A 57671-nucleotide genomic window follows, 5' to 3' on the forward strand; every position below is an offset into this window, starting at 1 on the left:
CCTTGGTTTTGCTCAATAACGGGAGCCAGCATCCTGACTAATTTATCAGCCAAGCCCGGGCTATTGGGCTCTGGAAGATAACGAGGTACACACAAGCGCGCCTGATTCGGATAATCAAATGGGCTCGGCAGTGAAAACTGTGCCGACGGCTTTAATCCAAGTCGAGAGGTGAAGTGATCGAAATCATCCGACACCGCTAGCGTTGCTGAAGTAAACACCCAAGCACCCGGTTTAAGCTCGATTTGTTCGTGGAATTTATCGGCAACCGAAAGAGGCGTGATGTGCAAAGCAAATTGTCGTGGCGTTGTGTCATACCAATAGGAATAACCGGTAATCGACACATCACATACACGTTCGATACGCGACTTAATCATGGTTGCACGTTCGAAAGCCGTGTCTAACAACTGGCTTCGACCCAATGCTAATTTCAATACATCGACGGCCAGTTGCAACGCATCTTGTAAACGAACCAACTCTCTAGCAATCGACTCGGACTTCAACGCTTCACGCCAGTTACCGCGAAATCCTGTGTCGCCGAGCACAATACGTAGGTCAGCAGCTGATTGAATTAGCCTCTCGCCAACCTTTTGCAACTGACGCATGTCTTTGGCTTCAGTGCGGTAAGCAATTTCAATGTCTTTGGCTAGTTCTTGGATTTGTCGGCTTGATACTGATTGTCCGAAGTACTGACTGGCAATATCAGGAAGTTGATGCGCTTCATCGAAGATAAACACATCAGCCTCTGGAATAAGCTCACCAAATCCGGTTTCTTTAATCGCTAAATCCGCTAAGAACAAGTGGTGGTTTACTACGACAACATCGGAATCCATCGCTTTTTTACGCGCTTTCAGCACAAAGCAATCGGTGTAGCTTGGGCATTCTTTACCTAAGCAGTTGTCGTTGGTTGAGGTAATGGTTGGAATAACCGGGCTATCTTCAGCAATATCATCGCAATCACCTAAGTCACCAGTTTGAGTCGCCGAAGACCAGCTGCGCACTTTCACCAACTGAGCTAACAATGTTGGATCGGTATGAGTACCATGACTTTCGATCATCTGGCGGCTCAAGCGGTCTAAACACAAATAGTTTGAACGACCTTTCAGCAGGGCAACCTGACCATAAAAGCCAAGCGCATCGACCATTAATGGTAAATCACGATGAAACAACTGCTCTTGAAGGTTTTTAGACCCCGTACTGATAATAGTTTTCTTGCCACTTAGCAGCGCTGGCACGAGGTAAGCAAACGTCTTGCCGGTACCTGTCCCCGCTTCAACAACCAGTTGGCTTTGTTGCTCAATGGCCTGTGAGACCGCTTCAGCCATATCCAGCTGAGCTTGTCGTGGTTGAAACCCAGGGATCGCTTTACCCAGAGCACCATCAGCAGAAAACGTTTTAGATATCATAGAGTACGTGGTTTAGAAAAATAGAAGGCGAATTATGGCAGGTTTAGTGAGCCGGTGCGAATCAGAAATGACTGCGCACCGGAGGTGTCTATCGAATAGAACATGGCAGGCTAGATCCTTCTTATCAACCTAGCCCAAAACAAATGAAAGGGTTGTTTAACTACTTACGATTCAAAAAACGAGATAACCAAGGCGCACCAGTAAAGTCGGTATCACTTGATTGCATGGCTTTAGCAGCATCAGTCGGAGAAGCCTTGCTTTCCCACATTTCATCAAGAACGTTGCCGTCCACCTGAACATCACCAACTAATGAATTTACACGCTTACAATATAACTTTTTCGCTAGTAACTCTTTATCCATAAATGATCACCTATGCATGGCTGAAATGTTGGCTCGCTCTAGTGGGACTTGACCGAGAATATCGGTTAAAACCGTCAGAAATCTAACCTCTACCTGAATTTATTAAGCCTCTCAATTTATTAATCCCCTAAATGAACGGTAGATTTTGTTGAAACCAAATTGATAATAGATTAATTATAACGGTGATATTGCGGCTCAGTTCACCGTTCGACGGCCTGCATTAAATTTGAAGAATAAAAACATTTCATGGAAGTAAGATGCAAATGGAAAGAAAAACTTTATTAACACATTGTACTGACGCCCCAGGCCTCATCTCAAAGATCACCAACATTTGTTACAAGCACCAACTCAATATTATTCACAACAATGAGTTCGTTGATAACACTAGTGGCCACTTCTTTATGCGTACCGAGCTAGAGGGTTACTTCAATGACGAAACCTTACTCGCCGATTTAGATCAAGCGCTACCAGAAAACACAAAACGTAAGCTTGTTGATTCATCTCGTAAGCGTGTCGTGATACTCGTGACTAAAGAAGCGCACTGCCTTGGCGATATTCTAATGAAGAACTTCGATGGCAGTTTGGATGTAGAAATTGCCGCTGTTGTTGGCAACTACGATACTCTGCAAAGCTTAACCGAGCGTTTTGAAATCCCTTATCATCATGTTTCTCACGAAGGTTTAAACCGTGAAGAACATGAGAAGAAGATGCTTGAAGTGATTGACCAGTACGAGGCGGACTATTTGGTTCTTGCTAAATACATGCGAGTGCTGACTCCGGGCTTTGTTGAGAAATACAATCACAAGATCATCAACATCCACCACAGCTTCTTACCAGCATTTATTGGCGCTAAACCATACCAGCAAGCGTATGAGCGCGGCGTAAAAATCATTGGTGCAACGGCGCACTTCGTGACAAACGATCTCGATGAAGGTCCAATCATCAAGCAAGACGTGATTCCAGTGGATCACAACTTCAGCGCAAAAGACATGGCTCAAGCGGGTCGTGACGTAGAGAAGAACGTGTTGAGTAAGGCTTTAAACAAAGTGATCAATGATCACGTGTTTGTTTACGGTAACAAGACTGTGATTCTGTAAGTCGGATATCGAGTTCCAGTAAAACTTCCAGTTAGAACCCAATAAAAAACGCGCAACAGGGTTAACCCATTGCGCGTTTTTTTGTATCTGGTTATTAGACTAGCTTTTAGAGGTTTCCAACTACGCTCTTTCGTCGCTATCGGGAATGACGAATTCAGCCATGAATCTTCTAACTGTAGACTCTGACATACGTCCTCGAACGCTCAGTCAGCATCTAAAGATAAACTTTGGCAAACACTATCAAGCATTCCGACGAGCCTAGGCGAGATCAGGAATCTATTTCCAGCTATTCTCTGCTCAAATTAAGCCTGTTCTGACTCTACAATCTTCTTCAAAGAGTGTGGATGCAGCTTGATGCAAACCCCTTGATGTTTGAATGCAACCGTTGGGTTATTCAAACGCTCACCCTCGCCTTTCGGGCTAGAGAGTTTTATCTTAATACCTTGCTCTGCCAAAGTTTCAAACTTAGCAGCAAACTGTGGATAGGTTTCTTTAAGATCCGCTAGATACTCATCAGCCGTTTGCGCGTGAGAAGGAATCACAAACTCGACATGTTCCCAATCTTGGCTTGGGTAAATTTTGCCTTCTGCAGGGTACGGAAGCTCTAAACACTCAATCTTCCAACCAAGACTTTGCAATGGTTCATCGAAAGCCAACACGACAATTGGACGACCGTTAATCATCGCTTCTGAAATTGTAGAGCCGTATTCAGACCATGCTTGATGTGCTGATTTCGCAAGCTCAGTTTCATTGATTCTTAATGCAATATGATCCGCTTGAGCAAAGCTTAAATCTAAACCCAATGTATTTCCTAGGTTCTCAATTTTCGCCATAAACGTATCAAGGCGCGCAATCATTTGTTGTGGTTCTAGTTCGGCTTGCTTCAGGCTCATCGTCATTGTCTTTGTTTTCCAAATAATGGCTGCATGGTATCAGTTTTACTTTCAGCAACAAGCGTTGCTTTTACAAAAAAACGTTCAAAAAGTACGGTGTCTTACTTTCCTAAATAGACAAACCTGGCTTGGTCAAAGTCGATTGTCAAAAACCCCTTAGGAAATGTTAATTTTCTATCAATTCGACCTATAAGAAACCCCACAAAATTGGTATGATTAACGCCATTTTTGTGAACTTAAACAGAGTCTGTTGTTCATTTCGGCATTAAATCGTTAACTCGAAGCATAATTAACCAAATTTAATACCCACGAAATAACGGCCACTCTTATTCATCCTTGAATTGAAGGAAACGCGTGTGAATATCCAAGCACTGATTAATGACAAAGTATCTCAGGCTCTAGAAGCCGCTGGCGCACCTGCAGGCTCTCCTGCGGCTGTTCGCCAATCTGCAAAACCACAATTTGGTGACTACCAAGCAAACGGCGTTATGGGCGTTGCTAAACGACTAGGCACTAACCCTCGAGAATTTGCTCAAAAAGTATTGGACGTTCTAAACCTAGACGGTATCGCTTCTAAAGTTGAAATCGCAGGTCCAGGTTTCCTAAACATCTTCCTAGATGAAGCATTCCTAGCACAACAAGCAGACGCAGCACTGGCTGACTCTCGCCTTGGTGTTGCAGCAGCTGAAGCACAAACAATTGTTGCTGACTACTCTGCTCCAAACGTTGCAAAAGAAATGCACGTTGGTCACCTACGTTCAACGATCATCGGTGATGCTGTTGTTCGTACACTTGAGTTCTTAGGTCACAAAGTTATCCGTGCTAACCACATTGGTGACTGGGGTACTCAATTCGGTATGCTTATCGCAAACCTTGAGCGCATCCAAGCTGAAACTGGCGAAGTTTCAATGGAGCTTTCAGATCTTGAGCAGTTCTACCGTGAATCTAAAAAGCTTTACGACGAAGACGAAGAATTCGCAGTAAAAGCACGTGGCTACGTAGTGAAACTGCAAGGCGGCGACGCATACTGTGCTGAAATGTGGAAAAAGCTGGTTGACGTAACCATGGTTCAAAACCAACGTAACTACGATCGCCTAAACGTATCACTGACACGTGATGATGTGATGGGTGAAAGTATGTACAACCACATGCTTTCAAACATCGTTGCTGATCTACAAGCACAAGGCCTAGCAAAAGAGTCTGACGGCGCACAAGTTGTATTCCTAGACGAATACAAAAACAAAGACGGCGACCCGATGGGCGTTATCGTGCAAAAACGTGACGGTGGCTTCCTGTACACCACCACCGATATTGCATGTGCTAAATACCGTTTTGAAGAACTGGGCGCAGACCGCGTACTTTACTTCATTGACTCCCGTCAGCACCAACATCTAATGCAAGCTTGGACTATCGTTCGTAAAGCGGGTTATGTTCCTGAGTCTGTATCTCTTGAGCACCACGCATTTGGCATGATGCTAGGTAAAGATGGTAAGCCATTTAAAACTCGTGCAGGCGGTACAGTCCGTCTTGCTGACCTTCTGGACGAAGCAGAAGTACGTGCAACTCAGCTGATTGAATCTAAAAACCCTGAGCTAGCAGAAGACGAGAAGAAAACCATCGCGAACACAGTAGCAATGGCGGCAGTTAAATACGCAGACCTTTCTAAGCACCGTACCACTGATTACGTGTTCGACTGGGAAAACATGCTGGCATTTGAAGGCAACACAGCACCGTACATGCAGTACGCATACACTCGTGTCGCTTCAATCTTTGCTAAAGCCGGCATTTCTATGGACTCTCTTGAAGGTGAAATCAAAATCACTGAAGAGAAAGAGAAAGCACTTATCGCGAAACTTCTACAATTTGAAGAAGCGGTACAGTCTGTTGCTCGTGAAGGTCAACCACACATCATGTGTAGCTACCTGTTCGAACTTGCTGGTCAATTCTCTAGCTTCTACGAAGCGTGCCCTATCCTTGTGGCTGAAGATGAAACAGTTAAACAGAGCCGCCTGAAGCTTGCTGCACTGACAGCTAAGACTATCAAGCAAGGTCTGTCGCTTCTAGGTATCGAAACTCTAGAGCGCATGTAATTCCCTTCGGGTTACAATGAATAAATACAAAGGTTGATGTGAGAGCATCAACCTTTTGTTTTATCTAACGTATACTGAATTCAAGAAATCGAAATGGATAATAATAATGAGCTTTGAACTTCACCCACAGTTAGCAAAAGACACCACGCTTATCGGCGAATTTCCACTAAGCTTGGCGCTGCTAAGCAAAGACAGTGCAGTGCCTTGGGTTATCTTGGTACCAAAACGTGCCAACCTAAAAGAACTGCACCATCTACCAATGAAAGAACAACAGCAGTTCTTACTTGAGTCCCAAGCGGTAAGCCAAGCATTAGAAGCGACATTCCAACCAGACAAGTTAAACCTAGGCGCATTGGGTAACATGGTGCCACAACTGCACATTCATCATATTGCACGTTTCAAAGATGACATCGCATGGCCAGGGCCAATATGGGGAAACACCAAAGGCGAACAGCGCACGGAAGAAGAACAAGCAGCAATCCATACTCGTATCCAGAATGTTTTGTCATTGAGCTCTATCTTCAAAAAAGCGTAATTCGAGTTCATCTCATTACGCTTTAAAGCAAGGCAGTTCAAATAAAGACACATAACAAAAAGCCGCTCATCTAAAATAGGTGAGCGGCTTTTTTATTGTCTAATCTCGCCGTTTTCAACGAGAGTATGAAGACCTGAACTACATCATCACATTAAGTGACAGACCATCTTGTTTGCTGATGGTGTAACGAATACGTGTTGTATGTCCATGCTTGTTGGTGTCGACTAAGCGAGATACCTTCCCTTTCTTGACCCACACACTCAGCATCGCATCAACACCATCTTCACTCATGCCAAACTTAGACGCGAGTTCACTACGAGCTGCGACACCCTCGTTATCAATGTATTGATGAAGTTCAGTTAAAATCATACTACTTGCACCTCTAATGCTTTTTGCTTACTGCCGACTTTCTTGAAGACTCGATACGTCAATACAAAGCCACCAGCAATCGCCACCATCCATACCGCACTGCTGACTGGGTGAGCAGCGAAGTTTGCCGCTTGGTAATAGAAGGTCGCACCAAAGTAACCAAGAGCCATGGTCCATACTGCGATGAAACGCGCAAACATCTGACCAAATTCACGAACATAAGCACCCATCGCGGCCACACAAGGTGTGTAAAGCAAGATTAGGATTAAGTAAGCAAATGCAGCATGTCCAGAAACAAATTTGTCTTTCAGGTTACCAAAGATAGAAGTATCAACTTCTTGATCCGCAGCGACAGAACTTGAGTCCGATAAGTCACCCACTTCAATACCTAATGGATCTGAATAGCTCAAGCCAGATAGATTTTCAGGGATGGTCATGACTGCTTCTTGCAAGCTTGCAGCTAGATCAAATTCAGCCGCTTCCTCGTCTGAAGGTGTGGTGTACAAGCTGTTTAATGTACCGACAACCGCTTCTTTAGCGAAGATACCAGTGATGATACCAACCGTTGCAGGCCAGTTCTCTTCAGTAATACCAATCGGTTGGAACACTGGAGTCACAACTTGAGCCGCTTTAGATAGCACAGAGCTTTCGCTGTCTTCGTTGCCAAAACTGCCGTCCATACCCAGAGAGTTCAAGAAGCTCAGAATTGCCACAACCATTACGATTGTTTTACCAGCACCAAGCACGAAACGCTTCAGCTTTTGCCACGTTTTTAGCATTACGTTTTGCACAGTCGGCAATTCGTAATCCGGCATTTCCATAACCAAGCTATCGCTGCTGCCAGGATAGATTGTATTTTTAAGGAATAGACCGGTGAACACAGAAGCAACAATACCCATGATGTACAAAGCGAAGACTACGTTTTGCCCTGCACCAGGGAAAAATGCGGCTGCAAACAGTGCGTATACTGGCAGACGAGCACCACATGACATAAACGGTGCCATTGATGCAGCCAGTTTACGCTCACGCTCTTGGTCAAGAGTACGTGTTGCCATGATCGAAGGAACGTTACAACCAAAACCAAGTACCAGAGGAACAAAAGCCTTACCCGGCAAGCCGATTTTCTGCATCACTTTATCAAGTACAAATGCAGCACGCGCCATGTAGCCTGAACTTTCTAGTACCGCTAAGAATAGATAAAGAGCAGCGATTACCGGAATAAAGGTAGCAACCGTTTGAATACCGCCACCGATACCATCGGCAAGGATTGTCACTAACCAAACAGGTAAATGTCCGTCTAATAAGTGATGACCACCATCAACCAATAACGCACCTACACCAATATCAAAGAAGTCGATAAACGCACTACCTATATTGATAGAGAACATGAACATCAAGTACATAATGACGAAGAAGAAAGGAATGCCGACCCACTTGTTCAAAATGAATTGGTCTGCTTTTTCTGTGAAGTTTCGGCTTAGCTTGCCTTCACTACGGCGAACACGCTTACACAGGTCATGTAGAAAAGTGTATTTTGCATCGGCAACCGCAAGGTCAATATCAAAGTCAGCACTCAGGCGCACGCTATCAATTTGAGTGCGAGGCTGAGGAGCAAGACCATTTAGAACCAAGTAATCATTTTCTAAAGCACGAATCGCTAGTGCTCTATGCGACACATCAGCATCATCAAATTGTGATTCAACAGAAGGGATTAGTGCTTCTAATGCTGCGTCGTAATCGATAGAGATAGGGTCAAGGCTCACACCTTGAACAAGTAACTTATGAAGGCGTTCTTTAAAGCGAACCACTTGGCCTTTGTCGTTTGCAGACAAGCTCAGAACCGGACAGCCTAGCTCTTTTTCTAGAGCCTTAAGGTTAATGACCTGACGTTCACGCTTTAATACATCCATTTTGTTCAATACAACGATCATTGGACGACCCAACTCTCGCAATTGTAATGTCATGTATAAGCTTCTTTCCAAACAGCTCGCATCAACAACATTGATGATCACATCTGCTGGGTGAGTAAGCACAGCGCGAGATGCAATAGACTCATCGATACTGTTCGCGTCATTACCACTGTCTAGCGCGTAGATACCAGGTAAATCGGTAAGCTGAAACTTATCACCAGCGTGAGAATAGACACCCGTCTTCTTTTCTACAGTTACACCGACCCAGTTACCAACATGTTGCTTGGCGCCGGTCAATGCATTAAATAATGTTGTTTTACCGCTATTCGGGTTACCAACGGTTAGAACTTGATAATCCATTTAGATAACCTCGATTTGTTCTGCGATGCTTTCACGAATGGCGATTGAAACCCCTCTCACTTCAACTTGAAGCGGATCACCCATAGGTGCACGGCGAATCAACGTCACCTCGGTTTTTGGCAACATGCCCATGACCATAAGTTTTTTTCTAACTTCTGGTGTTAAACCTGTTAGTGCAACAATAGAAGCCGCTTTGCCTTGCTCTAGTTGTGAGAGTTTCATAAATACCCAATTCGTGACTGATAATGAGAAAGATTGTTATTACCAGCATAATACACATACATGACCACAATTCCATTGTGTGAAATCAATGTTTTCGAAAATACATACTCGTAAATTTCGTTAAAAACGCTTACGTCAAAAACGTTACTTTCAACAAGCAACGAGAACTACCTCACTAGTACGAACCTCTCAAAACAACACAAAAACATTAATTATCAAAAACTTAAAATAATGTCGGTTTTCTCATGGCCATCTGTCGTTAATTTTATAAGTAAAATAAGTGGACAGACGTATAGTAACTCCATCGAAGAGAAACTACTTCTCTTTAATTTTATTCCAGAGGTGATGTGGCTTGCCACATCACTCCGGCAGCAAGCGAAGGTGTCCTTGACACCCGTGGTATAGTCCCCCCGGCTATGCCACGATATTTTTTTCTTCCTCGTTATATCCCTAGCAAACTTACTGCAACCCTAACCCTTTTTATCTCTATCTCTATCTCTATCTCTATCTCTATCTCTATCTCTATCTCTATCTCTATCTCTATCTCTATCTCTATCTCTATCTCTATCTAATATGAGCGTAAAAAAGCCCCAACACGAATGTCGAGGCTTAGAGTATCTTTATCTAAATGAAAACAGTCTGAATCCACAGCTCACTACTCTTCGTTGTTTTCTGCAAACTTAGAGGGAGACATACCAAAGTGATGCTTAAACCTTTGGCTAAAGTAGGACGGGTCATTAAATCCGGAATCAAAGGCTACGTCTGACACTTTTTCTCCCGCGAGTAAGCGCTCACAAGCATGTTCGAGACGAACTTCATTCAAGTGTTCCTTGAATGTCTTGTGATAAGCGAGTTTAAAACGTCGTTGTAAGCTTCTCTCAGACATGAACAAATACTTCGCAGCAGTTGCTGTACCAAATTCAGCATCAGCGTAGTGTTCACTCACAAGCTGTGACACTTTGTTTTTCCACTCTTGCTCCGCACTCACTTTTTGTTGTTCTGAACTTGAGGCTGTGTGCTTGATCGTCTCGATTTGCTCTATGGTACTCGCTTCAAGGTTTTGCAATACTTGATATTTAATTGGCCAAGACAGTTGAACTTTATTTTGAGAATCCGAAATGAAGGCATTGAGTTCTCCACCACTCTGATTCATCAATAAAGGCAGCTTTTCAATATTAAGATCGGTTGATTTCCCACTGCTGTCATTAATCGCTGAAGCCAACTTAGGGAAAGGCATACCATGATCTCTTATCGTAACAACGAGATGACCTTTAACCTCTTCCACCAATATCACCATACTCTGCGATTTGAAATTTCGCTTGATGATACTCGCGACCAAGCTATTAAAGATAATATCGAGATTAAAATACAACAGCGACACATGTCGGTGCTTGGTTTCAACGCTGATATCCAGCTCGATTCCCGCTTTAGCTAAGTCGTCCTTCCAAGCTTTGAGTACCGACTCCAAGATCAAAATCACATCGTAACAAACCGTTCCCTCTCCCTCTTGGCTGTTACTCAATTGAGCTAAACCATTTTTTAACGCTAGGATCGGAGACTTTCCTTGGTCATCATTCCAATTGGGTAGCATTACAGCAATCTGATTCACTTCATCGGACAATTCTTTCGCCGTATGAGAAACCAATACATTCTTAACAGACAGTTGCTTTTTGAGCTGTTGATTCGTCGTTAATAAAATCCGGCTTTGATGCCTTAACTGATCGGTCTTTAAAGCGACTTGCGCTTTTAAATGTCTATTGGCAAAAGTGACATAGCGTGAACGCCAAAACACCAGAATAGTGACTACACAAATAAGTAGAATCAAGGAGCTTGCTGCTGCCCAATTGCTCAGATACCAAGGCTCAGCTATCGAGAAACTTTGATTGGTGGAAACAAAACGATAATGCGAGTCCTTCACTGGTTTCACTTCAAGCGTATAGTCACCGGGAAGCAAGTGGTCTAGCGTAAGCAAGCCTCCCTCAAACTCGCTCCAAGGTTCATTGTCATTGAGCCTATACTCCATCGCTGGAGCAAACGTCGCGGGTAAAATACCAAGCTTGAAACCAATGGAAGAGCCGTAAGGTATTTCTTTTAAATCCAACGTTCTTCCACCAAGCGATACCGTTTCTTGGTCAACACTGATCTTGCTTAATAAGGCTCGGCTATGAGGCGTCGTTGATACTAAAAGCTCATTGGACAATGCACTAACCACACCATACTTAGAACCTAGAACAAGCCGCGAAGATTGATTTGCTTCACTATAAAACAGTGCACAAGCGCCCGCCGCTAATTCATTGGTGATCAAACCAAACGGTGAACCGATGTGTTTATGCAACTGGCCATCGAGTCCGTAATAACTGATCCCCTTAGATGATCCCAGCCACACACCATTATCATCGCTGATTAAACAACTCGGGCTGATATTGTCTTCGACAAGGGCGATCTCATCAATGATGTTGCTGTCATAGGGAATTCGGTACACACCGTAACTGCCAGCAAACCACTGAGAACCGTCCTTTGCTTGCTCAATATCGACAACTTTGCCAAATCTTTCACTAGAACGATTGAAACTGATTCTCTTATCGATAAATGAATAGAAACCATGATCCGTGCCGATGTACACACTGCCTTGCAAGCCTACATTGAGGTCTGTGATTTCGGCGGGGAGAAACTTATCGACCAACCAATCAGCGCCATAAGACGCTAACTGCATTGTCTGGAACGATAATGAATATAGGTTTTGCCCAGATGTCATCCACAAAGTTTGGTCAGGTTGAAGAGCAAAATTCTCAACATGAACGCCCTGAATCGCTCTCGGCAAATCGAGCGGTTCAGCCTGCAACGTTTGGGTATTAAAACTGAGAATGCCCTCTTCAGTTGCAATCCAGATTGATGAACCAAAGATCTCAAAATCCTTAACTGGTTTTGTATGAACATGAATAGGAACGTCTTCACTTTGCGAATCGACCAAATATAGCCCCATAGATGACGCGACCCAAGACTGGTGGTCATCAACAGGCTGCACTTTGTTGATCACAACGCTACTCGAGTGCATTCCCATTCCGTTAAGTGGCGTTCGAGAAAAAGTCTTACTAAACAATGAGAAATAACGGATACCATTGTTGGTCGCCACCCACATACCGCCAGCATGATCATTAATCAGCGAGTAAATTTTCTCGCCCGGTAACGAAAAGTCTTGGTTAGCAGCTTGTTCAAAACGAGTGATTTCGCCGGTAATAAAGTTGTAGCTAATCAGGCCGTGCTCAGTACCAATCCAATATTGATCAGTGGTTTCAGCAACAGAGAGAACATGCGAGCCACTGATCTTGGTTTCTTTCTCTGAATTAGCCAAATCGACAATGACAACACCATTTAATGTACCAATCAGTAATTCACGTCTCGCATTCGAAAAGTAGACGGTTTCGATGTAGTGTTTATCGGAAGCCGGAACATGGGCAAATTCTTGATTTTCTGATAGGTAAGTACCAGAACTTGTTGCCAGAACCCATTTTGATAGTACCCACTCAGCATCATTAATCGTAATGTCGCTACTGTTGTTGTATCGGTACAGTTTGAGAAGTGAATAGGTATTAAATTCTGAGGATTGGGTGTTATACGTATAGAAATTAGCGCCATCTGTGACCCAAATAAAGTCACCTGAAGCACCAATATTGGCGATCTCAGCACCGGGGCTCAAACTGAAGGCGAGTTCATTACCGATGCCAGGACTATGTCGGTAGACTTCGTTGTCAAAAAAAGTCCAAAACTCATCATTTAGAAAAGCAACGCTTTCCGATGAAAACTGCAGAAGGCTACCCTTACGTGGAAGTAGAGCCCGACCATCATAAAAGAGCACTTTCCCATGCACATCATGGATCCACAATCCACCACCAGCACCTAGATAGAGATTTTTGGCCGCAAGGAAATTCCCCTGAGCCTGAACAGGCAAAGGGTAAAAAACAGAGGGTGAAGTATTTACCGCTAGAACGCTAAATGAAATGCTCATTAACATGAACATTCTGAAGATAATTTGAGACAACGTTTAATCCTGAACAGCAACAACACATGAAATTTCGTTCGCCACAACGTCTTATCGTTGCTTCAACGGAAACTAAGTTTTTTTGTGCTTATAATTATCTCTCTATTTTAGCGGAAATTATCGAAGGAGAAAGGAGGTTTGTAATTTGTTGGAAGGTTTTATCTTAGCGGTCACGAAAATGCCGCAAAAAGCGGCATTATTCATAAATTATCGAGAGCAAAGTTAGCAATTAATAACTCGCTAACCATTAATTTCCCGTTAGGCAACTTGTGTAGCTGTCTGTAAGTTGCTGAAGAAATTCGAAATAACTTCCACTCTTAACTTCAACACTTGAGCCAATCGGGTCAAGTTGTCCTTGTTTCGTGCTACTCCCACGAGTTACCGATTCAATAACGGCAGGTGTAAACTGAGGTTCAGCAAACACACATTGAACATTGTCACGTACCAGAGTTTTCTTAATCGCTATCAAGCTTTTAGCTCCGGGTTTACGTTCAGGGCTCACGGTAAAGTGACCTAAATTATTCAACTCAAACTCTTGCTCGAAGTAACCATACGCATCGTGAAATACGTAGTAGCCTTTGTCTTTAACTGGCGCAAGCTGTTCATGAATCGACTGCTGCTTTTCTTTCAAGGCAATCAAGAAGGAATCTAGGTTTTCTTGATACGCCATCGCATTGTCTGGATCAGTTTCAATCAACTTAGCTGAGATATAGTTCGCGGCTACTTCAACTTGATCGATACCTAACCAAAAGTGAGGGTCATGGCTACCATGATGGTGCCCTTCATGAGCATCGTGATCTTCATGTCCGAACTCTCTCAAATTAATCCCAGGGATTTCACTGATTTCGATAACGTTCTCTTTTGAACCAATCACCTTAGTCAAAAAAGCTTCTAGGTCAGGACCGAACCAAATCACCATATCTGCACTGTGAACTTTTTTGACATCAGATGGCTTAAGCGCATAGTCGTGTGGTGACGCATTGCTGTTCATCAACACATCCGGTTCACTAACGCCTTGCGTTAATTCTGTCACTATCATTTGAATAGGTTTGAAGCTTGTTAGAATAGTGCTCGCGCTTGCAACGTTTGGGGCTAATAACAAAGTAGCAAGTATAAAATATGAACGTGACATAATTCCTCGATAATAGAAAAGTAGCTTAGGCTTGCGGTAAATGTTACATTATAACATTAGCGAATTGCAAATGAGTTCTATTCATGGATAACTTAATCCAACTAGATTCTGTTAGCGTCGAATTTGACGGTCGAAAGGTTCTAGACAACATCTCTCTAAATTTAGAGCGTGGCAGAATCACGACCCTAATTGGGCCGAACGGTGCTGGGAAATCGACACTGGTAAAAGTGGTACTGGGCTTACAAACCAAGTTTTCAGGTAAAATAACAAAATCGAACAAACTGAAAATTGGTTATGTTCCGCAGAAGCTAAAGCTCAATGATTCACTCCCCTTAAGTGTCGAGCGCTTTCTCAAGCTGACAGGTAAGTTTAGCCAGCAGGAGATACTGGAAGCATTAAAGCTCGTTGGCGCAGAGCACCTGCAGAAAAGCAATATGCATCAGCTATCCGGCGGTGAAAATCAACGAGTACTTATCGCTCGTTCATTGCTGAGAAGACCCGACCTTCTCGTTCTCGATGAGCCGGCTCAAGGCGTAGATGTTCAAGGCCAAATAGACCTGTACGACCTGATTGATACCATTCGTCACCGCTTTGGTTGTGCTGTATTTATGGTGTCACATGATCTGCATTTAGTAATGGCAAAAACAGACGATGTAATCTGTTTACACCATCATATCTGTTGCTCAGGCGCCCCTGCAGATATCAAACATCACCCCTCTTATATCGCGCTTTTTGGCACCGCGACCCAAGAGACCTTAGCCTTTTATCACCACCAACACGAACATCACCATCATGATCTCGCAGGACAACCTGTCGAAGGCGACGTACATGAATGTTCAAACCATAAACACGGACACCACTAATGCTTGAGTTTCTTCTTCCCTCTATTTTAGCTGGCTTGGGCATTGCTCTAATCGCGGGGCCACTAGGCTCTTTTGTGGTTTGGCGAAAGATGGCTTACTTTGGAGATACCCTTGCTCACGCCTCTTTGATGGGCTTAGCGCTTGGCTTCTTATTCAATATTAATTTGTACTTAGCACTGCTGATTTGCTGTTTGATGCTAGCGGTATTACTGGTTACGTTACAAAAGCAAAAGCTGGTTGCGACCGATACCCTACTCGGTATTTTGGCACACAGTGCGCTCTCTTTAGGCCTTGTAGCGGTAAGCTTCTTAGACAATGTTCGTGTCGATCTAATGAGTTACCTATTTGGTGACTTGCTTGCAGTTTCTCCGACCGACTTAGTATTTATCTATGCGGGTGCAGCCGTGATTGGACTGGTGCTTGCTATCTTTTGGCGACCGCTATTGTCGACGACCGTTAACGAAGATCTCGCAGCGGTTGACGGCATCAACATTGATTTAATGCGTCTTATTTTGATGCTACTTGTGGGTATCGTGATTGCGGTAGGAATGAAGTTTGTTGGTGCGTTAATCATGACCTCACTACTTATCATTCCAGCAGCAACAGCAAGAAAGTTTGCCAATACACCTGAACAGATGGCGTTTCTTGCCTCAGTTATTGGCTCTATCGCTGTGTTCGGCGGATTAAGTTTGTCTTGGTTCTATGACACACCAGCTGGCCCTTCTGTTGTTATCAGTGCTGCGGCAATGTTTATGCTGTCTCAAATGTACAGAACTCGCGCCTAAAGTGAAAAGTCGGGATTCATTCTGGCTTTTAACAACACAACAGTTGATGCGGTGATTGTTTACAAAAGAGTCGCTCACAAAAAATCAGTCACAAAAGAAAAAGGCTTGGTCAATGACCAAGCCTTTCTTATATCGTTCAGTTAACTTCTATCTCGTTAGATAAAAGCCAGCTGATTACCAACCCGTGATTTCACGTAGGCCTTTTCCGATGTCAGCAAGAGACTTAACAGTCTTAACGCCTGCTGCTTCTAGTGCTGCGAATTTATCTTCAGCAGTACCTTTACCGCCAGAGATGATTGCGCCAGCATGGCCCATACGTTTACCCGGAGGAGCAGTAACACCAGCGATGTAAGATACAACTGGCTTAGTTACGTTTGCTTTGATGAACTCAGCAGCTTCTTCTTCCGCAGTACCACCGATCTCACCAATCATTACGATTGCTTCAGTCTCTGGGTCTTCTTGGAAAAGTTTTAGGATATCAATGAAGTTTGAACCTGGGATAGGGTCACCACCGATACCAACACATGTAGACTGACCAAAGCCTTCATCTGTTGTTTGCTTAACTGCTTCGTACGTCAGAGTACCTGAACGAGATACGATACCTACTTTACCCTTCTTGTGGATATGGCCAGGCATGATACCAATCTTACACTCGTCTGGAGTGATAAGACCTGGACAGTTAGGACCGATCATGCGAACGCCAGTTTCTTCTAGCTTCACTTTAACGTCGATCATATCTGTAGTAGGGATACCTTCAGTGATCGTTACGATCAGTTCGATACCTGCATCAATCGCTTCTAGGATTGCATCTTTACAGAAAGGTGCTGGTACGTAGATAACTGTTGCTGTTGCGCCAGTCACTTCTACTGCTTCACGTACTGTGTTGAATACTGGAAGGCCTAGGTGAGTTTGACCACCTTTACCAGGTGAAACACCACCAACCATTTGCGTACCGTATGCGATAGCTTGGTCTGAGTGGAATGTACCTTGACCGCCAGTGAAACCCTGACAGATTACTTTAGTGTCTTTGTTAATTAATACAGACATTATTTAGCCTCCGCAGCAGCAACAACTTTCTGAGCAGCATCTGTTAGAGATACAGCAGCAATGATATCAACATCAGAATTAGCAAGTACTTCGCGACCTAGGTCTGCGTTTGTACCTTCTAGACGAACAACGACAGGAACTGTTACGCCAACTTCTTTAACTGCACCAATAATACCTTCAGCGATCATGTCACAACGAACGATGCCACCGAAGATGTTTACTAGTACTGCTTTAACATTGTCATCAGAAAGGATGATCTTGAATGCTTCAGCTACACGCTCTTTTGTTGCGCCGCCGCCTACATCAAGGAAGTTTGCTGGCTTGCCGCCGTGTAGGTTTACGATATCCATCGTACCCATAGCAAGGCCTGCACCGTTAACCATACAGCCAACGTTGCCATCAAGTGCTACGTAGTTCAGTTCCCACTGAGCTGCGTGCGCTTCGCGCTCGTCTTCTTGTGAAGGATCGTGCATTTCACGAAGCTTTGGCTGACGGTACATTGCGTTTGAGTCAATGTTGATCTTGCCGTCTAGACAAAGAAGGTTACCTTCATTTGTAACAACAAGCGGGTTAATTTCTAGTAGAGCTAGGTCGTACTGAGCGAACATTTCACCAAGACCCATGAAGATCTTAACGAACTGTTTAATTTGATCGCCAGCTAGGCCAAGTTTAAATGCCAGTTCACGGCCTTGGTAAGCTTGAGGGCCAACTAGAGGATCGATCGCTGATTGGTGAATCAACTCTGGAGTTTCTTCAGCGATTTTCTCAATGTCCACACCGCCTTCAGTTGACGCCATGAATACAATTTTGCGAGTTGCACGGTCAACAACAGCACCTAGATAAAGCTCGTTAGCAATGTTCGATGCTTCTTCAACTAGGATCTTTGTTACAGGCTGACCATTAGCGTCTGTTTGGTAAGTCACTAGGTTTTTACCTAGCCACTTTTGTGCAAACTCTTTAACGCCTTCTTTAGTGTCATGTAGCTCTACGCCGCCCGCTTTACCGCGACCACCAGCGTGTACTTGACACTTAACGACTTTCTTGGCTGTACTGATACGGCCTGCAGCTTCGAAAGCTTCTTGTGCTGTATCACATGCGAAACCTTCTGGTACAGGCAAACCGAATTCTGCAAACAGCTGTTTGGCTTGGTATTCATGCAAATTCATTTTGATATTCCGTTTATTTTCCCTTAAGGGATTATTATTTCCATAACGACACAGTTTCCTGTGGTACGTCTGTAGGGTCTTCTCAAATCAACTGCTGTCCATTTTCTAATGGCTTTACAGTTCAATTGAAGGCCAGACGTTGAGCAGCCTAGCCTTTGAAACTTTTTACGTCTAGCTAACGGGGTTAACTAGACGTTTTAGAGATACTAAACGTCTAATAGCAGACGTGCAGGATCTTCTAGAAGCTCTTTGATTGTCACTAGGAAGCCAACTGATTCACGGCCGTCGATTAGACGGTGATCGTAAGAAAGCGCTAGGTACATCATTGGTAAGATCTCAACCTTGCCATCAACAGCCATTGGACGATCTTGGATTTTGTGCATACCCAAAATTGCCGCTTGAGGCGGGTTGATGATTGGCGTAGACATTAGAGAGCCAAATACACCACCGTTCGTGATAGTGAAGTTACCGCCCATCAGCTCATCAACAGTTAGCTTGCCGTCACGGCCTTTGATTGCTAGCTCTTTGATACCTTTTTCGATGTCAGCGAAACCTAGTGTGTCACAGTCTTTCAGTACTGGAGTCACTAGACCACGCGGCGTTGATACTGCCATGCTGATGTCGAAGTAGTTGTGGTAAACGATATCTGTACCATCAATAGAAGCGTTAACTTCTGGGAAACGTTTCAGTGCTTCTGTTACTGCTTTCACGTAGAAAGACATGAAACCAAGACGCGTATCGTGACGCTTCTCGAATTGGTCTTTGTACTGCTTACGAAGATCCATGATTGGCTTCATGTTCACTTCGTTGAAAGTAGTCAGCATCGCTGTGCTGTTCTTCGCTTCTAGAAGACGGTTTGCAACTGTCTTACGTAGGCGAGTCATTGGCACGCGTTTTTGGCTACGAGCTGCTGCTGGCGCTTCAACTACTGGTGCAGATGCTGCTGCCGGAGCCGCTTTCGCTGCTGCTAGGTGTGCGTCGATGTCTTCACGAGTAATACGACCACCAACACCAGTGCCTTTAACGTCAGCTGGTTGTAGGTTGTGTTCAGCAAGAAGACGACGAACAGCAGGACTTAGTGCGTCGTTGCTTTCTTCTGTAAGTGCCGCTTTGTGGCGCTTATCAGGAGAAGCTTCTGTATCTTCAGTCGTATCTTTCGTTGGTTCACCAGCGACAGCACCAGGTTTGATTTTCGCAAGAAGCTGCTTAGAAAGTACCGTAGCACCCTCTTCTTCAATGATAGCTTCCAGAACACCCGCTTCAGGAGCCGGTACTTCTAGAACTACTTTATCTGTTTCGATGTCTACAATGACTTCATCACGTGCAACGGCTTCGCCTGGTTTTTTGTGCCAAGTCGCTACTGTTGCATCAGCCACAGATTCAGGTAAATCTGGAACCAGAATTTCAATTGTCATGTCTGTATTTTCCTTTTACTTCTAGTTCTTAAGTAGGGTCAAAGCGTCGTCTACTAACGCTTTTTGTTGTTTCAAGTGTACCGACATATAGCCAACAGCTGGTGACGCTGATGCAGGACGACCTGCGTATTGAATATCAGCACCCACTGGGATAGCAGCTCGGAAATTATGTTGGCTACTGTACCAAGCACCTTGGTTTTGTGGCTCTTCTTGACACCAAACGTAATCGACTACATTTGTGTATTGAGCGATCGCAGCTCTCACGTCCTCGTAAGGGAACGGGTAAAGTTGCTCAATACGCACAATAGCGACATCGTCTTGCTCGTTCTTACGTCTTTGGTCAAGAAGGTCAAAGTAAACCTTACCTGAACAGAACACGACGCGTTTTACGTTCTCAGGAGCCAGATCATCAATTTCTGCGATAGCTGGTTGGAACGTACCGTCTGCAAGATCTTCAAGAGAAGACGTACACAGAGGGTGACGAAGCAATGACTTAGGTGACATTACAATCAGTGGACGACGCATTGGTCTAACGACCTGACGACGAATCATGTGGTAAACCTGTGCTGGCGTTGAAGGAACAACAACCTGCATGTTTTGTTCAGCACATAACTGAAGGTAACGCTCAAGACGAGCAGAAGAGTGCTCAGGGCCTTGACCTTCATAACCGTGAGGAAGCAACATTGTTAGGCCACATAGACGTGCCCATTTTTGCTCACCTGACGAGATAAATTGGTCAATAACAACTTGTGCACCGTTTGCGAAGTCACCAAATTGTGCTTCCCAAAGGGTTAGACCGCTTGGCTCTGCTGTTGCATAGCCGTACTCAAATGCCAACACAGCTTCTTCTGACAATACCGAGTCAAACACTTGGAATGGCCCTTGTTTGTCATGAATGTTCGCAAGAGGAACATACGTGCTTGCGTCAGTTTGGTTATGAAGTACAGAGTGACGGTGGAAGAACGTACCACGGCCAGAATCTTGGCCAGAAATACGAATACGCTTTCCGTCATCAACAAGCGTTGCATACGCCAGTGTTTCCGCCATACCCCAATCGACTTGTTTCTCGCCATTAATCATGGCAGTACGATCGTTGTACAGTTTATTTACACGGCTCTGAAGCTTGTGACTTTCAGGGTACTGACAAATTTTTGAACCCAGCTCTTTCAGACGCTCGATATCAATTTTGTTGTCCCATTCAATGTTCCAGTCATGACCTAGGTATGGAGACCAGTCGACAGAGTGCATCGCCATTGGGCGCCACTCTTTAACCACAACTTCACCGTGATCAAGAGCATCGCGGTATTCGTTAACGAGTTGGGTTGCAGTATCAATACCAAACTCTCCGCGCTCCATCAGCACATCAGCGTATAGCTTACGTGGTGTTGGGTGCTTCTTGATTTTTTGGTACATCAAAGGCTGGGTTGCATTCGGCTCATCGGCTTCATTGTGACCGTGGCGACGGTAACAAACCAAGTCGATAACAACATCACGCTTAAATGTATTACGGTAATCCAGCGCCAGACGAGCAACAAAAGCAACCGCTTCTGGATCATCTGCATTTACGTGGAAAATCGGTGCCTGAACCATCTTAGCGATGTCAGTACAGTACATTGTAGAACGAGTATCGCGAGGGTTAGAGGTTGTGAAACCAACTTGGTTATTCACAACGATACGAACCGTACCACCCACACAGAAACCACGAGCAAGTGACATGTTAAATGTCTCTTGTACAACCCCTTGGCCTGCAATTGCAGAATCGCCATGGATAGTAATTGGTAGTACTCGGCTGCCATCATTATCGTCTAAGCGATCTTGACGAGCACGAACCGAACCAATAACTACAGGGTTTACGATTTCTAGGTGTGAAGGGTTAAATGCCAATACTAAGTGAACATTCCCACGTGGCGTTGCGAAGTCAGCAGAGAAACCTTGGTGGTATTTCACATCACCGGTTCCCCATGTGTCGTCGTGCTTACCCGCAAATTCGTCAAATAGGTCTTGTGGCTTTTTACCAAGCACGTTGACCAACATATTTAGACGACCACGGTGAGCCATACCAACAACAACTTCACGCATGCCTTGACCACCAGCATGACGAATAATTTCCTTCGTCATTGGGATCAACGCATCACCACCTTCCAATGAGAAGCGTTTTGCGCCAGGGAATTTAGCACCAAGATAGCGCTCAAGACCTTCAGCAGCAGTTAGCTCTTCTAGGAAAGCTTGCTTTTCTTCTTTATCGAAAGAGGGTTGACCAGAAACAGACTCTAAACGTTGTTGAATCCAACGCTTTTGCTCTGTGTTAGTCATGTGCATGTATTCAGCACCAATCGAACCACAATAAGTTTGCTTTAGAGATTTGTACAAATCTCGAAGCACCATCGTCTCTTGGCCAATAGCGTAAGAGCCGACGTTAAATGTCTCATTGAGGTCATCTTCGGTAAGAGTGTGGAAAGAAGGGTCCAGTTCAGCGACTGTATCTCTTTTCCATAAACCTAGGGGGTCTAGGTTTGCTGCTTGATGCCCTCGGAATCGATAGGCATTAATCAGTTGCAGAACCTTTACTTGTTTCGCATCGACATCAGGATCACTAACTTGGACACTGTAATGCTTTGTTTCTTGAGCGAGTCGACGGAAGTATTCACGAACGCGAGAGTGTGGTTGTTCCACCGTTTCTGAAGCTTGCACAGGCAATTCTTCAAATACGCTTCTCCATTCGTCACTTACCGAGTCGGGGTCACTTAGATACAGTTCGTAGAGTTCTTCTACGTACGTTGCATTGGCGCCAGCCAAGTGTGAAGACTCGAGCCATGCCTTCATCACGCCGTTGTGCATATTTTCCCTTAACCAGTAGTTTTCACGTTTGCTGCGGTCTATGCCGAGCTATTAAAAGGCCGCCCCAAAACTTCTAGGGCGGCAATTTTTATATAACTTAAACCGAACGATTCACTAGCATGGTCTTAATGTGACCAATCGCTTTCGTCGGATTTAATCCCTTAGGACAAACACTTACACAATTCATGATGCCATGGCAACGAAAAACGCTAAATGCATCATCAAGATCGGACAGACGTTCGTCTGTCGCCGTATCTCGGCTATCTATTAGCCAACGGTATGCTGCAAGTAGGCCAGCTGGTCCGATGAACTTATCTGGATTCCACCAGAATGATGGGCATGAAGTCGTACAACATGCACACATAATACATTCATACAAACCATCTAAATGAGCACGCTCATCAGGGCTTTGTAGGTTTTCACGAGCCGGTGGCACATTGCCATCAGACACTAAGAACGGCTTAACTTTTTCGTAGTTATCGTAGAACTGAGTCATGTCTACGATTAAATCACGCACAACAGGCAAACCTGGAAGTGGGCGAATTACGATTTTATCTTGGCCAGAAAGTGCAGACAGTGGCGTAATACACGCCAATCCGTTTTTACCATTCATGTTCAAACCATCAGAACCACATACACCTTCACGGCATGAGCGACGGAATGAAATCGTTGGATCTTGCTCTTTCAAAAGAATAAGCGCGTCCAAAAGCATCATGTCAGAACCTTCTTCCACCTCTAGGGTGTACTCTTTCATGTAAGGCTTCTGGTCCACATCTGGGTTGTAACGGTATAAAGAGAAATTCAGTTTCATGGTCATATCTCCTTAGTACGTACGTGCTTTCGGCGGGAATGCTTCACGATGGATAGGTTCCATGTTCACGCCACGCTTAGTCATACTTTCTGATTCAGGGTTGTAAAGTGAGTGGCATAGCCATTGCTCATCATCACGATCTGGGAAGTCAAAACGAGCATGCGCTCCACGACTCTCTGTACGGAAGTTTGCTGCAACCGCGGTTGCAAATGCCGTTTCCATCAAGTTTTCAAGCTCTAAACACTCAATACGTTGCGTGTTGAACTCAGTCGACTTGTCTGAAAGGTGTGCATTTTTAAGGCGCTCACGAATCACTTTAAGCTCTTCTAAGCCATCAGCCATCGCTTTACCTTCACGGAATACAGAGAAGTTGTTCTGCATACATTGCTGAAGATCTTTACGAATTACCGCAGGGTCTTCACCGTCAGTACTGTTTTCCCAACGATTGTAGCGCTCAAGTGAACGTTCAATGTCGGCTTCAGTTGCAGGTTTTGCTTCAGCTTGCTTGTTCAAAGTCTCACCAAGGTGAAGACCTGTCGCACGACCGAATACAACCAAATCAAGTAGCGAGTTGCCACCTAGACGGTTTGCACCGTGTACGGATACTGAAGCGATTTCGCCACAAGCGAATAGACCTTGAATTTCAACGTCTGTACCGTCTTCAGTTTGTTTGATTGCTTGACCAGAAACCTGTGTTGGAACACCACCCATCATGTAGTGACACGTTGGGATTACAGGAATTGGTTCTTTAACAGGATCAACATGAGCGAACGTACGAGAAAGCTCACATACACCCGGTAGACGAGATTCAAGCGTCTCTTTGCCTAGGTGATCAAGTTTCAGCTTGATGTGTGGACCCCATGGACCATCACAACCACGACCTTCACGAATCTCAACCATCATCGAACGAGCTACAACATCACGACCTGCTAAATCTTTAGCATTCGGAGCATAACGTTCCATGAAGCGCTCGCCGTCTTTATTGAGAAGGTAACCACCTTCACCACGACAACCTTCTGTTACCAAAACACCTGCGCCAGCGATACCCGTTGGGTGGAACTGCCACATTTCGATGTCTTGCATTGGAACGCCTGCACGAATCGCCATACCAACACCGTCACCAGTGTTAATGTGAGCATTGGTTGTTGATGCGTAAATACGACCAGCACCACCAGTAGCAAGGATTGTTGCCTTCGCTTTGAAGTAGCAAACCTCACCCGTTTCCATACAAAGCGCGGTAGTACCTAAGATTGCACCATCTTCGTTTTTAACAAGATCCAGTGCATACCACTCAGAGAAAACCGTCGTTTTGTGTTTAATGTTTTGTTGGTAAAGCGTGTGTAGCAGTGCGTGACCAGTACGGTCGGCTGCAGCTGCGGTACGAGCCGCTTGCTCACCACCAAAATTCTTAGATTGGCCACCAAACGGACGTTGGTAAATACTGCCGTTATCAAAACGAGAAAATGGAAGACCCATTTTTTCTAATTCGATAACCGACTCAGGGCCATTTTTACACATGTATTCGATAGCATCTTGGTCGCCGATGTAATCGGAACCTTTAACCGTATCGTACATGTGTTGTTCCCAGTGATCTTCATGCGCATTACCAAGAGCAACGGTGATACCACCTTGCGCAGATACAGTATGAGAACGAGTTGGGAAAACTTTAGAAAGCAACGCACAAGATAGGCCTTGCTCAGAAATTTGTAGCGCGGCGCGCATACCAGCACCACCAGCGCCAATTACTACAGCATCAAACTCACGAACAGGAATAGTCACTTACGCACCCCACAAAATAAACAGACCAGAGAAGAAATATCCTAGAAGAACCGCAACAACACCGACTTGAAGACCAACGCGCAATTTTGCACATTTGATGTAGTCAGTTAGTACTTGCCACAAACCGATCCACGCGTGAACCAAAATTGAAGTAAGTGCTAACATGGTGAAGACTTTAGTGAAGGTACCACCAAAGAATTGCGTCCAAGATGCGTAAGAAATATCACCTGAGAAAGCACAGAAGCTCACTAGGTAGATAGTGTAAAGCGTCATAATGATGGCTGTTGCACGAATCAATAGATAATCATGCACACCATTACGACCAAAAGTAGAAACGTTGTTTACCATACTAAGATCCCCGCTAGTAGAGACAATACCGCTGTTGCTGCGAATGCAACCTTCGCGCTCTTAGCGCCAGATTCCAGCTCTTCAAAGTGACCAAGGTCCATAAGAAGGTGACGAATACCACCAGCAATGTGGTAAGCCAAAGCGGTTAAAATGCCCCACAGAATAAACTTCACGAAGAAACCGTCGACAATGTCGCTAGCTTCCATAAAGCCTACAGGGGAAGAGAGGGAAATGGATAGTAACCAAAGCAGAATTCCGATCGCAACAAAAGTAATCACCCCAGACACACGGTGTAGGATGGAAGCTATTGCTGTGATGGGAAAGTGGATGGTCTGTAAATCTAAATTAACAGGTCTTGTCTTTCTTTCTTTCACGGGCTCGCTCACTCAGCTCCATTGAGCATGATGGTCATTAAATAACCTTATGTATTGTTATGGACAAAATTTGATTGCAAACCCTCAAAATTTAACATTAACTTAACAAATAACGTAAGTTGAGCCTTAGATAATTGTAAAATAATTGTTAATCGCTAGGTTTCTGAAGACACCTCACATTTCTTCTTAGCCTTGCATTTATAAGGTTTTAACCAAACTTTTCAGCGCCACTATACGGCTGGCAACATTCTAATACAATTGATGCAACAAATAATGCTACACAGAACAGATTTTTAACGAATTTAATGTAAAAAACACTAACAAGTGCACACAAAGCTTCAGAAAAATTGACTTTCCCACGTAAGACCAGTAAAAAAATGGCACATAAACATCCTGGACGGATTAATAATAACAAAGGAGATTGTTATGGCGGATAAGAAAGCTACCCTTCATATTGAAGGTCAAGCACCGATCGAATTGCCGATTACAGAAGGCGTACTTGGTACACCAGTGATCGACGTTCGTACACTAGGTTCTAATGGTTTTTTCACTTTTGATCCTGGTTTTCTTGCCACTGCATCTTGTGAATCGCAAATAACTTATATTGACGGTGGAAAAGGTATTCTTCTACACCGTGGTTATCCAATTGATCAACTGGCCAATAACGCTGATTACTTAGAAGTTTGTTACATTCTTTTATACGGCGAAGCTCCTTCTCGAGCTCAATACGAAGAGTTCAAGACGACAGTCACGCGTCACACCATGGTTCATGAGCAAATTGCTAGTTTCTTCAACGGCTTCCGTCGTGATGCTCACCCAATGGCTGTTATGTGTGGTGTGGTAGGTGCGCTTGCTGCGTTCTATCATGATTCATTAGATGTTAATAACGACACACACCGTGAAATTGCGGCATACCGCCTAATTTCAAAAATGCCAACACTGGCTGCAATGTGTTACAAATATTCAATCGGTCAACCGTTTATCTACCCGCGCAATGACCTAGGCTACGCAGAAAACTTCCTACACATGATGTATGCAAACCCATGTGAAGAATATGAAGTAAACCCTGTTGTTGCTCGCGCAATGGACAAGATCTTTACACTACATGCTGATCACGAACAAAACGCTTCAACGTCAACGGTTCGTTTAGCAGGTTCTTCGGGTGCAAACCCATTTGCTTGTATTGCTGCTGGTATCGCTTCTTTGTGGGGCCCTGCTCACGGTGGTGCTAACGAAGCTTGTCTAATGATGCTTGAAGAGATCGGTAGCGTAGACAACATTGAAGAATATGTAGCAAAAGCAAAAGACAAAGATGACCCATTCCGCCTAATGGGCTTTGGTCACCGTGTCTACAAGAACTACGATCCACGTGCAACGGTAATGCGTGAAGCGTGTCACGAAGTACTTAAAGAGCTGAACATTCAAGATCCACTACTTGATGTAGCAATGGAACTTGAGCGCATCGCTCTTTCTGATGAGTACTTTGTATCGAAGAAGCTATACCCGAACGTAGATTTCTACTCAGGTATCATTCTGAAAGCGATCGGCATTCCTGTATCAATGTTCACAGTAATCTTCGCGATGTCTCGTACTATCGGTTGGATTGCACACTGGAACGAAATGCACAGCGATCCGACGAACCGTATCGGTCGTCCTCGTCAGTTGTACACTGGTGAAGAACAGCGTGATTTCCAAGCTCTACACGAGCGCGAATAGTAAAGTTTCGACTTTTCTAATCGATTGAAATCAAAAAGGGTTGATGTATTAACATCAACCCTTTTCTTTTCTGCGAGATGCGAGATGCGAGATGCGAGATGCGAGATGCGAGATGCGAGATGCGAGATGCGAGATATTTTGAATTTCTATGACACCTTGTCAACGCTACAATCAAAGAGATTTCCAACCGCTTCTTTCGTCAGTCTAGGGAATGACGACTTCGAATATAATCCTTTAGAGTTCTGACGGGGTCGTCTCATCGACGGGTACAAATTTATAGTGACTCGTCATCCTTAAGAACGGGAAACAAGTGAGTTGGGGAACTCATTTAGTTTATAGAGAACCTTGAGAGATTCCCTACTCCTTCCTTCGTCAACTCGACTCGTATCCTACATCCCATATTTTCTTTTTATACCGGGTTGTCGATATCAATAAACTCAACATCTAAGCCATGCTCTTTCGCTAACCACTCACCTAATGCTTTCACACCATAACGTTCTGTTGCATGGTGGCCTGCTGCAAAATAATGAATATCTTGCTCACGCGCCGAGTACGTAGTTCGCTCTGAGATCTCACCAGAGATAAACGCATCAATGCCTTGAGAAGCCGCTAACTCAATGTAGTCTTGACCACCACCGGTACACCAACCGACAGTAGTAATCATTTTGTCTTGGTTCTCTGGAGCAATGTGTAATGGCTTGCGGTTCAAAGCTTGGTCAATCTTTTCTGCGAACTCTGCACCTGTCATTGGCGCACTCAACTTGCCAAACATCGCAACCGATTGTGGGTGCCCTTCCAAGCCGCCTTCGACTTCGATATCAAGCAACTCAGCCAGTTTCGCGTTGTTGCCTAACTCAGGGTGAATATCAAGAGGCAAGTGGTAACCCAAAAGGTTGATGTCGTTTTTAATCAAGGTACGAATACGCTTGCCCTTCATGCCGCGAATCGCTTCTGACTCGCCTTTCCAGAAAAAACCGTGGTGAACCAACAAAGCATCGGCATTCAATTCTACCGCTTTATCAATCAGCGCTTGGGAGGCCGTGACACCAGTAATGATACGCTTTACTTCTGACGCACCTTCAACCTGTAAACCATTCGGGCAGTAATCTTTAATCTGCTGTGGCTGCAGTTTTTCATTAAGTAGCTTTTCTAATTGTAAGTTATTCATTTTTCTTTCCAGCTTACCTTTATAATAACGTCGTTATATCAATTTACGGGTAGAATGTCGAAAGCCCTAAGATGAGTTTATGAGGAACAGATGACAGCACTGCAACGTTTTTACCAATGGGTTATCGACTCTCCACCGTTACTGGAAATCAAACCACCCGTTTCTGATCTCAGAGCCTTCTCAAGCCCTCATACCATAGATTTATCACATACATACAATGGTAATCCTAGGTTAGGTTTCCTCTACCAGCACCTGTGTGAGCAAGTCATCGGTGCTTCGGATAATTATGCAATCAAGTACGATGAGATTCAGATTAATGTTGAAGGTAGAACACTAGGTGCTATCGACTTTATTCTCGAAGAAGAGAGCAGCCAAAAGCTGCAACATTGGGAAGTGGCGATTAAGTTTTACCTACTCCATGAACAGACATGGTTTGGTCCTAACTCTCACGACCAATTAGATAAGAAGCTCGATCGTATGTTGAGCCACCAGCTGGGTATGTCGTCTTCAACGGCCTTTGTTGAGCAATATCCAGAGATTGATGTCGACTCAAAACATCTCCTCATGCAGGGGCGTCTATATACCAACCCCTTCTTAGATCAAAAAGTACCTACTGAATGTTTGGGCTACGACATTAATTCAAGCCAAGTAAACGGTTTTTGGTGCTATCAAAACCAAGCTCATTTAATTACGGAAGTGCTCTACCCTCTCACCAAAGAGCAATGGGCAGCGGGCACTGATGATTTCACCTGCGAGCCTATCACCGAGTTTGGTGATCGCTTCGTTCATGGGCAAACCAAATCAGGGCAGTTTTGGTTTGTGATGCCACAAAGTTGGCCACACGGATAATCTATTCAGTTATTCAACCACTTAGTCCTAGCCGCTTTATCCACAAACTGATAAAAAAAGGGCTGATGCTTTCACATCAACCCTTTCACTATTTACCTTGTGACTCTACTAATCTGTATTCGATTATAGGCCAGCGGCTGCAAATACTTGATTAACAATCTCTTGAGCTTCTGCTTCGATTGCTTTTAGGTGCTCTTCACCTTTAAAGCTTTCACAGTAGATCTTGTAGATGTCTTCAGTACCTGATGGACGAGCGGCAAACCAACCGTTCTCAGTTGTCACTTTTAGGCCGCCAATCGCAGCGCCATTACCTGGAGCATGCGTTAGGCGTGCAGTAATTGCATCACCTGCAAGCGTCTCAGCTGAGACCATCTCTGGAGATAGCTTCTTAAGCACGTCTTTTTGTGCACCGTTAGCTACTGCTTGAATACGGTTGTACTTAGATTCACCATGTTTAGCGGCAAGTTCTTCGTAGTATTCTTGTGGGTTCTTACCCGTTACTGCTGTGATTTCAGCCGCAAGTAAGCAAAGAATCAGGCCATCTTTATCTGTTGACCAAGGCGTACCGTCTTTACGTAAGAAAGATGCACCCGCACTCTCTTCACCACCGAAACCAAACTGACCGTTATAAAGGCCATCAACGAACCATTTGAAACCAACTGGCACTTCGCAAAGCTCGCGACCTAAGTCAGCAACAACGCGGTCAATCAATGCACTTGATACCAGTGTTTTACCAACAGCAACGTCTTTACCCCAACCTTCACGGTTGCGGTATAGGTAATCAATACACACTGCTAGGAAGTGGTTTGGATTCATTAAGCCTTTTGGCGTAACAATACCGTGGCGATCGTAGTCAGGGTCGTTACCAAACGCTAGTTGATAGTCGTCTTTAAGAGCCAGTAAACCTGCCATCGCGTATGGAGAAGAGCAGTCCATACGAACCACACCGTCTTTGTCTAGAGACATAAACTGGAACGAAGGATCAACCGCTTCACTAACAAGAGTAAGGTCTAGGTTGTACGCTTTACCAATTTGACGCCAGTAATCAATACCGCTGCCCCCCAGTGGATCAACACCAATTTTGATGTTTGCTTTCTGGATCGCTTCCATATCAACCACATTAACCAAGTCAGCAACGTATGGTGCAACCAGATCCACTTCTTTCACTAACTCTGACGATTTAGCCTGTGCGATAGGAGTGCGCTTAACGCCTTGCATTTGCTCAGCAATGATCACGTTCGCACGGTCTTCAATTGCTTGAGTCAATTCAGCTTCAGCTGGACCACCGTGAGTCGGGTTGTATTTAATACCGCCATCTTGTGGTGGGTTATGCGAAGGCGTGATAACGATGCCGTCCGCTTTTTTATCATTCGCTAGGTTGTGCGTAAGAATCGCATGCGAGATGCCTGGTGTTGGAGTAAAGCCATTTTTTTCTTGAATAATAACTTCAACGCCGTTGGCTACAAGCGCTTCGATAACAGTAGAAAACGCAGGCTCAGAGAGAGCGTGAGTATCTTTACCTAAGAAAAGTGGACCTGTTGTACCTTGCTCAGCACGAACCTCAGCAACAGCTTGTGCGATCGCGAGAATGTGGTTTTCGTTAAATGTTGATTTGTCTGCTGTACCGCGATGACCTGAAGTACCGAACAGTACTTTGTGATCTGGGTTAGTCGCATCCGGCTGCTGTAAGAAATAGTTAGCCACTAAAGCCGGAATATTATGAAGATCTTCCTGCTGAGCTTTCTGCCCGGCACGAGGGTGCATAGCCATTTTTCGACATCCTTATATATAAAATTTAAAAACAAAAAAAACCTCATAATATCTTCTTATCCATGGATATTATGAGGTTTAAATCAGATTTCGTTAAATTGAACCTGTTACTTTTTCTATCAATTCTGCTTGGAAATTCATGCGGCTCATAAGCTGCTCAACCATCTGTCTTTTACGGCTTGTATTATTATTAGTAATAACCCAAAAAGGACTTTGTGGAATGGCTTTAGGCTTAGTGGTGTTGCCGTTTGCTAATAATGTTGCTTCATTATCGGCAAAGTAAACACGCTTGCGGCCTTTTACTTGAGTTGCTTCAGAAAAGCTTTCAGCGTCAATTTTATGCAGTGTCGATAACACTAGCATGAAACGATCAATGGCTTTCTTTAATGATGCAAACTCATCTGATATTAGTAGTGAGCGCATTTCTTTAACGCCATCGAACTTCTCTGGAGTAAAGCCTACCTCTTTGCTAACAACGATACCTTTTGGCTCAACGCTCTCTTTGAACGGAACCATGCCTGGGCGATCTACTTGTAACAAGCGGCGCAGAATATCTGAAGCGCTTTCGCCAATACGTTCTGTCTGACCCGCGATATAACGGTATAGGTCTTCATCAACCTCAATTGTTTTCATTCGCTTTTCACAATCTCAATGTTTAAACTCAGGGGGATTATAGCGAGATCCGCGCGGATACTCTACGTCAAACCCACCATGAATAAGATAAAAATGTCAGTACAGCTCAACTATAAATTAGAAGGTGCGGGTCACACCATTGTTTTGATCCATGGATTATTTGGTAATCTGGACAACCTTGGCTTGCTGGCTAGGGATCTAAAGACCGATCATCAAGTGCTCAGCATTGATCTGCGTAACCACGGTCAGTCCTTCCATAGCGATACTCACAACTATCAAGCAATGGCACAAGACGTTGCTCAGCTGTTGAATGATCTTGAACTAAAAGATGTCAATGTAATTGGTCACTCTATGGGTGGAAAAGTCGCAATGGCGCTTACCCAGCATCTTGAATTAAATAAGCTGGTTGTGTTGGATATGGCACCGGTCGCTTACACTCAAAGTCGTCACGACAACGTATTCGCAGGTCTACAAGCGGTAATAGAAGAACGACCAACGTCACGCTCAGACGCACTAAAGGTTCTCGCAAAACACATCGAGATAGATGGGGTTCGCCAGTTCCTAACCAAATCTTTGTTCAAATCAGAACAAGGCATCATGGAATGGCGCTTCAACGTTGCGTCACTGCTCGCCAATTATTCGCAGATCATTGGTTGGGAACCGATTGATAAAACCTCGGTCAAAACCTTGCTTATAAAAGGTGGGGATTCTGATTACCTCACGGCTGAACACCAAACCGCCGTTCAACAGCAGTTTTCCAACGCAAAGGCACATGTTATCGCCAATACTGGACACTGGTTACATGCTGAAAAACCAGCTGAAGTGCTCCGTGCAATCAGAAAATTCATCGCTTAAATATGTTGATTCGTCGATATAAATGAGAGCTGTGTAATCACAGCAGATTAACTTTATCTCACAAGAGTGATATAGTGCGCCCAAGCAAATTTGGTATATAAGGTTCCCATGCTTTACGACTACATGAACATCATTGAATCTGTTGGTTTAGATCTTCTGTTTGCCGCGATTTTCTTTCTAATCGGAATGGCAATTAAAGACGTTCTAAAGGAAGGAAATGTTCCTGCATTTGGTCGTCGCATCGTATGGTTAGTACTTTTCCTTGGCTGCGCAGGTTTTATCGCAAAAGGGATAATCCAATTAAGCTGGGAAGGAACTGGAATCTAACGATTTCCTCCGAACTTTATTACACCGACAACAGACAAAATGAAAGGTAATGATTCTATGGCAAGTGTAGGTCTCTTCTTTGGTAGCGATACAGGTAACACTGAAGCTGTTGCTAAGATGATTCAAAAGCAATTGGGCAAACAGCTCGTTCAAGTTCAAGACATTGCAAAAAGCAGCAAAGAAGATATCGATAACTTCGATCTACTGCTGCTTGGTATCCCTACGTGGTACTACGGCGAAGCACAATGTGATTGGGATGACTTTTTCCCTGAGCTAGAAGCTATTGATTTCTCAACGAAGCTTGTTGCTATCTTTGGTTGTGGCGACCAAGAAGATTACGCAGAATACTTCTGTGATGCTATGGGTACTATCCGTGACATCGTTGAAGCGAAAGGCGGTACTATCCTAGGTTACACATCAACTGAAAGCTACGAATTCGAAGCATCGAAAGGTTTAGTTGAAGGCGATGACAGCCAATTTGTTGGTCTGTGTATTGACGAAGATCGTCAACCAGAACTAACTGACGAGCGCGTAACTAACTGGGTTAAACAAATCCACGAAGAGATGTGCCTAGCAGAGCTAGAAGACTAATTCTCTCGTCGTTGTTAATTGTTACAATTAATAACAACAGTATAGATACGAAAAAACCTCCATCTTGGAGGTTTTTTGCTATTTAGGCTTACAGGTTAACATTCCGCTTCGAGAGCTTCTTCGTCATCTTCTCTAAATTGAGGCTTCTTTCTCACATATAGGGTTCGTTGTATTTCTGATACCACATTCCCCTTGTTATCTTTTACGTAGATAATAAACTCAGGAAAGCACTTCTCCCCTAACTGAGTTTGACGGTAGATATCATCAAGTTGCCCTTGGCTTATCTCGAAATCAGCATACAAGTCAGATTGCCCTGGCTTGATAAAGTTGATGCTTGCTTCTTTATCCCAAACATAATATCTCTCTCCTAAAATACCCATTAACATCAAAGAGTAAACAGGATCGGTTAGGGAAAATATACTGCCGCCATATTGAGTACGATTGGCATTTTTATTCCACCAACGTAGCTTAAGCACTGTCTTTACTACCCTAAAATCAGCACTGATATGGGCTATCTTAATACCAGCCCCCCAGAAAGGAGGCCAAATGTTGAGAGCGAATTTTACGATGTTTGGTTTATATATTCTTGCAAGTTGCTTATTCATAACAACATTCCGTGTTCATATTAGAATTACCGCCACCTTGACTGGTCGTACCTCCACTATAAGTGAGATACTTCCAATTTACAAAACAGATTGTGATGTCAGTGAGTAACCCTTTGAAGTTCGTGGTTTATTGTTATGCCTGACTAAACTATAATGGTATTAATATTGAATTCTGTTAATTGCTGCAGATCATCAACAGGAAAGTATATGTCAGACAATAATCAAGCGCTAAAAGATGCTGGTCTTAAAGTGACCCTCCCACGGCTCAAAATTTTAGAAGTATTACAACAACCAGACTGCCAACATATTAGTGCTGAAGATTTATATAAAAAGCTGATCGACTTAGGTGAAGAGATCGGTCTTGCGACCGTTTATCGCGTACTGAACCAATTCGATGATGCTGGCATTGTAACTCGCCACCACTTTGAAGGTGGTAAGTCTGTATTTGAACTTTCAACACAGCATCACCACGATCACCTAGTATGTTTAGACTGCGGTGAAGTTATCGAATTCTCTGATGATCTTATCGAAGAAAGACAAAAAGAAATCGCTCAACGCTACAACGTACAGTTAACTAACCATAGTTTATACCTGTATGGTAAAAGCATCACTGGGGATTGCAAAGGCAACCCAGAAGCACACAAAGCGAAGAAATAACTCAGAACGCTGGCTTAGGCCGGCGTTTTTTATTTAGGCTCATGCCGTATTAAGTTTCACATCAGCTTGACCCATAATTTGTTATTTTATCCAGATACAAAAAAACCGGCTCTAGGCCGGTTTTTTATTAAGTATATCTTGAGAAGCTAAGCTTTAGGGCTCTAAGCTTTGGAAAACTGAGCTATAGGGCTCTAAGCTGTAGAGAGCGAAGCCATTAAGCTTCAGTTTTACCCCAAGTATCACGTAGGCCAACCGTACGGTTGAATACTAGCGCGTCTGCTTTCGAGTCTTTCGAATCTACGCAGAAGTAACCTGTACGTTCAAACTGATACGCTTGCTCTGCCACACCTTCTGCTAGGCTAGGCTCAACAAAACCGTTTAGCGTAACAAGTGACTCAGGGTTAAGCGTTGCAGCGAAGTCATCAGCAGCGGCTGGGTTTGCCACAGTGAATAGACGATCGTACAAACGAATCTCAGCAGGCAATGCTTTATCAGCCGATACCCAGTGGATAACGCCTTTCACTTTACGGCCATCTGCAGGGTTCTTACCGAGTGTTTCATTGTCGTAAGAACAGAAGATAGTCGTAATGTTGCCTTCTGCATCTTTTTCGATACGCTCAGCTTTAATCACGTAAGCACCACGCAGGCGAACTTCTTTACCTAGAACCAAACGCTTGTACTTCTTGTTTGCTTCTTCACGGAAGTCGTCACGTTCAATCCAAACTTCGCGTGTAAATGGCACTTCACGAGTACCCATTTCTGGCTTGTTCGGGTGGTTTGCCACTGTCAATGTTTCTACTGTATCAGCGTCGTAGTTTTCAATCACGACTTTGATCGGATCAAGAACAGCCATTGCACGAGGTGCATTTTCGTTGAGATCATCACGGATACAAGATTCAAGTGAACCGAACTCAATCATGTTCTCTTGCTTAGTCACACCAATACGCTTACAGAATTCACGGATAGAGCTTGAAGTGAAACCGCGACGACGTAGACCAGAGATAGTTGGCATACGTGGATCGTCCCAACCTTCAACTAGGTTTTCAACCACAAGTTGGTTCAGCTTACGCTTCGACATTACCGTGTATTCAAGATTCAGACGACTAAACTCGTATTGACGAGGTTGGCAATCAATCGTGATGTTATCTAGAACCCAGTCATACAAACGACGGTTGTCTTGGAACTCAAGAGTACAGATAGAGTGCGTAATACCCTCTAGCGCATCAGAGATACAGTGAGTGAAGTCGTACATTGGGTAAATGCACCACTTGTCAGCAGTCTGATGGTGGTGAGCAAAACGAACACGGTAAATAACTGGATCGCGCATAACCATGAATGAAGAGCTCATGTCGATCTTAGCACGTAGACATGCTTTGCCTTCCTCGAAGCCACCGTCACGCATTTTCTCAAATAACGCTAGGTTTTCTTCAGGGCTGCGATCACGATATGGACTCGCTTTACCAGGCTCTTTCAATGTGCCACGGTACTCACGGATTTGATCAGGACTTAGCTCGTCAACATACGCTAAGCCTTTATTAATTAATTCCACAGCATAAGCGTAAAGCGTATCGAAGTAGTTTGATGAGTAACAAATATCACCAGACCATTCGAAGCCTAACCAGCTTACATCATTCTTAATTGACTCAACGTATTCAACGTCTTCTTTTTCAGGGTTTGTATCATCGAAACGAAGATTACACTGTCCCTGGTAGTCCTGAGCAATACCAAAGTTCAAGCAAATAGATTTAGCGTGACCAATGTGCAGGTAGCCATTTGGCTCCGGCGGGAAACGAGTATGCACGCTACTGTGTGTACCATCCGCTAAATCTTTATCGATAATTTGGCGAATGAAATTCGATGGACGAGCCTCAGCTTCACTCATCTATAGCACCTCTATGTATTTAGTATTGTCAGAGAAAGTTATCTTCCATCCCCAAGAAAAAGGCGGCTTTTGCTGCCTATCAAAGATAGAAAGATCATTGTTGCTAATCATCCACAATTCTTCGCCTTTGCACAATAAGAACCATCAGTTAATTGTGATTATTTCTTCTATTCGCTGAAGAATAGAACGAACCTTGTTCACTGCCCTTAAATGACAGACACAAAAAAGCCTCCCGTTTGGGAGGCTTTCAATTCGAAACTTACTTAAGAGCAGTTGTTACGTCTTAATAAGTACTTCCTTTACTATGGAAGTTTTACATCAGATAGGTCTTCACCAGCACCGATAGCTTTCATTTCGCCAGCTACGATTTCAGCTAGTGGGCCTAGGATAACCTGAAGGTTGTTCTCACCCAGTTTAACCACACCTTTAGCGCCAAGTTTCTTAAGAACAACTTCATCAGCGATAGAGCGGTCTTTTAGCGTTAGACGTAGACGAGTGATACAAGCATCGATTGAAGTCAGGTTTTCGTGACCACCTAGAGCTTTAAGGTATTGACGAGCAACTTCACCTTTTGGAGCGTCGCCAGCAGGAGCAGCTACAGCTTCGTCATCATCTTCACGACCTGGCGATTTCAAGTTGAAAGCGCGGATTGCGAAAGAGAAAGTGAAGAAGTATAGAGCACCGAATCCTAAGCCAATCAATAGTAGAGTGAATGGTTTAGTTGCTAGACCCCAGTTCAATACGAAGTCGATTAGACCAGCAGAGAAACCGAAACCGTGCAGAGTACCAAACATGTTAGCAACAACTAGAGACAGACCTGTAAATACAGCGTGCATTGCGTATAGAGCAGGAGCTAGGAATACGAACATGAATTCTAGCGGCTCTGTGATACCTGTTAGGAATGAACAGAATGCAACTGAGAACAGTGCGCCACCAACTTGGCTACGTTTTTCAGCAGGAGCAGCTAGGTACATTGCAAGAGCAGCACCAGGCAGACCGAACATCATTACTGGGAAGAAACCGTTCATGAATACGCCAGCGCCTTTATCGCCACCGAAGAAACGGTGTAGGTCGCCAGATTTAACAGTGTCAGTCACTTCTTTAACTACAGTAGTGATTTCTGGAGTTACAGAGTTAGCGAATGTGAATGTGTGCTCTTGGCCAACAACTAGAGTTTTAGCAAGTGCAGGGTCAACACAAAGTTGAGTGATGTTAGCGAATGCGCCTTGACCAGCAACGACGATTTCTTGACATGTACCCATACCGAACCAGAAGTATGAGTTCAATACGTGGTGTAGACCTACAGGGATAAGTGCACGGTTAAGAGTACCGTAAACGAATTGGCCAACAGCACCAGACGTTGATACCGCGTGAGCTAATGCATCTAGACCAGATTGAATACCAGGCCAAACCACACCAGACACTGCACCTGCAACAAGTGCAAATAGACCGGCCATGATAGGTACTAAACGTTTACCCGCAAAGAAAGCCAGCCACTCAGGAAGGCGTGTTGCATGGAAAGCGTTGTAAGAGTGACCTGCGATGATACCTGCGAAGATACCGCCGAAGAATGACATGTTAACGTCAGCGTTGATTGTCGTTGCTGTCGCTGTTAGTACGAAGTAAGCAACTGCACCAGCAAGACCCGCTGCGCCGTTACCATCTTTAGAAAGACCAATCGCGATACCTAGACCAAATAGCAGTGGTAGGTTACCGAAGATAGCACCACCAGCTTCTGCCATGAATGGAATATCAAGTAGATCGCCTTGACCTAAACGTAATAGAAGCGCCGCAATCGGAAGCGTTGCGATAGGTAGCATTAACGCCTTACCCAGCTTCTGTGCATATCCTAGAATATTCACCAGTTGTTTCCCCCTATAGGATTTTTTAGAATTCGTTTGAGAAACTTATTTTAGCCTCTCAATTTAGTCCTATTCAGTGTATTCAATTAATTTTGCTCCGCAAATTAAAACCTTACCATTTGTGATCCTAATCACCAGTTTTTACCAAATCCAGAGGTTTTTGCTAGCGAGATCATAAAACTTATTTTATCATTCAAAAAAATGAACATTTATAGATAAAATCTAAACCTAATCATTAGGTAAAAAGATGGTATATCTCGGCTTACATTGCCGTATGAATAATCATTAACAATGAACCTAAATGTATAATAACGATCAATTGTTCATATATTTTTCAATAACTTAAATAGCATCACATTTTGAAGCCGTTTGCCCATAAAAGATAAATCGTTACGTAAATGATGCTCGCAAACTAAGTCCACATTTAGGTAACGAACAAATTTAAAAGATCTCACGAAATAAGGATTAGCTGACTATGTACGCGCTAAGTAACTGTAAAATTTACACTGGTAGTGATGTTCTGACCGATCATGCTGTTGTAATCGAAAACGAACTGATCAAAAAAGTCTGTCCTATCTCTGAATTGCCAGAAGGAATCGAGGTTCGCGATCTAGACGGAGCAAACCTAAGCCCAGGTTTCATTGACCTACAACTGAATGGTTGTGGCGGTGTAATGCTTAACGATGAGATCACAGCAGACACCATGCAGATCATGCACAAAGCAAACCTTAAATCTGGCTGTACTAGCTTCTTACCAACGTTAATCACTTCATCAGATGAAGATATGCGTGCGGTTATCACTGCAGCTCGCGAGTACCACAATAAATACCAGAACCAATCTTTAGGCCTACACCTTGAAGGTCCATACCTAAACGTTGCGAAAAAAGGCATCCATAGCGTCGATCACATCCGCAAATCTGATAGCGAAATGATTGAGCTGATTTGTGAGAACAGTGACCTTGTTGCGAAAGTAACACTGGCTCCTGAGCTTAACGACCCAGAGCACATCGAGCGTCTGCGTAAAGCTGGCGTCGTTGTTTCTATTGGTCACACCAACGCAACGTACGCAGAAGCGCGTCAAGGCTTTGAGTCAGGTATTACATTTGCAACTCACCTGTTCAACGCGATGACTCCTATGGTTGGCCGTGAACCAGGCGTTGTTGGTGCGATTTACGATACTCCTGAAGTTTATGCGGGCATTATCGCTGACGGCTTCCACGTTGATTACGCAAACATTCGAATTGCGCACAAAATCAAGGGAGAAAAGCTTGTATTAGTGACGGATGCCACAGCTCCTGCAGGTGCTGACATGGAATACTTTATTTTTGTCGGTAAGAAAGTATATTACCGTGATGGTAAGTGTGTTGATGAAAACGGCACACTAGGCGGCTCAGCTCTGACTATGATTGAAGCAGTTCAGAATACAGTTGAGCACGCTGGTATCGCTTTAGACGAAGCTCTTCGCATGGCTACTCTATACCCAGCTACGGCTATCGGTGTAGAAAGCAAGCTAGGTCGAATCAAAAAAGGCATGGTTGCAAACCTTGCTGTATTTGACCGAGATTTTAACGTTAAAGCGACTGTTGTTAACGGACAATACGAGCACAATTAAGTATGAATGGCGGACAAATAGGTAACGTAGATTTAGTTAAACAACTAAACAGTGCGGCGGTATACAGACTTATAGACCAACAAGGGCCTATCAGTCGTATACAGGTGGCTGATGTAAGCCAACTCGCACCGGCAAGTGTTACAAAAATTACCCGCCAACTTTTAGAGCGCGGCCTAATTAAAGAAGTTGCGCAGCAAGCGTCTACTGGCGGTAGACGCGCTATCTCTCTAACCACAGAAGTAGAACCTTTTCATTCTGTTGCTGTGCGATTAGGCCGAGACTATATTCAAATAAGCCTTCATGACCTCGGTGGTCGTGAGTTGGCTTTCTTACAGCAAGACCTTAATTATTCAGATCAGTCAGACCTTACCCAAGGCTTGGTTAATAATTTGAAGGCTTTCATTGCTGAACACCAACCAAAGATCGACCAGTTGATCGCGATTGGCGTGACTCTTCCAGGCTTGGTAAACCCGACAACCGGTGTTGTTGAGTACATGCCAAACACAGATATCGACAACTTGGCTTTGAGCGACATCATTCGTGACACGTTCCATGTCGCTTGTTTTGTGGGTAACGACGTACGAGGAATGGCGCTTGCTGAGCACTACTTTGGCGCAAGTAAAGATAGCCAAGACTCGATTCTAGTCAGTGTTCACCGTGGTACCGGTGCCGGTATTATCGTTAATGGTCAGGTTTTCTTAGGGCACAACCGAAACGTGGGCGAGATTGGTCATATCCAAATTGATCCACTCGGTGAGCAATGCCAATGTGGTAACTTTGGTTGCCTTGAAACCGTAGCGGCCAACCCTGCCATTGTTGAACGAGTTCAAAAACTCATTAAACAAGGTTACGAGTCTTCGCTAACAGAGCTTGAACACATCACTATCCAAGACGTTTGTGACCATGCGATCAATGGTGATGAACTTGCTAAGCAAAGCTTGGTTCGAGTGGGTAACCAGTTAGGGAAAGCTATCGCAATGACGATTAACCTGTTTAACCCTCAGAAAGTCATCATTGCTGGTGATATTACGAAGGCACAAGAGATTGTTTTCCCTGCAATTAAGCGCAATGTAGAGAATCAGTCGTTAACGACTTTCCATAGCGGCCTGCCTATTGTAGCATCACAGATCGATAAGCATCCCACGATGGGAGCTTTTGCAATGATTAAGCGTGCCATGCTCAACGGTGTGCTACTTCAAAAGCTACTCGAAGACTAAAGAAAACCATTCTGATTTTCCGCGGGCCGTGTTTGTATAAACACGGCCCGTTTTTTTAAGCTAGGGAACTACAACAACAAGTTATGGAACTTATATTAATATCCACTGCGTTTATTGCAGGATTTATTGCTTTAAAGTGTCACCTTCCCCCATTGGTCGGCTTTTTGGTCGCAGGCTTTGGGCTCTTTGCTCTGGGCTTTGAAACCAATGACACCATCATTACGTTAGCTGATCTAGGTGTCACCCTACTCCTCTTTACTATTGGCTTAAAACTCGATATTAAAACCCTGCTATCTAAAGAGATCTGGGCTGGCGCGACAATCCACAACCTTTTATCCACTCTGTTTTTTGCGGTCGCCATGTTTGGTTTTAAGTTCCTCGGTATTTCCTCGCTAGCAGCCATGTCAATGGAACAGATCGTCCTTCTCGGTTTTGCCCTTTCATTCTCTAGTACTGTATTCGCGGTTAAGTCTCTGCAAGAGAAAGGGGAAATGAATGCAACTTACGGAACGTTAGCAATTGGTATTCTGGTTATGCAGGATATCTTTGCCGTGGTCTTCTTAACGGCATCGACAGGCAAGATTCCAGAATGGTATGCCATCGCACTGTTCGCTTTGCCGTTCTGTCGTCCATTATTCTACAAAGTCCTCGATTGGGTTGGTCACGGCGAAATGCTGGTGCTGTTCGGTATCTTCTTCGCATTAGTGGTCGGTGCAGGCTTGTTCCAATTTGTAGGCGTAAAACCAGATCTAGGCGCCCTTATCTTAGGTATGTTGTTAGCTGGTCATCCAAAAGCTTCAGAGCTTTCGAAATCGCTGTTTAATCTAAAAGAACTTTTCCTAGTCTGCTTCTTCTTGAATATTGGCTTATCTGAGCAGCCTACCATTCAGGGCTTTATGCTCGCTGTCTTGTTCTTATTGTTACTGCCAGTTAAAGGCATTCTGTATTTCTTGGTACTTAACCGTTTCAAGTTCCGTGTTCGAACATCTCTACTCGCCTCTCTGTCACTGTTTAACTACAGTGAATTTGGCCTCATTGTTGGTGGCCTTGCCTTTAAGATGGGTTGGATGTCTGGTGATATCTTGGTTGCCATGGCGATTGCAGTATCACTCTCGTTCCTAATCGCAGCGCCTCTAAACAAAGCGGGCCACAAACTTTATCAACAATCGGGGAAGTGGCTAAAAGAACACGCTGCTGAGAAGCTCCACCAACGTGACAAACGAATTGATCCAGGTCGTGCTCAGGTGCTTATTCTTGGTATGGGCCGCATTGGTACTGGTGCATACGACGAGCTACGTTCACGCTACGGTAAAGTGAGTTTAGGTGTCGAAGTTCGTGAAGACGCGGCACATAACCACAGAAGCCATGGAAGAAACGTTATTTCTGGCGATGCAACTGACCCAGATTTCTGGGAGCGTATCCTAGATACAGCAAACGTAAAGTTAGTGATCTTGGCTATGCCTCATCACCAAGGTAATCAAACCGCTTTAGAGCAATTGAAGTCACGTAACTTTAAAGGCCAAATTGCCGCGATTGCTGAATACCCAGATCAGCTAGAAACATTAAAAGAAAACGGTGTCGATGCGGCTTTTAACATTTATAGCGAAGCAGGTAGCGGTTTTGCTCGCCACGTTTGTGAACAGTTAAACCCAAACATCAGTAAGATCTAGTCCTAAACATTATCTAGTTAACCTCTCAAAATTGCTGTTCTTTTGCACTTTTGAGAGGTTTTTGTTTAAAAAACCAACCGCAATTAGACACCAATCACCAAAGCAACTTAAAAATTAGATAATTTCTAACATAAACCCCTTTATATTATTTTTTTGCTCACATTCGGTTGCTTTTTTTAGCCAGAATGGCAAATTGAATACAGTTGATTTAGAAATTATTTAAAAGGAAGTTCTATGTGTTCAGTATTTGGCATTCTCGACATTAAAAGTGATGCCGCAGCACTTCGCCCTATTGCTCTAGAAATGTCTAAAAAGCTTCGTCACCGTGGCCCAGATTGGTCTGGTATCTATGCTGGTGAAAAAGCAATTCTTGCTCACGAGCGTTTGGCTATCGTTGGTCTTAACAGTGGTGCACAACCACTATACAGCCAAGATAAAAAGCACATTCTTGCAGTGAACGGCGAAATTTATAACCACAAAGAACTTCGTGCCCGCTATGAAGATAAGTACCAGTTCCAGACTGATTCTGACTGTGAAGTTATCCTAGCGCTATACCAAGAAATGGGCGCGGACCTTTTAGAAGAACTTAACGGTATTTTCGCATTCGTTCTATACGACGAAGAAAAAGATGAATATCTAGTGGGTCGTGACCACATCGGTATCATCCCGCTTTACCAAGGCTACGATGAGCACGGTAACTATTACGTTGCTTCAGAAATGAAAGCATTAGTTCCTGTATGTAAGACGATCAGTGAATTCCCTCCTGGTAGCTTCTACTCTTCAAAAGATGCAGAGCCTCAACGCTACTACACCCGCGACTGGAACGAATACGCTGCAGTTCAAGGTAACAGCACAAGCAAAGAAGAGCTGACTGAAGCACTAGAAGCTGCAGTTAAGCGTCAACTAATGACTGACGTGCCTTACGGTGTACTTCTATCGGGTGGTCTTGATTCATCAATCACATCTGCTGTCGCTAAACGTTTTGCGGCAATGCGTATTGAAGATGATGAGCAATCTGAAGCTTGGTGGCCGCAGCTGCACTCATTTGCTGTTGGTCTAGAAAACGCGCCAGATCTGATCGCTGCTCGTGAAGTTGCAGATAAGATTGGTACCGTGCACCACGAGATGACTTACACCATTCAGGAAGGCTTAGATGCAATCCGTGATGTTATCTACCACATTGAAACTTATGATGTAACGACCATCCGTGCTTCAACGCCGATGTACTTGCTAGCTCGTAAGATCAAAGCAATGGGTATCAAGATGGTACTTTCTGGTGAAGGTGCTGATGAAATCTTTGGTGGTTACCTGTACTTCCACAAAGCACCAAACGCGAAAGAGTTCCACGAAGAAACGGTGCGTAAACTTCTTGCTTTAAGCATGTTTGATTGTGCTCGTGCGAACAAATCGTTGGCGGCATGGGGTGTAGAAGGCCGAGTACCATTCTTGGACAAAGAGTTTATCGACGTCGCTATGCGTCTGAACCCTGAAGACAAGATGTGTGGCAACGGTAAGATGGAGAAACACATCCTACGTGAGTGTTTTGAAGACTACCTACCAGATTCAATCGCATGGCGTCAAAAAGAGCAATTCTCTGACGGCGTAGGCTATGATTGGATTGATACGCTGAAAGCAACCGCTGAAGACAAAGTAACGGACAAACAGATGGAAACGGCTCAATTCCGCTTCCCTTACAACACACCAACAACGAAAGAAGGCTATGCTTACCGTGAGATCTTTGAGGAGTTATTCCCTCTAGAATCAGCGGCAGAGTGTGTTCCTGGTGGTCCTTCTGTTGCATGTTCATCAGCAAAAGCCATTGAATGGGATGAGTCATTCAAAAACTGTGTTGACCCATCTGGTCGTGCGGTACAAGCTGTTCACAACGACTCTTACTAGAGTCTAGGTACAAGTCAAAAACAAAAAAGGCGCACTATGCGCCTTTTTTTAAGCCTGTTTTTTATTGCTGCACTTATGCTTGAGCTTGTAGTGCTTCGTTCTCTATGCTGATCGGCACAACTTGACTGATCATCTTAACAAGCATAATAGAGCGCGCTTCTCCATCCTTTTGATGGAAAATAGCCTCTACCCCAGCAAACTGACCACTATTGATTTTGACCACTTGCCCTGATTCAAATTCAACACAGCACTCTTCAGGTTCATCTTCGCAACACTTCTCAAACTCTTTAAGTTCATACACTAAGTCGCCTTGGACTTCGTGTGGCCTTGCGCCAAACTTAATAAAATCGACGACACCACGCGTTGAACGAACAGTAGTAAAACTTGGGCCCTGTTCGTAGTCAAAACGTACAAAGATGTAAGATGGAAATAGCGGTTCTTTGACCTGCTTCTCTTTCCCTCTAACGACCTTCTTAACATCTATTTGAGGATAAAAGCACTCTACCCCTTGATTCTCTAAGTGTTGTTGAGCACGCTTCTGATCACCGCGCTTACAATAAAGTAAATACCAACGTTTCATTTTACTAGCCATTTTCTATTTTGGGACATATTACCACAAGCCTAAAACGGTTAATCACCGTTAATAAAATGAATCCTGATAAGCAATGAATAATGCGTAACAGACCAACTTATCAACAAAAAGCCATAAGGACAAAAAGTGATTAAGCATTGTACAGGGAACATTTACAGATAAAAAGTCGCATTATTGTAAGGCTATGTATGCTACACAGATAAAGAACGACATTCCATTTATTTTCAAGAAACATCCAACAAACCAATAAATTCAACCATTAGCATTCGATAATTCTTTTAAAAAGAACATTATGCGCTCAACTCAAAACTGGAAAATTAGTTTGCAGCACGCATTATCTGGGTAACATTATCAATAAAACCCATTATTTTCATAAGCTTATAAAAAATCAGTTATCGTGACCATAAAAGACGCCTATTGCAGATGGTTATTCCACTCTGTATACATAAGGAACTATAAAATCTTTTAATACCTAAAATTAGTAAAACTTATGCCAAGCAATCACAACATATTTGGCCACCCTAGAGGCCTATTTCTACTCTTTAGCACCGAGCTATGGGAACGTTTCTCCTACTATGCAATGCGTGCAATTCTTGTTTTATTTCTTACCGACACCACTATCAATGGTGGCCTTGGTTGGTCAACAAAAGATGCCCTCGATCTTTATGGTATCTACACCGGTTTAGTCTATATCACACCATTAATCGGCGGCTGGCTTGCCGATAACTACTTAGGACAACGTAAATCGATCCTAGTGGGTGGTGTATTAATGGCACTCGGCCAATTTACACTCGCTCTTCCTAATGGCGCCATTGGCTTAGACCAAGTAAATGCTCTTTATCTAGGTTTAGCGCTGCTTATCAGTGGTAACGGTATGTTTAAACCAAACATCTCGACCATGGTTGGCGACCTATACCAAGAAGGCGATAACCGCCGTGACGGCGCTTTCACCATTTTCTACATGGGCATCAACTTAGGCGCGCTACTGGGTGGCTTAATTTCAGGTGCTGCAGTTGACTCGTTCGGCTGGAAAGCTGGCTTCCTAGCCGCTGGTATCGGTATGGTTATCAGCTTAGTTATGCAGTTGACGATGGCTCAATCATGGTTAGGCAACATTGGCTCAGTACCTGCAGCTGCACGAGCGAAAGCGCTGAACAAATCAAAAGAGAAAACACCACTGACCAAAGAAGAGTTCGACAGACTAAAAGTTATTCTGATTATGGGTCTGTTCGTCATTGTTTTCTGGGCTGGCTTTGAACAAGCTGGCGGCCTGATGAATATCTACACTCAGCAATATACTGACCGTATGATTGGTGGTTTTGAAGTTCCGGCTGCATGGTTCCAATCTCTAAACCCATTCTTCATCATCACCCTCGCACCTATCATTGCGGCGTTTTGGGTCAAGCTTGGTAAGCGTGAACCAAACTCTCCAGTGAAATTTGCAATGGCTTTGTTCTTCCTAGCTCTAGGCTTTGTGTGCATGATGGGCGCAGTAATGGAGCAAGGCGGCGACCTAACAGTGAAAACATCAATGCTGTGGCTAGTCGGTGCTTTCTTCTTCCATACCCTTGGCGAGCTTTGTCTATCTCCTATTGGCCTGTCGTTGGTCACTAAGTTAGCTCCGCTTCGTCTAGCATCGTTAATGATGGGTGCATGGTTTGGTTTCAATGCTGTCGCAAACTACGTAGCTGGCCTTGTGGGTTCTCACGTTGGTGAGCTTGGCGCAATGTCTATCTTCGGTGGTATCGCAATTACAGCGACAATTAGTGGCGTCTTACTGCTTCTTTGTGCTGGCAAGCTTGTATCATGGATGCATGGTGTAGAAACCAACATGACGCTTGAATCAGAGCCAAAAGCAGAAACTTCGGTTGCTTAATATCTAGATCGATTTCAAGAAGAAACATCAAGATCAAAAAGGGCTGCTCAATGAGCAGCCCTTTTGTTATCTATTCAATCGACCTATCAGTTAGCGATGAAGCGCCACTAGTTCAGCCATCATGTCGATGTGTGAGTCTCTGTCATTGAGACACATAATGTAGCTAAAGTTAGAACCACCAGCATCAATGAACGTCTCTTTACACTGGTCTGAAATCTCTTCTAACGTTTCTAAACAATCCACTGAGAATGCAGGCGCCATAATATCGATCTTCTTGATACCTTTGCTTGGAAGCGTTTCAAGCGTTTCATCGGTATAAGGCTTCAACCACTCCTCGCGGCCAAATCGAGATTGGTATGTCATGGTGATGTCTTCCGAGGATAACCCTAACTCCGCAGCAAGTAATTTGGTCGTCGCTTCACAATGTTGAGGGTAAATATCACCTTCATCGGCTAACCTTTTAGGGATGCCGTGGAATGAACACACCAAGTGATCGCCTTTGCCATTTTCTTCCCAATGGCTACGAACACTTTCAGCCAATGCTTTCGCGTAGCTAGGGTGAGAGTAATAATCTCGAATAAAGCGATAGCTCGGGATAACAGGCATTTGTTTGAAGGCTTTAGTTAAACCATCAGAAACGGCCGCTGTCGTTGTGCCTGAGTATTGAGGGTATAAAGGCAATACGATGATGTCTTCAACGCCCTGCTCCATTAATTGCTCAACGCCGGTTTTAAGGCTTGGATTACCATAGGTCATCCCCAAAGCTACAGGCATCTGTAATTTTGTTTGTAGCTTTTCAGCTTGTCTCTGCGAATAAACAAGCAGTGGTGAGCCTTCGTCCATCCAAACAGACTGATAAAGCTTAGCCACTTTAGGTGCTCGAATCGGTAGAATCACCCCATGTAAAATAGGACACCAAAGCCAGCGAGTTAGGTTTACCACTCGTTTGTCGTGTAAGAATTCACTTAAAAATCGGCGAACGCCAGCTGGAGTCGCGGTATCTGGTGTTCCTAGGTTAACCAGTAAAACGCCCTGCTTTTTATTATTTTCCATAGCTACCTGAGACCAATGTGTGATTTTCTGGAACGTAATATACTAATCTGCATAAGTTTAAGATCATTGTTACGCAACTAAATTTAAGAATAGTCGTTCTTAACCTGAGTTATCGCAACATCACCTTGATCGTTAGCCGCGCAAATCTAAGCCGTAACGCGGAAATTATGCACAATCGATTTTATCTAGATTGGTATATGACTAAAAATTGAAACAAAAAAAGCGACCTTAAAGGTCGCTTCCAATATATCAAATTCTAAAACTGGCTGTTAGCCAATTATGCTAGTGCTTTCTCAAGTTCTGCACTAACTTCAGCAACTTGCTTAGTACCGTCGAACTTAAGGTACTTAGTGTTGCCTGCTTCAGCTTCTTTACCGTAGTAAGAGATAAGCGGAGCTGTTTGATCGTGGTATACACCTAGACGTGCACGAACTGTTTCTTCTTTGTCGTCATCACGAACCACTAGCTCTTCGCCAGTGATGTCATCTTTACCTTCTTCTTTAGGCGGGTTGTACACATTGTGGTATGTACGGCCAGAAGGAAGGTGAGCACGACGACCAGCCATACGCTCAACAATCACATCGTCAGCTACGTCGAATTCAACAACGTAGTCTACTGCGATACCCATTTCTTTTAGGCCATCAGCTTGAGGGATTGTGCGTGGGAAACCGTCTAGTAGGAAACCTTTCTCACAGTCATCTTGAGCGATACGCTCTTTGATAAGACCAAGGATAATTTCATCAGAAACTAGCTGACCCGCGTCGATTACTGATTTAGCTTGCTTACCAAGCTCAGTACCCGCTTTGATAGCAGCACGTAGCATGTCACCAGTTGAAATTTGAGGGATACCAAATTTGTTCATGATGAAGTTAGCTTGAGTACCTTTACCCGCGCCAGGAGCACCTAGAAGAATGATGCGCATGTTTAATCCTCTTATAAAAATTATGATTTATACCGAAGCTCACTATCCCGCCTTTCTAGTTCGATTTAAGTCGAACAAGAGAGGTTAGGTAACAACTGAGGCTAAGCACAACTGTAAACAGAAGCAAAACGGTAAGTTTCGGTATAACGTTTAAAAATCATACAACTGGAGATGATAGGTTCATAGTCCCAGCTGATTAGGTCGAGCATTCTATCACATTAATATTCAATTTGGCTGAAATTAAGACTAAAGAATGTATCGACAGCGTTTGCGTTCGTCTTGTTAGCAACTTTAGCGACATTTCGATGAAGTTAAGCGACGTTCATAAAAAAAGCCCGCATTCGCGAGCTTTTATTCATAATTATGGGCTTAGCCCAAAGTCGAAAGACTAACGTTTTGTCAGTAGTTCGTTGATTGCACCTAAGAATTGTGACGGATCTTCCATTGAGCCCTTTTCAGCCAGCATAGCCTGGCCAAGTAATAGCTCAACCCAGCGACCAAACGCTTGTTCGTCCGCTTCATCTGCCATCTGCTTAACTAGCGCATGCTCAGGGTTAATCTCAAAGATGTACTTCACCTCAGGAGCAGCTTGTCCCGCAGCTTCTAGAAGTTTAGCCATTTGAGTGCCCATCTCGAAATCATCGGTAACAACAACAGCAGGTGTAGTTGCTAACTTGAATGTCGTGCGAACCTCTTTAACACGATCACCAAGATAAGCTTGAGTGCGGTCAACAACAGACTTGAACTCTTCTTCCGTCTCTTTTTGCTTCTCTTTCTCTTCTTCACCTTCAAACTTGCTTAGATCTAAGCCCGCTTTTGTGATCGACTGGAACTGCTTACCGTCGAAGTCAGTTAGGTAATTCATCACATACTCATCGATACGATCGTACATGAGAACAACTTCGATGCCTTTCGCTTTGAACTGCTCTAAGTGAGGGCTGTTCTTAGCCGCGGCATAGCTGTCTGCCGTTAGGTAATAAATCTTGTCTTGACCTTCCTTCATACGTTCTACGTAAGAAGCTAGGCTGATGGTTTGCTCAACAGAATCCACTTCCGTTGATGAGAAACGAAGTAGACCAGCGATCTTTTCTTTGTTCGCCATGTCTTCTGCTGGGCCTTCTTTCAATACTAGGCCGAACTCTTTCCAAAACTCCAAATACTTGTCGTTGTCATTCTTAGCCATGCGCTCAAGCATAGTCAGCACACGCTTAGTACATGCACCACGAAGAGACTGAGTCACTTTGTTGTCTTGAAGGATTTCACGAGACACGTTCAGTGGAAGATCATTTGAGTCAATCAAACCACGAACGAAACGCATGTAAGATGGCATGAACTGCTCTGCGTCATCCATAATGAACACACGTTGCACGTAAAGTTTTAGGCCGCTCTTGTGATCACGGTTCATCATGTCCCAAGGTGCTTTCGCAGGGATGTAAAGCAGGCTGGTGTAGTCGTTCTTACCTTCAACTTTGTTGTGGCTCCACGTTAATGGATCAGCAAAGTCGTGAGAAACGTGCTTGTAAAACTCTTGGTACTCTTCTTTCTCGATATCAGATTTATTGCGAGTCCAAAGCGCTTGTGCTTTGTTGATCTGTTCCCAATGCTTCTCTTCTGTGTCTTTACCTTCGTCATCTTTAACCGCAGTTAAGATAGAAACCGGGATACCGATATGATCAGAGTATTTACCAATCACTTCACGCAAGCGCCACTCATTCAAGAACTCTTTACCGTCTTCACGCATATGAAGAACGATGTCAGTACCACGAGATTCTTTAGTGATGTCTTCAATGGTATAGTCGCCCTCACCCGCTGAATGCCATTGCACAGCTTCATCACTTGCCAGTCCAGCTGCGCGAGTTCGAACCGTTACCGCGTCTGCAACGATAAATGCAGAATAGAAACCAACACCAAACTGGCCAATAAGCTGAGAGTCTTTGCTTTGGTCATCAGACAGCTTTGAGAAAAAGTCAGCCGTACCTGATTTAGCAATCGTACCCAAATGTTCGATAACGTTGTCACGGCTCATGCCGATACCGTTATCAGAAATGGTCAGAGTGTTGGACTCTGCATTGAATGACAACTTCACGCCTAAATCCGCATCGCCTTGGTAAAGGTCGCCATTCGATAGCGCTTGAAAACGAAGTTTGTCAGCCGCGTCAGATGCGTTAGAGATCAACTCACGTAGGAAAATTTCTTTGTTTGAATACAGTGAGTGGATCATTAGATGAAGTAGCTGTTTTACTTCAGATTGAAAGCCACGAGTCTCTTTATTTTGCGTTGCTGTTTCGCTCATTTTTACTCCAAAACATCTATACTTTATGTTGAATACCGGAAGAGGCGTTACACAGGATACCACTCTTATGTTCATTAACATGAGGATGACAAATGTAAATTCAAGGTCAAAAATCATAAAAACACTGTTTTTTTGATCTGTTTTTATTATCCTTGAGGGTGATAAATATAAAAGAACATAAAAGAAGCCATGATTTGGTGAAGAATTAACGGAACTTCACCTGAGATTTGTCTATTTCGCACTCAAAATCATCCAAAATAGAAGAATTCAATGAGCAATATCGGCACAAAGTTTATTCTCGCACAGCGGTTCGTATTCGACCCAAACAGCAATTCACTTGTTGATCAAGCCAGCGACGGTGAAGTCGTACGCCTTGGTAGCAATGAAAGCCGCATTCTCCTGATGCTGTCAGAAAGACCCAATGAAGTTATCACTCGTAACGAATTACACGAATATGTTTGGCGAGACCAAGGCTTTGAGGTAGACGACTCCAGCTTAACGCAAGCGGTATCGACACTCAGAAAGATGCTGAAAGACTCAACTAAGTCTCCAGAATTCGTAAAGACCGTTCCAAAGCGTGGCTACCAGTTTATCGCTTCTGTTGAACGTTCAGCGCCACTTTCTTCAAGCGAACAGCCTGTCATGGCTGAAGTCGTAGAAAATGAGATGGAGCCGACCTTAGCGTTTACGACGACAGCCGAAGAAGTAGTTACTGAGATGACCGAGTCAGAACCCGTGGCTAAGACTCAAGAAGCTAAGGCTGAAGTAGAACCAAAAGCGACCACAAACGTTGCCGCGAACAAAAATAGTAATAAGTGGACAAGCTTTAGTGCTCTACTTATTGCTATTATTATGCCAATTCTAGTAATCACGTTTACTAACCCAGCTGAATCAGAGTTTCTGACACTGGCTGAAGTTGATGGCGTTAAGGTTCAGACACCGATCAACCACCCAGATTTAAGCAGTTGGCTACCAGCTATAGAGAAATGTGTTGTGCATTACAACAACAACCACACAGGAATGTTGAAGCCAACAGAAGTCATCGCAACAGGCGGACAAACCAATAACCTAGCTCTTAACTATATTCACCCACAAGAATATTCGAGCGAGAATATTACCCTAAGAATTTATGCGAACCAGTCGGATTTAAACGACATTTGTAAAGGTGATCAGTAACATGAAATTAAAAGTCTCTATTATTTTACTGGTTCTTTCTGCTTTTCTTAGTGGTTGGTTGTATTGGGGCAGTGATGCTCAAGTCGAACGTCTGCTAACCGCCCATGAGTGGCAATCAAAAATGGTGACTCTGATTACCGATAAGAAGCAAGCTGACTCGATCGGCCCGCTTCGTAAAGTAGAATTATCTTCAAACGCTAAGTATCTACCTAATGGTACCTACTTAAGAATGTCTGTGGTTAGGCTATATGGTACCCAAACAGCACCAGCAAATGTGATCAACATTTCTGAAACAGGCCAATGGGATATCAATGATAACTACCTATTGGTTTCACCTACTGAGTTTAAAGACGTGACATCTGCCCAGCGCCAAGATTTTTCGGAAGAGCAGCTTGAACTGATCACTCAGGTAATCAAAATGGATGCAGAGCAAAGCCGACGCCTTGATATTGTGAACCCGAAAGCACTGTTACTGACTAGCTTAAACCATGGCTCTACCGTGTTGTTTTCAAACTAACTCTCTCGAGTAATAAATAAAGGGGCATTGCGCCCCTTTTTTGTATCTAATTTCTAACATAAGATCCATGGATTGGGTTAATCACTTACCCTATTGTTGGGCCCTCTCCTAACCCACGTTTCAAGCAACTAGCTCGTCAAAATAGCATTTGAAATATTGACGTTCGCCGTTGGCACCAAACTACTGTTTTAGAATTTTCAGGGATATGTATGAGTACAGAATTAAACGCGGTAAGTACATCAATCACCAAAGCAACCATCGCAATACACTATTGTCGCCAATGCAATTGGATGCTTCGTTCTAGTTGGTTATGCCAAGAGTTACTGCATACGTTCAGTGAAGAGATAGAACAAGTGAGTTTGCATCCCGATACCGGAGGTCGATTTGAGATCTTTTGTAATGGCGTGCAGATTTGGGAAAGAAAGGCAGACGGTGGCTTTCCTGAAGCCAAAGTTCTGAAGCAAAGAGTGCGAAACATCATTGCTCCAGACAGAGATCTTGGCCACGTAGACTCAAAATAAGCCCTTTTCGAAGCCGTGACCGATTCCGTTTATTTACAACTGCCCGCTCACTAGCAGATCACCTTCAAGGCTAACCACTTTAAACGTACCGTTCTCGTATAACCCATAGCTTGCAGCATGATCATTTCGTGGGAATGTCGCCGAGCTTGGATTAAATATGAAGATGCCATCCTGATATTCTGCGACAGGAATATGAGTATGACCATGCGCAATCACATCGCCCGCTTTTAACACTGGACGCTTGCTTGAGTTATATAGGTGACCATGAGTTAAGAAGATACGCTGACCCGATTCTAGTAGCACCCATGAGTAATCAACCATCATAGGGAAAGACAGAAGCATCTGATCCACTTCACTGTCGCAATTACCACGAACCGCGATGATCTCTTGAGATAACTCATTCAGTTTTTCAGCAACCGCTGGCGGGTTGTACCCTTCAGGAATTGGGTTTCTTGGACCATGATTCAGAATATCACCCAATAGCACTAAATATTGCGCACCTGACGCTCGGTATAGCTCTAAGACTTTTTCTGTAGCTGGCAGCGAACCGTGTAGGTCTGAAGCAAAAAATAATTTCACACGTACTTCTCCATAAAACTTATGAGGCTATTGTACGTATCAAAGTGCTACACGTCATCTCTCGCCATACCGTTGATCACAATATTATTGTAACTAACCATACCGACTATCTTGTTGTCACTGACCACCGGAGCACGACTGATACCAAAGCGTTCGAACAGGCGAGCACAATACTTCACGTTCATATCAGCAGACACACTCAAGGCCGGCTTAGTCATAATTTCATAAACGTTGGTTCGCTTTGGTGAACGGTTCTTAGCCAGTACTTTTTTGGCGATGTCATTCATCAACACGATGCCGTACTCATCATCCTCATGGCGTTTATCGACGATGATCGCTTTCACTTGGTGTTTTTTCGCCATCTCAATCGCTTCTAATACCGTGGTTAGCCCATCAATAATCACATAAGTATTGGCCATTACATCGCCCACACGGATCTTTTCACTGGTACTCATAGTTCATCCTCCACAACCTTGGTTAACGTCTCAACTTGGTGCGCAACGCCTACAGCATCTTCAACATCGATCTGGACAGCGATTCCTTGTCCTGACTCTTGGTCGAACTCCCCTACTTCACCAATGGTTTCTAGAATATTCCTCGCCAAATGCTCTTCAACCACAAACAGCAGCACATCTTTTTGTACCTCTAACGTTAAACCAAAAAAGGTACGCTTTTGGTTTAAGCCTTGCCCTCTGGCATTGTTAATCACCGTTGCCCCTGTTGCGCCCGCATCACGCGCGGCATCGAGCACGGTGTCTGTCTTGCTCTCTTCTACAAACGCTAAGATAAGTTTAAAGCGCATCTTTGCTCTCCTTAGAGGTGTGTAAACGGTTTAACCATTGTGTTATTTGGGCGTAGCTCATCACTGAGATGATCGGAAACAAACTGGCAAACGCTATTAAGCCGAAACCGTCTATTACCGGGTTTCTCCCTGGTACGGTTGAAGCAAGCCCAAGCCCGAGAGCCGTCACTAAAGGCACAGTCACGGTAGATGTCGTCACCCCGCCTGAATCGTAAGCCAATGGAATAATGAGCTTGGGGGCGTAAAAGGTTTGAATCACCACGATGACATAACCACAAATAATGTAGTAATGGATAGGATCGCCCGCAACGATACGGTAGCTGCCAAGTGAGATACCGATGGCTACGCCTAATGCCACGGCGATTCTCAGACCATTCACGCTGATACTGCCGCCAGATACTTGGTTCGCCTTGATCGCCACTGCAATCAAAGAAGGCTCGGCTATCGTGGTACTGAACCCAATACAAAACGCGAAAAGGTAAACCCAGTAATAATCAAACCAAGCTAAGGCAAGGCCTGAACTTATCTTGAACTCAGTTAAAAAACTGGGTTCGGTCAATTGCATGGCCATTGTCTCCCCTAGAGGAAACAACGCGAGCTCTAACCCCATCAAAAAGAGGGACAACCCAAGAATGACGTAAAAGAAACCTATCAGCACTTTGCCTAAGTTATTAACTGGCTTTCGCAGCACCGCTAATTGAAAACCGAAGATGATCACCGCAATTGGAATCACATCCATTACAGTGCCAAGAAAGGTGTCGATAAATTGCTGAGCACTGATCATGTCACCACCATCCCGTAGACCATGACAAACATCATCGGCAGCAATGAAGCAAAGGCAATCAATCCAAAGCCATCAATCATCGGATTTCGCCCTTTAATCGCAGAGGCTAAACCCACGCCCAATGCTGTCACTAACGGAACGGTGATCGTCGATGTTGTCACTCCGCCGGAGTCATACGCAATCCCAATGATGTTTTCAGGGGCGAAAGCGGTGAGCACCACCACTCCAATATAACCTCCGATGATCATGTACTGGATTGGCCAACCTTTTAAGATTCGCAGCACCCCAAGTAAGATGGCGATCCCCACCGACAATGCTACGGTGAAACGCAAGCCATCGGCGTACTGTTCCATTTCGTCTAGAGAGTTGGGAATAACACCACCTTCAGCGGCCACTTCTGCGGCTTCGGCCGCCACTGCGGTTAACGCAGGTTCGGCAATGGTGGTGCCAAAGCCTAAACAGAAAGCGAAGGTCAATAACCAAAACACGCTCCCCTTACGAGCAAAAGCTTGAGCCATCGACTCGCCAATTGGGAACAGACCCATTTCAAGGCCAAAGATAAAAAAAGTCAGTCCAAAAACCACCAGCACTAAGCCAGTTAGAATAGACAAAAGATGAGGGAGTGGCTCTTGCAAAACAGCAAGCTGGAAGAAAGCAATCACCGCCACGATCGGCAAGAGATCCCTTAGACTACCTAACATGGCTCGAAACAAAGCAAGCACTGCCGTCATCGCAACTCCTAGTCATTGAAATTGTGTTTGGTTATTAATTACCAATAATCATGGCAAATCCTTATCATTCCTTATGTGACAAATATTACGCAGTTGGTAACATATCCGAGTAAAGTCCATAAGTGTGATAGCGGTATACATCCTAACTTGATGAATTTAATTTCATTCTTTCGTAAATTGATACGGCGTAATTTAGGCATCACACGATTGAAACCTTATGATCGTTATAGTGATTTTTTCGTATTGATTGGCGTTCAAAAACAAGCCATGTCTATAATTATGTTTAATAGGGAGATTGGTATGAAGATATTGTTAACTGGTGGTACGGGATTTATTGGTTCTGAATTGGTCAAAAGTTGGAATACTGACGACGTGACATTGTTGACGCGGAGCCCCGAAAAAGCGAAGCAAAACCTAAATCACCTGAACCAGAATAACCTTCATTACATTCAATCTCTTGATGAACTCAGCGATCTCAATGACTTCGATGTCGTGGTCAATCTTGCTGGCGAACCGATCGCTGACAAGCGTTGGAGTGCGGAGCAAAAAGAGAGGATCTGCAATAGCCGCTGGCAGATTACCGAAAAACTGGTCGAGTTAATTCACGCCAGTAGCAACCCACCGGAGGCTTTCATTAGCGGTTCGGCTGTAGGTTACTATGGCGATCAACAGCAA

Annotated in this window: 52 protein-coding genes (2 of these 52 cut by a window edge); 21 read left to right on the forward strand and 31 right to left on the reverse strand. The window is 44.0% G+C overall.

The window, feature by feature from the left end; all coding sequences use genetic code 11:
* A protein-coding gene (gene yoaA / locus QWZ07_RS17840; protein ID WP_099165320.1) for a DNA repair helicase YoaA crosses the window boundary here: on the reverse strand, positions 1-1403 show its 5' portion. 526 nt of this gene lie to the left of the window's left edge; the window shows 1403 of its 1929 coding nt (coding positions 1-1403); the start codon lies at positions 1401-1403; the stop codon falls past the left edge of the window.
* Between the two features lie 160 nt (positions 1404-1563).
* Positions 1564-1764, reverse strand: a complete 201-nt coding sequence (locus QWZ07_RS17845; RefSeq protein WP_192852199.1) for a hypothetical protein — start codon at positions 1762-1764, stop codon at positions 1564-1566.
* Between the two features lie 263 nt (positions 1765-2027).
* Between QWZ07_RS17845 and purU the strand changes: the two genes are divergently transcribed.
* Positions 2028-2861: a formyltetrahydrofolate deformylase gene (gene purU, locus QWZ07_RS17850; RefSeq protein ID WP_192852200.1), complete on the forward strand. Its 834-nt coding sequence runs from the start codon at positions 2028-2030 to the stop codon at positions 2859-2861.
* 302 nt (positions 2862-3163) lie between these two features.
* Here purU and QWZ07_RS17855 read toward each other — a convergent pair whose 3' ends face one another.
* Positions 3164-3760 (reverse strand): VOC family protein, encoded by a 597-nt coding sequence (locus tag QWZ07_RS17855; RefSeq protein ID WP_192852201.1) that lies wholly within the window; start codon positions 3758-3760, stop codon positions 3164-3166.
* A 350-nt stretch (positions 3761-4110) separates the two neighbouring features.
* Between QWZ07_RS17855 and argS the strand changes: the two genes are divergently transcribed.
* A complete protein-coding gene (gene argS, locus QWZ07_RS17860; RefSeq protein ID WP_065110961.1) occupies positions 4111-5844 on the forward strand; it encodes an arginine--tRNA ligase in 1734 nt (577 codons plus the stop codon).
* Between the two features lie 106 nt (positions 5845-5950).
* The gene (locus QWZ07_RS17865) at positions 5951-6379 is read left to right on the forward strand and encodes an HIT family protein (RefSeq protein WP_192852202.1); all 429 of its coding nucleotides are present in this window, start codon (positions 5951-5953) and stop codon (positions 6377-6379) included.
* Between the two features lie 138 nt (positions 6380-6517).
* On the opposite strand, the gene QWZ07_RS17870 is transcribed toward QWZ07_RS17865, so the two are convergent.
* From QWZ07_RS17870 to QWZ07_RS17880, 3 genes are read right to left on the reverse strand one after another with little or no spacing between them, the layout of a single operon-like run.
* The gene (locus QWZ07_RS17870) at positions 6518-6748 is read right to left on the reverse strand and encodes a FeoC-like transcriptional regulator (protein WP_004734201.1); all 231 of its coding nucleotides are present in this window, start codon (positions 6746-6748) and stop codon (positions 6518-6520) included.
* Positions 6745-9018, reverse strand: a complete 2274-nt coding sequence (gene feoB / locus QWZ07_RS17875; protein WP_065103146.1) for a Fe(2+) transporter permease subunit FeoB — start codon at positions 9016-9018, stop codon at positions 6745-6747. Before feoB ends, QWZ07_RS17870 begins: the two co-directional genes overlap by 4 nt.
* Positions 9019-9240, reverse strand: coding sequence for a FeoA family protein (locus QWZ07_RS17880; RefSeq protein WP_008221191.1), 222 nt, complete (start codon positions 9238-9240; stop codon positions 9019-9021). It abuts the gene before it with no gap.
* A gap of 416 nt (positions 9241-9656) precedes the next feature.
* Between QWZ07_RS17880 and QWZ07_RS17885 the strand changes: the two genes are divergently transcribed.
* Complete coding sequence (locus QWZ07_RS17885) at positions 9657-9812, forward strand: hypothetical protein (RefSeq protein ID WP_290255674.1); 156 nt, start codon at positions 9657-9659, stop codon at positions 9810-9812.
* An 83-nt stretch (positions 9813-9895) separates the two neighbouring features.
* Here the strand turns inward: QWZ07_RS17885 and QWZ07_RS17890 are convergent, their stop codons facing one another.
* On the reverse strand, positions 9896-13246 hold the full coding sequence (locus tag QWZ07_RS17890; RefSeq protein WP_192852204.1) for a helix-turn-helix domain-containing protein: 3351 nt from the start codon (positions 13244-13246) through the stop codon (positions 9896-9898).
* A gap of 280 nt (positions 13247-13526) precedes the next feature.
* The gene (gene znuA / locus QWZ07_RS17895) at positions 13527-14411 is read right to left on the reverse strand and encodes a zinc ABC transporter substrate-binding protein ZnuA (RefSeq protein WP_017106133.1); all 885 of its coding nucleotides are present in this window, start codon (positions 14409-14411) and stop codon (positions 13527-13529) included.
* An 83-nt stretch (positions 14412-14494) separates the two neighbouring features.
* Here znuA and znuC point away from each other — a divergent pair, with 83 nt between their 5' ends.
* Together znuC and znuB are read left to right on the forward strand one after the other, a co-directional pair.
* Positions 14495-15274, forward strand: a complete 780-nt coding sequence (gene znuC / locus QWZ07_RS17900) for a zinc ABC transporter ATP-binding protein ZnuC (protein ID WP_017110326.1) — start codon at positions 14495-14497, stop codon at positions 15272-15274.
* Positions 15274-16059: a zinc ABC transporter permease subunit ZnuB gene (znuB, locus tag QWZ07_RS17905; protein ID WP_017084084.1), complete on the forward strand. Its 786-nt coding sequence runs from the start codon at positions 15274-15276 to the stop codon at positions 16057-16059. Before znuC ends, znuB begins: the two co-directional genes overlap by 1 nt.
* 174 nt (positions 16060-16233) lie before the next feature.
* Here the strand turns inward: znuB and sucD are convergent, their stop codons facing one another.
* The 8 genes from sucD to sdhC all read right to left on the reverse strand — a co-directional run bounded on the left by sucD (position 16234) and on the right by sdhC (position 25849).
* Entirely contained in the window at positions 16234-17106 is an 873-nt protein-coding gene (sucD, locus tag QWZ07_RS17910) for a succinate--CoA ligase subunit alpha (protein ID WP_004734209.1), read from the reverse strand.
* The gene (gene sucC, locus QWZ07_RS17915; protein ID WP_192852205.1) at positions 17106-18272 is read right to left on the reverse strand and encodes an ADP-forming succinate--CoA ligase subunit beta; all 1167 of its coding nucleotides are present in this window, start codon (positions 18270-18272) and stop codon (positions 17106-17108) included. The genes sucD and sucC overlap by 1 nt, the downstream gene beginning before the upstream one ends.
* Positions 18273-18478: 206 nt before the next feature.
* Positions 18479-19687 (reverse strand): 2-oxoglutarate dehydrogenase complex dihydrolipoyllysine-residue succinyltransferase, encoded by a 1209-nt coding sequence (gene odhB, locus QWZ07_RS17920; protein WP_017106130.1) that lies wholly within the window; start codon positions 19685-19687, stop codon positions 18479-18481.
* A gap of 21 nt (positions 19688-19708) precedes the next feature.
* Positions 19709-22525, reverse strand: a complete 2817-nt coding sequence (gene sucA, locus QWZ07_RS17925; RefSeq protein ID WP_017110327.1) for a 2-oxoglutarate dehydrogenase E1 component — start codon at positions 22523-22525, stop codon at positions 19709-19711.
* A 97-nt stretch (positions 22526-22622) separates the two neighbouring features.
* A complete protein-coding gene (locus QWZ07_RS17930) occupies positions 22623-23336 on the reverse strand; it encodes a succinate dehydrogenase iron-sulfur subunit (RefSeq protein WP_009847320.1) in 714 nt (237 codons plus the stop codon).
* 12 nt (positions 23337-23348) lie between these two features.
* Positions 23349-25115, reverse strand: coding sequence for a succinate dehydrogenase flavoprotein subunit (sdhA, locus tag QWZ07_RS17935; RefSeq protein ID WP_009847321.1), 1767 nt, complete (start codon positions 25113-25115; stop codon positions 23349-23351).
* A complete protein-coding gene (sdhD, locus tag QWZ07_RS17940) occupies positions 25116-25463 on the reverse strand; it encodes a succinate dehydrogenase, hydrophobic membrane anchor protein (RefSeq protein WP_004734215.1) in 348 nt (115 codons plus the stop codon).
* Positions 25457-25849: a succinate dehydrogenase cytochrome b556 subunit gene (sdhC, locus tag QWZ07_RS17945; RefSeq protein WP_012604532.1), complete on the reverse strand. Its 393-nt coding sequence runs from the start codon at positions 25847-25849 to the stop codon at positions 25457-25459. Before sdhC ends, sdhD begins: the two co-directional genes overlap by 7 nt.
* A 414-nt stretch (positions 25850-26263) precedes the next feature.
* Here sdhC and QWZ07_RS17950 point away from each other — a divergent pair, with 414 nt between their 5' ends.
* Positions 26264-27553: a citrate synthase gene (locus QWZ07_RS17950; RefSeq protein WP_192852206.1), complete on the forward strand. Its 1290-nt coding sequence runs from the start codon at positions 26264-26266 to the stop codon at positions 27551-27553.
* Positions 27554-27962: 409 nt separating this feature from the next.
* On the opposite strand, the gene QWZ07_RS17955 is transcribed toward QWZ07_RS17950, so the two are convergent.
* Positions 27963-28721, reverse strand: a complete 759-nt coding sequence (locus QWZ07_RS17955; protein ID WP_076669068.1) for a Nif3-like dinuclear metal center hexameric protein — start codon at positions 28719-28721, stop codon at positions 27963-27965.
* 90 nt (positions 28722-28811) lie between these two features.
* On the opposite strand from QWZ07_RS17955, the gene QWZ07_RS17960 reads away from it, so the two are divergent.
* Positions 28812-29570, forward strand: coding sequence for a DUF1853 family protein (locus QWZ07_RS17960; protein ID WP_076669070.1), 759 nt, complete (start codon positions 28812-28814; stop codon positions 29568-29570).
* Positions 29571-29693: 123 nt separating this feature from the next.
* Here QWZ07_RS17960 and pgm read toward each other — a convergent pair whose 3' ends face one another.
* Both pgm and seqA read right to left on the reverse strand, forming a co-directional pair.
* On the reverse strand, positions 29694-31340 hold the full coding sequence (pgm, locus tag QWZ07_RS17965) for a phosphoglucomutase (alpha-D-glucose-1,6-bisphosphate-dependent) (RefSeq protein ID WP_192852207.1): 1647 nt from the start codon (positions 31338-31340) through the stop codon (positions 29694-29696).
* Between the two features lie 93 nt (positions 31341-31433).
* Positions 31434-31973 (reverse strand): replication initiation negative regulator SeqA, encoded by a 540-nt coding sequence (gene seqA, locus QWZ07_RS17970; RefSeq protein ID WP_017106125.1) that lies wholly within the window; start codon positions 31971-31973, stop codon positions 31434-31436.
* 93 nt (positions 31974-32066) lie between these two features.
* Between seqA and QWZ07_RS17975 the strand changes: the two genes are divergently transcribed.
* From QWZ07_RS17975 to fldA, 3 genes are all read left to right on the forward strand, one after another.
* Positions 32067-32828: an alpha/beta fold hydrolase gene (locus tag QWZ07_RS17975; protein ID WP_192852333.1), complete on the forward strand. Its 762-nt coding sequence runs from the start codon at positions 32067-32069 to the stop codon at positions 32826-32828.
* Positions 32829-32936: 108 nt separating this feature from the next.
* Positions 32937-33155, forward strand: a complete 219-nt coding sequence (locus tag QWZ07_RS17980) for a DUF2788 domain-containing protein (protein WP_017106123.1) — start codon at positions 32937-32939, stop codon at positions 33153-33155.
* A gap of 57 nt (positions 33156-33212) precedes the next feature.
* The gene (gene fldA / locus QWZ07_RS17985) at positions 33213-33746 is read left to right on the forward strand and encodes a flavodoxin FldA (RefSeq protein WP_017106122.1); all 534 of its coding nucleotides are present in this window, start codon (positions 33213-33215) and stop codon (positions 33744-33746) included.
* 95 nt (positions 33747-33841) lie between these two features.
* Here fldA and QWZ07_RS17990 read toward each other — a convergent pair whose 3' ends face one another.
* A complete protein-coding gene (locus tag QWZ07_RS17990) occupies positions 33842-34351 on the reverse strand; it encodes a DUF4442 domain-containing protein (protein WP_017106121.1) in 510 nt (169 codons plus the stop codon).
* A gap of 207 nt (positions 34352-34558) precedes the next feature.
* On the opposite strand from QWZ07_RS17990, the gene fcrX reads away from it, so the two are divergent.
* A complete protein-coding gene (gene fcrX / locus QWZ07_RS17995) occupies positions 34559-35008 on the forward strand; it encodes a ferric iron uptake transcriptional regulator FcrX (RefSeq protein WP_192852208.1) in 450 nt (149 codons plus the stop codon).
* A gap of 214 nt (positions 35009-35222) precedes the next feature.
* On the opposite strand, the gene glnS is transcribed toward fcrX, so the two are convergent.
* On the reverse strand, positions 35223-36890 hold the full coding sequence (gene glnS / locus QWZ07_RS18000) for a glutamine--tRNA ligase (RefSeq protein WP_017106120.1): 1668 nt from the start codon (positions 36888-36890) through the stop codon (positions 35223-35225).
* 302 nt (positions 36891-37192) lie between these two features.
* Positions 37193-38752 (reverse strand): N-acetylglucosamine-specific PTS transporter subunit IIBC, encoded by a 1560-nt coding sequence (gene nagE / locus QWZ07_RS18005; RefSeq protein WP_017106119.1) that lies wholly within the window; start codon positions 38750-38752, stop codon positions 37193-37195.
* Positions 38753-39227: 475 nt separating this feature from the next.
* On the opposite strand from nagE, the gene nagA reads away from it, so the two are divergent.
* From nagA to asnB, 4 genes are all read left to right on the forward strand, one after another.
* Positions 39228-40364: an N-acetylglucosamine-6-phosphate deacetylase gene (nagA, locus tag QWZ07_RS18010; protein ID WP_192852209.1), complete on the forward strand. Its 1137-nt coding sequence runs from the start codon at positions 39228-39230 to the stop codon at positions 40362-40364.
* A 2-nt stretch (positions 40365-40366) separates the two neighbouring features.
* A complete protein-coding gene (gene nagC / locus QWZ07_RS18015) occupies positions 40367-41581 on the forward strand; it encodes a DNA-binding transcriptional regulator NagC (RefSeq protein ID WP_017106117.1) in 1215 nt (404 codons plus the stop codon).
* An 83-nt stretch (positions 41582-41664) separates the two neighbouring features.
* Positions 41665-43251: a cation:proton antiporter family protein gene (locus QWZ07_RS18020; protein ID WP_192852210.1), complete on the forward strand. Its 1587-nt coding sequence runs from the start codon at positions 41665-41667 to the stop codon at positions 43249-43251.
* Positions 43252-43485: 234 nt separating this feature from the next.
* Positions 43486-45150, forward strand: a complete 1665-nt coding sequence (gene asnB, locus QWZ07_RS18025; protein WP_065110952.1) for an asparagine synthase B — start codon at positions 43486-43488, stop codon at positions 45148-45150.
* A gap of 73 nt (positions 45151-45223) precedes the next feature.
* Here asnB and rfaH read toward each other — a convergent pair whose 3' ends face one another.
* Entirely contained in the window at positions 45224-45730 is a 507-nt protein-coding gene (rfaH, locus tag QWZ07_RS18030; RefSeq protein WP_017110336.1) for a transcription/translation regulatory transformer protein RfaH, read from the reverse strand.
* Between the two features lie 502 nt (positions 45731-46232).
* Here rfaH and QWZ07_RS18035 point away from each other — a divergent pair.
* The gene (locus QWZ07_RS18035; RefSeq protein WP_102384736.1) at positions 46233-47618 is read left to right on the forward strand and encodes a peptide MFS transporter; all 1386 of its coding nucleotides are present in this window, start codon (positions 46233-46235) and stop codon (positions 47616-47618) included.
* A 90-nt stretch (positions 47619-47708) separates the two neighbouring features.
* Here the strand turns inward: QWZ07_RS18035 and hemH are convergent, their stop codons facing one another.
* The 3 genes from hemH to htpG form a co-directional block, all read right to left on the reverse strand.
* Positions 47709-48671: a ferrochelatase gene (gene hemH / locus QWZ07_RS18040; RefSeq protein WP_065110950.1), complete on the reverse strand. Its 963-nt coding sequence runs from the start codon at positions 48669-48671 to the stop codon at positions 47709-47711.
* 277 nt (positions 48672-48948) lie between these two features.
* On the reverse strand, positions 48949-49593 hold the full coding sequence (gene adk, locus QWZ07_RS18045; RefSeq protein ID WP_009847341.1) for an adenylate kinase: 645 nt from the start codon (positions 49591-49593) through the stop codon (positions 48949-48951).
* 388 nt (positions 49594-49981) lie between these two features.
* On the reverse strand, positions 49982-51886 hold the full coding sequence (gene htpG / locus QWZ07_RS18050) for a molecular chaperone HtpG (protein ID WP_065103134.1): 1905 nt from the start codon (positions 51884-51886) through the stop codon (positions 49982-49984).
* A 270-nt stretch (positions 51887-52156) separates the two neighbouring features.
* On the opposite strand from htpG, the gene QWZ07_RS18055 reads away from it, so the two are divergent.
* From QWZ07_RS18055 to QWZ07_RS18065, 3 genes are all read left to right on the forward strand, one after another.
* Positions 52157-53062 carry a transcriptional regulator gene (locus QWZ07_RS18055; RefSeq protein ID WP_102384738.1) on the forward strand — a complete coding sequence of 302 codons (906 nt, stop codon included), beginning with the start codon at positions 52157-52159 and terminating at the stop codon, positions 53060-53062.
* A 1-nt stretch (position 53063) separates the two neighbouring features.
* Positions 53064-53579, forward strand: a complete 516-nt coding sequence (locus QWZ07_RS18060) for a regulatory protein ToxS (protein WP_192852211.1) — start codon at positions 53064-53066, stop codon at positions 53577-53579.
* Positions 53580-53788: 209 nt separating this feature from the next.
* On the forward strand, positions 53789-54100 hold the full coding sequence (locus QWZ07_RS18065) for an Rdx family protein (RefSeq protein ID WP_017110341.1): 312 nt from the start codon (positions 53789-53791) through the stop codon (positions 54098-54100).
* A 33-nt stretch (positions 54101-54133) separates the two neighbouring features.
* Here the strand turns inward: QWZ07_RS18065 and yfcE are convergent, their stop codons facing one another.
* From yfcE to QWZ07_RS18090, 5 genes are read right to left on the reverse strand one after another with little or no spacing between them, the layout of a single operon-like run.
* Positions 54134-54679, reverse strand: a complete 546-nt coding sequence (gene yfcE / locus QWZ07_RS18070) for a phosphodiesterase (RefSeq protein ID WP_192852212.1) — start codon at positions 54677-54679, stop codon at positions 54134-54136.
* A gap of 47 nt (positions 54680-54726) precedes the next feature.
* Positions 54727-55134 carry a CBS domain-containing protein gene (locus QWZ07_RS18075; RefSeq protein WP_076669090.1) on the reverse strand — a complete coding sequence of 136 codons (408 nt, stop codon included), beginning with the start codon at positions 55132-55134 and terminating at the stop codon, positions 54727-54729.
* Entirely contained in the window at positions 55131-55481 is a 351-nt protein-coding gene (locus QWZ07_RS18080) for a P-II family nitrogen regulator (RefSeq protein WP_192852213.1), read from the reverse strand. Before QWZ07_RS18080 ends, QWZ07_RS18075 begins: the two co-directional genes overlap by 4 nt.
* Entirely contained in the window at positions 55471-56265 is a 795-nt protein-coding gene (locus QWZ07_RS18085) for a DUF1538 domain-containing protein (RefSeq protein WP_192852214.1), read from the reverse strand. The genes QWZ07_RS18080 and QWZ07_RS18085 overlap by 11 nt, the downstream gene beginning before the upstream one ends.
* Entirely contained in the window at positions 56262-56996 is a 735-nt protein-coding gene (locus QWZ07_RS18090; RefSeq protein WP_009847350.1) for a DUF1538 domain-containing protein, read from the reverse strand. The genes QWZ07_RS18085 and QWZ07_RS18090 overlap by 4 nt, the downstream gene beginning before the upstream one ends.
* A 300-nt stretch (positions 56997-57296) precedes the next feature.
* Here QWZ07_RS18090 and QWZ07_RS18095 point away from each other — a divergent pair, with 300 nt between their 5' ends.
* Positions 57297-57671, forward strand: the beginning of a protein-coding gene (locus QWZ07_RS18095; protein WP_076669095.1) for a TIGR01777 family oxidoreductase. It continues 540 nt past the right edge of the window; 375 of the gene's 915 nt are visible here — the first part of the coding sequence; it begins with the start codon at positions 57297-57299; its stop codon lies beyond the right edge, outside the window.

This window comes from Vibrio lentus (assembly GCF_030409755.1).
Taxonomy (GTDB): domain Bacteria; phylum Pseudomonadota; class Gammaproteobacteria; order Enterobacterales; family Vibrionaceae; genus Vibrio; species Vibrio lentus.

What these genes read in the sequence shown, in the direction of transcription:
- QWZ07_RS17845 (WP_192852199.1), bottom strand. Translation starts at nt 1,764, where the DNA reads ATGGATAAAGAGTTACTAGCGAAAAAGTTATATTGTAAGCGTGTAAAT.
- purU (WP_192852200.1), top strand. Translation starts at nt 2,028, where the DNA reads ATGGAAAGAAAAACTTTATTAACACATTGTACTGACGCCCCAGGCCTC.
- QWZ07_RS17855 (WP_192852201.1), bottom strand. Translation starts at nt 3,760, where the DNA reads ATGACGATGAGCCTGAAGCAAGCCGAACTAGAACCACAACAAATGATT.
- QWZ07_RS17865 (WP_192852202.1), top strand. Translation starts at nt 5,951, where the DNA reads ATGAGCTTTGAACTTCACCCACAGTTAGCAAAAGACACCACGCTTATC.
- QWZ07_RS17870 (WP_004734201.1), bottom strand. Translation starts at nt 6,748, where the DNA reads ATGATTTTAACTGAACTTCATCAATACATTGATAACGAGGGTGTCGCA.
- feoB (WP_065103146.1), bottom strand. Translation starts at nt 9,018, where the DNA reads ATGGATTATCAAGTTCTAACCGTTGGTAACCCGAATAGCGGTAAAACA.
- QWZ07_RS17880 (WP_008221191.1), bottom strand. Translation starts at nt 9,240, where the DNA reads ATGAAACTCTCACAACTAGAGCAAGGCAAAGCGGCTTCTATTGTTGCA.
- QWZ07_RS17885 (WP_290255674.1), top strand. Translation starts at nt 9,657, where the DNA reads ATGCCACGATATTTTTTTCTTCCTCGTTATATCCCTAGCAAACTTACT.
- QWZ07_RS17890 (WP_192852204.1), bottom strand. Translation starts at nt 13,246, where the DNA reads ATGAGCATTTCATTTAGCGTTCTAGCGGTAAATACTTCACCCTCTGTT.
- znuA (WP_017106133.1), bottom strand. Translation starts at nt 14,411, where the DNA reads ATGTCACGTTCATATTTTATACTTGCTACTTTGTTATTAGCCCCAAAC.
- znuC (WP_017110326.1), top strand. Translation starts at nt 14,495, where the DNA reads ATGGATAACTTAATCCAACTAGATTCTGTTAGCGTCGAATTTGACGGT.
- znuB (WP_017084084.1), top strand. Translation starts at nt 15,274, where the DNA reads ATGCTTGAGTTTCTTCTTCCCTCTATTTTAGCTGGCTTGGGCATTGCT.
- sucD (WP_004734209.1), bottom strand. Translation starts at nt 17,106, where the DNA reads ATGTCTGTATTAATTAACAAAGACACTAAAGTAATCTGTCAGGGTTTC.
- sucC (WP_192852205.1), bottom strand. Translation starts at nt 18,272, where the DNA reads ATGAATTTGCATGAATACCAAGCCAAACAGCTGTTTGCAGAATTCGGT.
- odhB (WP_017106130.1), bottom strand. Translation starts at nt 19,687, where the DNA reads ATGACAATTGAAATTCTGGTTCCAGATTTACCTGAATCTGTGGCTGAT.
- sucA (WP_017110327.1), bottom strand. Translation starts at nt 22,525, where the DNA reads ATGCACAACGGCGTGATGAAGGCATGGCTCGAGTCTTCACACTTGGCT.
- QWZ07_RS17930 (WP_009847320.1), bottom strand. Translation starts at nt 23,336, where the DNA reads ATGAAACTGAATTTCTCTTTATACCGTTACAACCCAGATGTGGACCAG.
- sdhD (WP_004734215.1), bottom strand. Translation starts at nt 25,463, where the DNA reads ATGGTAAACAACGTTTCTACTTTTGGTCGTAATGGTGTGCATGATTAT.
- QWZ07_RS17950 (WP_192852206.1), top strand. Translation starts at nt 26,264, where the DNA reads ATGGCGGATAAGAAAGCTACCCTTCATATTGAAGGTCAAGCACCGATC.
- QWZ07_RS17955 (WP_076669068.1), bottom strand. Translation starts at nt 28,721, where the DNA reads ATGAATAACTTACAATTAGAAAAGCTACTTAATGAAAAACTGCAGCCA.
- QWZ07_RS17960 (WP_076669070.1), top strand. Translation starts at nt 28,812, where the DNA reads ATGACAGCACTGCAACGTTTTTACCAATGGGTTATCGACTCTCCACCG.
- pgm (WP_192852207.1), bottom strand. Translation starts at nt 31,340, where the DNA reads ATGGCTATGCACCCTCGTGCCGGGCAGAAAGCTCAGCAGGAAGATCTT.
- seqA (WP_017106125.1), bottom strand. Translation starts at nt 31,973, where the DNA reads ATGAAAACAATTGAGGTTGATGAAGACCTATACCGTTATATCGCGGGT.
- QWZ07_RS17975 (WP_192852333.1), top strand. Translation starts at nt 32,067, where the DNA reads ATGTCAGTACAGCTCAACTATAAATTAGAAGGTGCGGGTCACACCATT.
- QWZ07_RS17980 (WP_017106123.1), top strand. Translation starts at nt 32,937, where the DNA reads ATGCTTTACGACTACATGAACATCATTGAATCTGTTGGTTTAGATCTT.
- fldA (WP_017106122.1), top strand. Translation starts at nt 33,213, where the DNA reads ATGGCAAGTGTAGGTCTCTTCTTTGGTAGCGATACAGGTAACACTGAA.
- QWZ07_RS17990 (WP_017106121.1), bottom strand. Translation starts at nt 34,351, where the DNA reads ATGAATAAGCAACTTGCAAGAATATATAAACCAAACATCGTAAAATTC.
- fcrX (WP_192852208.1), top strand. Translation starts at nt 34,559, where the DNA reads ATGTCAGACAATAATCAAGCGCTAAAAGATGCTGGTCTTAAAGTGACC.
- glnS (WP_017106120.1), bottom strand. Translation starts at nt 36,890, where the DNA reads ATGAGTGAAGCTGAGGCTCGTCCATCGAATTTCATTCGCCAAATTATC.
- nagA (WP_192852209.1), top strand. Translation starts at nt 39,228, where the DNA reads ATGTACGCGCTAAGTAACTGTAAAATTTACACTGGTAGTGATGTTCTG.
- nagC (WP_017106117.1), top strand. Translation starts at nt 40,367, where the DNA reads ATGAATGGCGGACAAATAGGTAACGTAGATTTAGTTAAACAACTAAAC.
- QWZ07_RS18020 (WP_192852210.1), top strand. Translation starts at nt 41,665, where the DNA reads ATGGAACTTATATTAATATCCACTGCGTTTATTGCAGGATTTATTGCT.
- asnB (WP_065110952.1), top strand. Translation starts at nt 43,486, where the DNA reads ATGTGTTCAGTATTTGGCATTCTCGACATTAAAAGTGATGCCGCAGCA.
- rfaH (WP_017110336.1), bottom strand. Translation starts at nt 45,730, where the DNA reads ATGAAACGTTGGTATTTACTTTATTGTAAGCGCGGTGATCAGAAGCGT.
- QWZ07_RS18035 (WP_102384736.1), top strand. Translation starts at nt 46,233, where the DNA reads ATGCCAAGCAATCACAACATATTTGGCCACCCTAGAGGCCTATTTCTA.
- hemH (WP_065110950.1), bottom strand. Translation starts at nt 48,671, where the DNA reads ATGGAAAATAATAAAAAGCAGGGCGTTTTACTGGTTAACCTAGGAACA.
- adk (WP_009847341.1), bottom strand. Translation starts at nt 49,593, where the DNA reads ATGCGCATCATTCTTCTAGGTGCTCCTGGCGCGGGTAAAGGTACTCAA.
- htpG (WP_065103134.1), bottom strand. Translation starts at nt 51,886, where the DNA reads ATGAGCGAAACAGCAACGCAAAATAAAGAGACTCGTGGCTTTCAATCT.
- QWZ07_RS18055 (WP_102384738.1), top strand. Translation starts at nt 52,157, where the DNA reads ATGAGCAATATCGGCACAAAGTTTATTCTCGCACAGCGGTTCGTATTC.
- QWZ07_RS18060 (WP_192852211.1), top strand. Translation starts at nt 53,064, where the DNA reads ATGAAATTAAAAGTCTCTATTATTTTACTGGTTCTTTCTGCTTTTCTT.
- QWZ07_RS18065 (WP_017110341.1), top strand. Translation starts at nt 53,789, where the DNA reads ATGAGTACAGAATTAAACGCGGTAAGTACATCAATCACCAAAGCAACC.
- QWZ07_RS18075 (WP_076669090.1), bottom strand. Translation starts at nt 55,134, where the DNA reads ATGAGTACCAGTGAAAAGATCCGTGTGGGCGATGTAATGGCCAATACT.
- QWZ07_RS18080 (WP_192852213.1), bottom strand. Translation starts at nt 55,481, where the DNA reads ATGCGCTTTAAACTTATCTTAGCGTTTGTAGAAGAGAGCAAGACAGAC.
- QWZ07_RS18085 (WP_192852214.1), bottom strand. Translation starts at nt 56,265, where the DNA reads ATGATCAGTGCTCAGCAATTTATCGACACCTTTCTTGGCACTGTAATG.
- QWZ07_RS18090 (WP_009847350.1), bottom strand. Translation starts at nt 56,996, where the DNA reads ATGACGGCAGTGCTTGCTTTGTTTCGAGCCATGTTAGGTAGTCTAAGG.